Below are 40,571 nucleotides of genomic sequence, written 5' to 3'. Positions count from 1 at the left end.
CGCTTGAAATAGAAGGTGTAGGTGATTGATTGAAAAGGCTTCTGCAACAGGGATGTTGCAGAGAGCTACAAGGATGTATTCATGCGTCCTTTGAAATCAAGCACCTACACCCAATAAAATAGGAAGGGGTGAGCAGATACGTTTTGAGTTATCCATGGGGTCTGGATTTCGGCAATACCTGCCAAAATGACGCGGTCGACTTCGGGTAAAGAGTTAGAGCTGAATCCTCTTTATATTCAGGTCATTCTTCATTGCGCTGGTCTGCGTGCCTCGCGAAACCAGATCCGGTATTGCTCCATTTTTTCCCGCTGCTCTGTGGGTGAGTGGCGGCGGCAGGTCGAGTATTCTTCCGTGCCTGGCTTTGCCCCCCATCTTATTTCGGGGCAGTCGTTGGGATTATAAGCCATTTCAAAATCCGGTTTTCTTGCCAGTACTTCGGCCACGGTTAGCTCCCACAAGCTGCCATCCGTGCGCGTGTAGCGGATGCTGCGCTCCTTGGTGAGCTTGCTATGGTGTTGTTCGATTTCTTCCCTGACTCCTTCAGGGCTCTGATCCTTGAGTACAAACAATTCGGGGTAACGCACGATCTTCTGCGGTAAGCCGTTCAGCACATTGATGGCGATGATGAGGCGCATATCGCGGGCGGGCGTTGCGTAATCCTCCCAGGGCCCGATCGTCTGAAAAATCGCTGAACCATTAGGCATGGGGATGATCTGGCCGGGATTGTTGCGCAAATAAGTCTCGCCGTTGTCCACCGAGGTCACACGGGCCTCGATCTGTTCGACCAAGGCGTTTAGGGTGGCTTCATAAGTTTGCTTGGGATATATCAGCCCACTCGGATTCATAAGCTTAGTCATCCTTGCGTAAAAATCATCAGGGGACAGTTGAGCTTGCTCCAGGGAAAATGGAGCGAAGCCGGGATTGTCGATTAGTTCGCCATTAGAGAGAATCCGCCATTCACCCGTGGACTTGCGGACCAATGGCCGGAAAACTTTGAATCCGGGACCAGCGCCCTGGATATCGGCGAATTGAAAAGAACCTTCCCAGAACGGTTTGCGGGTAACCGTGCTATCCGGCTGGGCATCGACGCCCAGCAAAATACCGGGACGATCTGCCATTTGCGGAATCCATTCCACCAACATCAAAACATGACCATAAGGATCGGCAAAGACTGTACCCGGCCAGAGCGTCTCTCTGCTGAGCGGGATGGGATAGAGATCCGTGTCCTCATCCTCCAGCCCGGTCCGTGCCGAGCCGGAATGGACGATATTCACCAATTCCCTGCAGACATTTCGGAAAGTGGCCTGCGATTTGATGTTCTGAGTAAATTCGGTTTTGATCGTAGCGGCTTCACATCGTGGCGGCGCATCGGCTGAACCGCGTCCGCAAGACCGGAAGGCGATGGGCAGGCCGACCTTCCACGCAAAATATGCCCGCAGGATATAAGGCAGATCTGCGCAATCAGGGGTGAGTGATAGACCCTTATCTTCGTTGATGCCCAGGTAGCTGTGCAGAAAATTGCGCTCGGTGTTTTGCAACACCGGTTCCAGAGAATGAAAACGAATGACCTCTTTTAACGGCGCGCCAAACAATTCTTCGATCCAGGCAGAATAAAACGCTTCGGTGGCAAGCCCCCACACTTTGGGGGATTCCTCAGTACCCGATCTGCCGATAATCAGCGGACGGCAAGCGGTTTGCTCGCCATCCCGGCCCGCTACGACGCGATAATCTCCTGCATTTAGCGCTTCCAAAGAGCTGATCAACGCCCAGGGCGGGCCACCTCTGCGGCGGTATTGCAAGGGCAAGCGTCGGCCTTGACTGTCGATTAGCGCCAGTACCGCCAAGGGCCCATCGGTGGAAACGGCCATGATTTTGATCTGCGCATCGGCTTTGGGGGCTTGGGGCGAGATCCAGATAGCCGTTTCTCCGGATTCCTCGCATGAGAAATCTTCAGCCAGCGCGGCCGAAATACAGCTCCAGACCAGCAGACATGAGAGTAAAGGGTGCAAAAATTTGGCCTGGGTTGTCATGTTTTAGCGGCTCCTTTTCTATGACTACGTTGTAACTTGCTCGCCCTATAAAACCGGCTGATTGATGTCTTGCAAGCCCTCATGCAAACCGCTTTCTGTATTGAGCAGAATGACCTCAATCTCTTCAGTGATTTCTTCTTGCCGGTAAATTTGTGATTTACGATGTAACTTGAAAGTTTCTGTATCTACATGCTTGACGGCTCCTTCCAGATGCTGAAGGCGCAGGTGATTCTCTGCCATGAGAGAAATATAAAATATTTCGTGTAGTACGGCGAATAAGTAGTGTTCTATTAAACCCAAGAAAAATGCGTCAGGATCGCTATTCAGTAAAGGCCGAGTATTGGATAGCGGTTTGCGTTTAAGGTGAGGATAAAAAGGGGGGATGATTTGCCGCTGCCTGATGCTCCTGAATTCGTTTTCATGGTAAATGACTGTCAAGGCCATATTACTGTAATTTTTTTGCAGTGAATTAATCGCTGCAATCAAACGATTGAGAGCTGCCGGGACTTCTTCGACTACCGTTGCGCCTTCTATAGAGGCTAGCAGATTCAGATCATGCTCAGAGAATTTGCTAAGTAAGCGGGAGCCAATAGCGATGACCCCCCTATTTGCCTGCATCGGAATCGCCCGAATCAATTGTTCATTGAAATCGCCGCAAAAGCCCCGCTCTGTGCCTATCAAAACGTAAATTTGCGTCACATCCGTTTCATCTGCTTTAAGATCCGGATAATGATCCAGAAAATCAAGCGCTGCATTTTCAATATTTGCAACCGCACAGCCTTGAACGACCTGGAAGCGGGCTAATTTATGGATTTCGATCAATGCCAGATTTTTCATCGAATTTAAAATACTGCGTATTTCAGTCATTTGGATAATATGCAGTTGCAGTTCGCGGCTTTGACTCATGTTTTAGGTCTCCGCTGGCCGCTTAAACCATTCACTAAGAGCAACTCGCCATTGCTCCTCGCTGCTGTCAAGTGACAGGCCCGAGTTGTGAGAACTCTGCTCAATTTGGCTGAGCATTGGCGCAATTTCAGGCAGGTTAACCGCGTCGAAATAACCACCATTGAAACTTTTTAACCAGGCAAGCTGAAAGAGATTGCTCAGTGGTGACAGTCGATCTTGCTTGAGTATTTCTCGCAAAATTCTACCGCGTTTGATCCGCTCCTCCATGGATGCTTCCAGACGTTGCCCGAAGCGGGTGAAGGTTTCCAGTTCCAGAAACTGCAGGTAATCCAGTTTCATTTTACCGGCTTGATCACGAATAGCGAGATGCTGTGCTTTGCCGCCAATCCGCGAAACCGATTTGGTAATATCAATCGCCGGACGAAATCCTGAAACGAAGAGGTTGCTGTCCAGATAGATCTGACCGTCGGTAATTGAAATCAAATTGGTGGGAATATAAGCCGAAATTTCACCTTGTTGAGTCTCGACAATAGGTAATGCCGTCATGCTGCCGCCGCCGTTTTTAGCATTTAAACGGGTCGATCTTTCCAGTAATCTGGAATGGACAAAGAAAATATCTCCCGGATAAGCCTCTCTGCCAGGCGGACGACGCAATAATAACGAAAGTTCCCGGTAAGTTTTGGCATGGGTGGATAAATCATCGTAAACAATCAGTGTATCCCGGCCCTGAGACATCCAGTAATCGGCCAGCGCGCAGCCGGCAAACGGGGCGATATACTGCAGCCCCGGCAAGGCCGTAGCCTCTGCAACCACGCAGACCGTGTAATCAAGCGCGCCTTGTTTCTTTAAAATGTCGATGGTGTTGACTACCGCAGAACGTTTTTGACCGATCAATACATAAATGCAGATGACATTCTGATTTTTTTGATTGATCACCGTGTCAATGGCAATCGAGCTTCTGCCCAAGCCTTCATCCCCAATGATTAATTGGCGCTGGCCTTTTCCTATGGGTATCAAGGTGTCAATAATTTTGATGCCGGTGTACAAGGGCCTATCAACAAAGTCCCGTGCCGTAATCGCAGGAGAAGCCTTTTCAAGATTTTCTCGTATTAAGGAGACTGGGGCTGGTAAACCATCTAGCGGCATCCCCATAGGATCCACAATCCGGCCGATAAATTCGTTGCCGACAGGAATACTGAGCGAATGTTTAGCCAGACGCACAGAAGTCCCTGCCGTTAGCGATTCTGTTTCATAAAGTAATATTGCACCGATCCTGTCACGGTTAAGGTCAAAAACCACACCACGGCTGCCGTCGGCAAAAATCAAAACATCTTCAATCGCGGCAGAAGGTAAGCCTTTGATCCAGCTGATGCCGTCGCCAATTGAAACGACACTGCCTTTTTCTCCGACTCGCAAGCCCGGCTGGTAGCTGGCTAACCATTCAGATTGCTGGTCAAGAACACGGGTTACAGGCATGGGCGGCTACTGCAGGTTGACTTAGACGATTTCATCAGCAAGCTCGGCAAACGCGCTTAATTCGTGTTGAAGATTGGCATTGAGCTCCCATGAGTCGATATCGATACGCACGCCTGCAATTAATTCCTCCGCCTGAAAATAGTGGAAGGTGATGGTCCCATCGATCAATGCCTTAAGTTTCAGTTCGAGTTGTTTGCGAAGCTCAACTGGCATGAGGTAAGCGCTGCTTATTTTGATGGGTATAGTTTTTTGGGTTTTGAGCAGGTGAAGCGATGAGGTGCAATCATTCGGTAAGCTTGATAGCTTATCGATTAACAGGCTTGTTAATTTGGCTTCCAACTCATCAGAAGCGGTCTGTTGCAATAATAATACGGCAAATCGGGCACCGTTTTTTAAAGCCTGTTTTTCGGCCAGTTTTTTAAATTCTTCTTGCTGACGGGATACCGAGACCTGTAATTTCTGCTTTTCATCCTCAAGATCAGAACGCAGTTTATTCAACTGTAGGCTTCTTTCCGCTTCGATTTGTTGATTCAAACTGACTAGCGCAGCCTGCTTTTCCTGCTCCCACTGCTGCTGCCGGTTTTGATACTGGTCGCGAAGCGCTTCGGCCTGTTGCTTGGTCGTATTCGCGTCTGCAACGGTCTGGTCGATAAAGCTTTTCCGCTTGGCGATCACTTCCAATAAAGGTTTATAAAACAGCCTTTGTAGCACCCATAGCAATATCAGAAAATTGATTATTTCAAGAAAAAAGGTCGAGACGTTAAAATCCATAAGCATTTGATGACGGCTGAATCGTTAAAAAGCATTAACCTGTAGTTCCTTGACGTTGGAATTTTCGGCTTTTCACTTATTTAAAATGTACTCAAGCAGCGGATTTTTGAATAACACAATCAAAATGATCACTAAACAATAGATAGCCAGCGATTCAATCATCGCCAGGCCTATAAACAAGGTGCGCATAATCGAGCGTTCTGATTCCGGTTGTCGGGAAATAGCTTCCAATGCACTGCTGATCGCTTTGCCCATGGCTAACGCCGGCAACATGACACCCAAGGCAATGCCGATGATTGCCGCAACGCTTGATCCAAATACGATAAGGGAAATTTCTGACACGATGGCTTCCTATGAGTTTGGTTGTTGGGACTGCATGGCACCGGCCAGATAGATCAAAGCCAGCATGCCGAAAATATAGGCTTGCACCAATGCTTCGATGATGTGCAGCATCAAAATCGGAATAGGCGCCAGAAAACCGGCCACCAATAAAATTAACATGGCGGCCATTTCCAGGCTCATGATATTGCCGAACAGACGAATGGCCAGTGCCAGCGTCCGGGACAATTCGCTGATTAAATGAAACGGCAATAAAATCGGGCTGGGTGATAAATAATGACGCAGATAGTTTTTCAAGCCCAGATTTTTGATGCCAAACCAATGCGCTGAAAAAAACACCAGCACAGCCAACGCGCACGTCACCGATAGATCGCGGGTGGGGGAATGCAAGCCGGGGATCAAGCCAGCCAAATTGGCTATCAGTAAAAATAACCAGAGGGTTGCAATAAAAGGCAAGATCTGACGTCCGTGTTGGGGGGCTACGGCAAGAATAGCCTCATCAATAGCCGACACGACAATTTCAACGCTGGTTTGTACCGAATCCGGCAGTTTTTCCAGATGCCGCGTCGATAGCCAGGCTAAGCAGGCAATGGCCAGCATGACACCCCATGTGGTAATGACAGAACCACTTATCATCAGTGGACCGAAGGCAACATAAAACTCGTTTTCCATGGGTTTGCCTAAAGTTCTTTAATTAAAAAATAGACATTGGCAATTCCAATCAGGACACCCAGAAATAAAAGACTCAGTGTCCAACGCATTGAATAACCGGGTATGCCGCTATCCAGCCAATGACCTAAATAGATTCCGGCAACAATAGGCAGCACCATGACCAAACCCAAGGTGCCGATGTAAATGGTTTGCGACAATAAATTGGGGCGGTCTTTATCGGCTTGTTTTATTCGTTTTATTTGGCTCTCAATCTTTTTTTTCAAATGCAGTCGGCTGTTCATAGCAACTCCATCGATTTTCGGTTTAGCGCCATCATCCGCTTGATCATGGCTTGCTCGAGATTTTTTATTGATTCTCGTGTTGCCTGAAGATTTTCTTCTTCCTTGAGCAGTTGTTCTTCCAATAGAGCACTGATGTTTTCCAGATCGCTGTCAATTATAAAATGCCGGGTGCTCACCGTTAATTCATTATTGTGAAAATAAAGCACGCCTCCGGGTAAACCCAAGTATTGCCAATCACTTTGCGTCTGGCGGAAACGCGCCAAACCAAACACCAGGACAGTCATAAAGCGGACATGATTCGGCTGAATGCCGAAACTGCCGGAAGCATCTTCTCCTATAAAGGACGTAACTCCGGCTATCCTTTGCTCATGCGCAGCATCGTAAATATGAAGCACGAAATCAGCCATGAGGTAGCTCCATGCCGCCGCGCATATAGCATTGCTCTTCGGAAAGATCATCGTATTTTCCGGAGAGGAAGGCGTCGCAATCGTCCAGTGTTTTACTCAAGGGTACCGACATGCCCGCTTGTTTGGTGTGATCGGCCAGCACCGAGAAAGGCTGAGTCAAATAGCGCTGCAATTTACGGGCACGCAGGATGATTTTTCGATCATTTTCGGACAATTCCTCAATCCCCAACATCGCGATGATATCTTCCATCTCCCTGTATTTGGCCAAATGCTCTCTTACGCCTTCTGCTACCGCATAATGGCGCTCACCCAGAGTCGTTCTGTCCATTAATTTACTGCCCGACCGTAAGGGGTCGACGGCGGGGTATATACCTTTGCTCGCCTGGTCTCTGGATAGCACCACGGTGGTATCCAGATGGCTGAGTATCGCACTTACCGCAGGATCGGTCATATCATCGGCCGGCACATAAACCGCCTGTACCGAGGTGATGGCGCCTTGCCGACTCGAAAGGATGCGGTCCTGCAACTCAGCCACTTCGGTTGTCAATGTGGGCTGATACCCTACAGTCGCGGGCATTCGGCCCAATAAACTGGAGATTTCACTTCCCGCTTGTACGAAGCGAAAGACATTGTCGATTACAAAAAGTACTTCTTTATGTAAGGTATCGCGTAAATACTCGGCATACGTCAACGCAGAAAGCCCCACCCTAAATCGAACGCCGGGCGACTCATCCATTTGTCCGAATACCATTAGCGTATCGTCCATTACCCCGGCACGCTGCAACTCTTGCCATAATTCATGCGCTTCACGGATGCGCTCGCCTATTCCGGCAAAAACTGAAACACCTTTGTGAATTGACGATATTGCATGAATAAACTCCATCACCAAGACGGTCTTGCCCACCCCGGCTCCGCCGAACAAACCGGTTTTACCGCCTTTGACAAAGGGGCAGAGTAAATCAATCACTTTGATACCGGTTTCCAGAATACCTGATATGCCAATTGATTCGGAAAGCGGCAAGGGTTTGGCGTGAATGTTTCTGAAATTTTGCTGAGGCAGGTCAGGGCCGCCATCCAAAGGTTCACCAAACACGTTTAATAAGCGGCCTAAACACGACTCGGAAACAGGCACATGGAGTGGTGAGCCGGTATCGAAGACGATCATACCTCGGCGTAATCCGGCTGTGCCATGAAGCGTAATCGCGCGCACCATTTTTTCGTCCAGGTGTTGATGAACTTCGAAAAGATAAAGCGTATGGTCAAAGCGTGTGCACAACGCCTGTTTCAATGGCGGTAAACGGTTGCAATCGATAACTACCACAGGCCCATGGACTTCGATAATGATTCCTATGGGTTGGTTGTTATCTTTAAAGTGCATCGCGGATTCAACTAACCTATGGAAGCCGGTTAATAGGCCGATTATTTATGCCTGTTTTTTCGGCAAGTGTTGCGGATGATTTTTTGGAAGTGTAACGTGGCTTTTTTTTGATAAACAACAAATTGAATAAGCCTTTGATTCTATTGGTGGGGCGTCAGGGATTCGAACCCTGGACCCATGGATTAAGAGTCCACTGCTCTACCAGCTGAGCTAACACCCCAATTGAATGGTTTAATGCCCGGTAATCGATAGATATAAGCCGATATACTGAATTGGCCGGTAGATTAGCATAAGTTAGAGGGAGATTAAAGCCTTTAAAGTGTGGCCTAAATATGCTTATCTGATTTCATTTCTATCCGTTCTGCATCACCGATAATTACGGCTGACACCATTTACGTTTAAAGGACGAAACTCCTTGTAATGTCAGCAATTTTCAGTTTGAACTTTTAGTGTAGTTTTAAGGGGTGGCGTAAGCCTTGCGATGAACGCCGTAAACCCATCCATGGGGGCTTGACGGTAGCATCCTTGCTGCCAACATCCCCGCAAAGCTTACGACTCCCTTTTTTATCATCAAACTGGAAATTGCTGCTGTAATCTTCAAAATGAGAATTGCTGCTAAAAAACTGGCAAATTGGAAAAGGTGGTAAAGTAAGCCTCGTTGGTTGGCATGGATTGAGCTGATGAGTGATTTCTAAACATCACAAAAGCGTTAGAAAAAACATGAGACCCGCTCGTGTGGATTTTATTTTAATACTTTAGTGGCACTTCCAAATTGGGATATCTTTGCCGCTTTTAACCGTGACGGGGTGTTTTGTCTTTTAGGGCTTCACGATCATCTTCATCCCTTGTCAGCTGTGAGACAACTTATTTTTAAGTGTCGTAATTTTGCCGGTTTTTCAATGTGCGGGATTAAAGAAATACAGGAAATGCTGGATTTCTGCGCTGAACTTAAGATAGTCTTGGATATACAAATCATCCTGAAACAAATAATTAATGAGGCTTATGAGCGAATGCTGAAAAGCGGTGTTAACTATCGCTTTGTGACCGATATGAGCAGTCTTGAAATCGCTTAAACCTTAAAAAAGCAGTTGTTGTGCAGACTTCGATTAAGTTTTCTGCCAAGGTAAGAGCTGCTTTTTTAGGTTAATTCGATGAATATTTTTCTACTCTACGTTGTAAATTCGAGTATGGATTAATTTAGCGTTAACTTAAGGAGTTCCCATTGTGAAAAAAATAATAATTGAAGATCAGTCAGATATTGAGGGTTCTTTTCAGCCTGAGAACTGGCTGAATTTAGAAAGCGGCGTTACCGTTGAAGTGACCTCGGAAGATCCTGAACATCCCATCGAATCTGCGTTACTGGAGAGCGGCAACGGCGGATGGAAGTCTGCAAAGCCGGGTAAACAAACAATCCGCCTGGTGTTTGATCATCCTCAATCACTCAATGGAATTCAATTACGCTTTGTTGAATCATCGGTAGTAAGAACACAACAGTTTGTTCTGAAATGGGCTGACGAGACAGGTGATGTGCGGGGCGAGATCGTCAGGCAACAATGGAATTTCAATCCAACGAACGCCTCTTGCGAAATAGAGAATTACACAGTTCACCTGACCGGGGTCAAGTTGCTTGAATTGACGATCATACCCGATATTCATGGCAGTTCAGCCTATGCCTCAATGGTGCATTGGCGAATAAAGTAAGCATCAGAAAAGTTCATCTGAAGCTCTGTTATGAACAAACAGATAATTTAGCAGTCCTATTTACGTAAAAAACAATAACAGCTTACTTTTTTAGGACAAGCAAAAAACAAGTTCCGCAACTGATGGGGTTAATCGCATTAGTTGCAGAATTTATAAGAATTGGAGCCTTCAAGTTTAATCCTATTTAAGTGGGTCAACCCATTCAAAGGAGATATAAGATGAACGACATCATGAATACCCCATCAAATGATGAACAAATAAAATCACTGAAAAAACTGACCGCCATTGTCTACCTGTGTCAGGTGTTAACCTTCGGGTTTGCCGGCATACCGTTGATTGTGGGTGTCATCATCAACTTCGTTAAGCGTGAACAAGTGAGAGGGACCTGGCTGGAGTCACATTTCGAATGGCAAATAACAACAGCCTGGATGACGCTGGCCGGTTTGACTTTATCTGCGCTGACTTTCCAGGTGGGTATTGGATTCTTTATTCTGATACCGACTATTTTGCTTTATTTATACCGGATTGCTATTGGCTGGTATGCTTTACATGCCGATAAACCGGTCAAAGAGCCCAAGTAAAGTCTTACTCGAGTATCTTGCGAGGCGGAATTGACGTTTTTGCTCATTTAGCGAATAGCTGGCCATGAATTTTGTTACATTCGAGTCTCGCTGTATCTACCCCTCAAAAATTGTCTGCGTCGGGCGAAATTATGCAGAACATGTTGCCGAACTTAACAATGCAATTCCAGATGAACCGGTTTTGTTTGTCAAACCTAATTCCGCGATTGCTGACGAGTTATATGCCAATGATGTTTCACCGATTCATTACGAAGGTGAAATAGTCTGTCTGATCGAACGGGCTAAAATTGTTGCATTAGCCTTTGGTTTTGACCTGACCAAACGGGACTTGCAAACCGGCTTAAAATCAAAGGGCTTTCCCTGGGAAAGAGCAAAAGCATTCGATCGATCAGCGGTATTTTCCGGATTTGTTGAATTAACAGTTCCAATGGCCAGCGTTCGCATGGAATTATGGCTCAATGATGGTTTGGTTCAGTCAGACGGTTATGAGGCTATGCTTTTCAAGCCGGAATTTTTGTTGGAAGACATCAGCCGATTTATGACATTGGCTGATGGGGATTTGTTGATGACCGGCACGCCTAAAGGTGTCGGTCCGCTAATACGCGATGACCGCTTTGTGGGAAAGCTTTTTAGCGACGATAAACTATTGCTGGATCAGCAGTGGATTGTTAAATAACAGAGGCCCTTCACTGTTTTAACGTCACTCACACCAACTTTTCTCGATCCCCAGCTTTTAAATTGTGGTACTGATTTTTTGATCTTGTTTATAATCCGCACCTTCCGATTTAACTGGTAAATTTTCAAACTTTATGAAGAAATGGATCAACAAAAGTTTTGTCACTAATTTTGTGGCAATAGGCATCATTATGACCGGTTATCTTTGTCCGGTTCAGTCTGCGCTGATGAAATCCATCGGTTTTTTTGCCTTATCAGGGGCCGTTACCAACTGGTTGGCAGTGTATATGCTCTTTGAAAAAGTGCCCTTACTCTATGGCTCTGGCGTGATTCCCAGTCGCTTTGAAGAATTCAAGTATTCGATTAAGCAATTGATGATGGAGCAATTCTTTACGGTTGAGAATATCGAGCAATTTATTCAGAAAGAGGAAAGGGAAGGTAGCAAGATTCTTAATCTTGATCCGATTTTAAATGCGGTCGACTATGACAAGGTTTATGAGGGTCTGGTGTCGTCAATCATGAATTCATCGTTCGGTGGCATGCTGATGATGATGGGCGGGCAAGAAGCTTTGCTGCCTTTGAAAGAACCCTTCACTGAAAAAATGAAAAATGTACTCAGCGAAATGGTTGAATCCGACCGTTTTAAAGATGCGCTACAGCAAGGTTTGGATGCCCATAAAATCGGTACCGATATTATCGAACGGATCGAAACAGTGATTGACAATCGGCTAAAAGAATTGACCCCTCAGTTGGTCAAAGAGATGGTGCAGAAAATCATTCGCCAGCATTTAGGTTGGCTGGTTGTCTGGGGTGGGGTGTTTGGCGGCATTCTGGGTGCTTTTTTTAATTACGCATGACTCCAAATACCGTCCCGTTAGTTTTTGAAAGCTTTGGCGATCACGCGAATCCCCCTTTAATTATTCTGCATGGTTTTTTTGCGTCATCCCGAAACTGGCGGCAAATAGCCCAACAACTGGCTCAGCAACACTATGTTTATGTGGTCGACCAGCGCAACCATGGCCGTTCGCCCCATGATCCGGTGATGGACTACCCTTCTATGGCGCGGGATTTGGCTGGGTTTATGGATGATCAGGGTTTGGAGAAGTCCGCATTATTGGGTCACAGCATGGGTGGTAAGGTGGCTATGTGGTTTGCCTTGAAACAGCCTGAGCGGGTTAACAAAATGATCATCGTCGATATTGCGCCGGTATCCTATCAGCACAGTTTTAATGATTTGATCAATGCGCTAAAAAATCTGCCATTACCTGAACTCAACAACCGGAAAGAGGCAGATAGCTGGTTGCAAGCAGCTATCCCGGAGGCAAGCTTCCGACAATTTCTACTTCAAAATCTCGTATTGGAGCAAACTAGGTTCTCCTGGCGCATCAATCTGGATATTTTTTACCATTCAGCGCCTCACATCATCGATTTTCCCGATACCAACGGCATGAATTATCAGCAGGATAACGTGCTGTTTATAGTGGGGGGTAATTCAAACTATACCGATCCCAACGCGGTTTATGACCTGTTTCCGAATGCCGGAATTAAAGCGATTGAAAATGCCGGGCATTGGTTACATGCTGAAAAACCGGGCGAGTTTGTTGAAATCGCCAATTCTTTTTTATTAAAGGACTAAATTACGCGCGCCTGTTGCCGATAACCCCAATGAACCGGTTAATTCAACTTTGTCAGATTCTAAAAGGCGCTCGTCATTCCGGCAGGGATTGCCGGAATCCAGGATTCATGGATGAATCGAAGCTGACCTTCCATGCCCCTGGATGCCAGCTTCCAGTCGGGCTTGGCGTTGTTATCTGACAAAGTAGAGTTAAGGCAGTCAGTTAAATCAGGATTAATGGTTGATTAATCCTTTTTCAATCGCTTTGGCATACACGTTGGCGCACCATGAAGCGTAATATCAGTTTGATCAGTCTTTGTCTCATTCTAAGCAGCTTGAACAGCTATGCGGACTACTATGACGTGCCGATGTTGGAGGCAAGCTGGGTTCTTAGCAAAACCAAATCGGCTTGCCTGCTGACACAAGAGATTCCTCGTTATGGAAAAGCCGAATTTGTTCATCAATCAGGTTCATCCCTCAGGTTTTCAATTCAGGAATATCGAGTCAGGCCAACGATTATCAAGGCCAATCTGGCCATTGCCCCAGCGCAATGGATGCATCATGAGGCGTCTTTTGATCAACATCTGGTTTACCTGGACCCCCCCGAAAAAATCAAGGATTTTAGCCGGCTCAGCGCCTATGGCGATGCGGCAGAGCTTATGATGGATGCTTTATTACAAGGCCACTCGCCGACTTTCATTTATTTGAGCGCAATTTCTGATCTGGACATGCGGGAAATACGCGTCGCTGTTTCGCCGATAAAATTCGGGATCGCTTACGATGAGTTTTTAAATTGCCGGAAAAATATGGTTCATTCCCGTTCAACTCCCGAAAACTTTTAGCGTCTTTTTCGAGAGTGGATTAGAAATTCCTCTTTCACACAAGCGCTTCTTAAATAGCCCGCTTGATGGTCTGGGCCAGTTCATGGATAGCCATCGCATAATGGGTGCTTTGGTTATAACGGGTGATGACATAAAAATTGGGGTGACCTAAGCGGTATTCATCATGCGTTTCATGTCTGAGCAACAATAAATTCAGCGGATCATTACACGCGCATGGCTCGGCCGGAAAAACACCGGCCCGGTTCAATTCAGGCAACAGGTAACGAGTTTTCAAGCCAAACTCGATATTCAAAGGTTGGTTGGTTTTAAGCTTGGCCCTCGTAACGACGGGTTTACCCGGTTGCCATCCGTGTTGCGCAAAATAATTGGCAACACTGCCGATGGCGTCTTCGGGATTCCACAAATCTTTTTTACCATCACCATTGAAATCTACGGCCCAGTTCAAAAAACTGCTGGGCATAAATTGGCCCAGTCCCATGGCGCCCGCAAATGAACCCACCGGTTTTGCGGGGTCCATCCGTTCGCGGGCCGTCATGACCAGAAAATTCTCCAGTTCTCCACGAAAATAGTCTGCTCTGCGCGGGTAATCAAACGCCAGCGTTGTGAGTGCGTCAATAATACGGTGATTGCCGACAAAGCCACCGTAAGAGGTTTCTACACCCAGTATGCCGATGATGTATTCGGAAGGGACGCCATAGGTCTGTGTCGCTTTTTGCAGGGTATTGTGATATTTCCTGGCAAAAGCTACGCCGCCATTAATATGCCGTTCGCCCAGAAATTTGGACCGGTAACGTGTCCAGCTCCCTTTGGAGGGCTTAACCGGCAAAGGACTCACGGTACCTCCAGGACCGAACCCCGCTTCTGCATCCGATTTTCTCAGATAATCCAGCGTCCAGTTCTTCCGTTTTGCTTGTGAAAACAGACCTTTAAGGTATTCAGGACTTATCCCGTGCTTTTGATGCATAGAATCAATGAATTTTGCTAATTCCGCATAACGGGCATAGTCTCCGGTCACTTGCTGTGCAGAGTAACCGCCAACCGGCATAGGTAAAGCCTGAATCACCGGTTTTTGAATCAAAACAGCTTGCTTTGCCGGCGCTTTCGGAGTTTTAGGTGGATCGACCTGTTGGGTCTGTGAGGCGCATCCTGTCAGGAGTAGCATTAATAGGACGACATTTCTTCTCACGCTGATTTCCTCTTTACACTCTGATTAACTGAAAATTGTAACCTTATACAGTTAAAGTCTGGCTTACTTTACTTGTGGTTAATTTGCGGTAGAGCTTAAATCAATCTTAACGCATTGACCAGTCAAAAAACAGTTCACCTTTAATGGGCTTTTCGGGTTATCAGTTGACTTAAAAAAACGGCGCAGCCTGCCGCAGCCGCCAAGTGTTTCAAACTGTGTCCGCTGATAAATCCCAATAGTTGATAAATCGGCAAGTCCGCGATTTCAAAAACTTTGGCTAGCCCGTATAAGCCATAAAAAACCCAATACCGGTTTCCGTGAGAGAACTTGGCAGGGTATATCAGTAAAATGACCGGCATCAACAAAAGCGGCAGATACTGGACAAGACCATAGATGCGTAGATCACCGTGGCCCTGTTTTTCGCCTAACCACCAATAAAGAACAGACCCGGCTCCGACAAGCAGTAAAGGATAACTGAGTGATTTAGCCATTTTTATCGACACATATTCGCCGAGAATAATGCAAAAAAATGACATAAAAGCAATCGACATGGGCAGCCTGTCCCACAATAATGTGTCATTGGACGGATCGCTGTGATAGTAAATCGAACCCAATCCAACGCCTGCGATGCCGGTGAAAAACCAGTAATAACAGGCCTTCAGTTCGACAAGCACGTTCAGTGCGTGCTCTTTTGCAAGCAAGCGGATACCGGCTATGCCAACGAGTGTGAAAGGTATGTTGGTCAATATGTTCAACATATTCGGTATACCCAAGAGGCTGCGATCATCAGCTAATCCGTGATAGCCCGGAAGCTGCGGAATGGCCGGTAAAAACAACACCCCAATTATGCAAGTCAGACTGATGCAGACCAGGGCCCATGAGCGGTATTTAAGTAATAATGGATTTTTCATTTTCCACGCCTTACACAGTTAGCGTTAACAAAGCCTGATACGGTTGAATCATCAGCAATGCCAGAAGTGTTTGAAGGGCGGCGTAAGCCTTGCCAGGAACGCCGTAGACCTATTCATGGGGCTTGATGGCAGCATCCCCGCAAAGCTTAACCCAACCTTTTTTTAGCATCAAACTTAGAATTGTTGATTGATTCATTTGATAAACGACGCCAGCGATTCGTCATGATAGAATCGATACTATTATTTTTCGACCCAACAATAGGTTAAATTTGATGTCAATTTCATCTGCTCAGCTTGAAAAAATAGTGCGTGAAGCCGGAGCGATCGCATTAAGCCATTTTAAAGACCTTAAAAATCTGAGCATCAATAAAAAGAAACCTCGCGACTTTGTTACCGCGGCCGATGTGGCCGTTGAAGCTTATCTCCAGAAGGTTCTGACAAAAGAATATCCTGAATACGGCTTTTGGGGAGAAGAAAGCGGACAAACTGCCAATCAGAGCAGTCGCTGGATTGTCGATCCGATAGACGGTACACATTCTTTCGCCAAAGGACAATATTTCTGGTCCATCAGTGTGGCGCTGGAAATCGATAATCAGATCGTTTTTGGTGCTGTTTATGTTCCCACCGTCAATGACTATTACTGCGCGGAGCTGGGTAAAGGCGCATTTAAAAACGGCGAACCCACCACCGTATCATCCGAAACAGTGCTGGGTGATGCGATGGTAGCGACCGGCTTTGCGTGTCTCAGAAGCTATTTGAAAGAAAACAACCTACAACGTTTCTGTCGTATTGCCGAGCGAACGACCGGCCAGAGACGGTTTGGTTCGGCAGCAATGGATATTTGTATGGTGGCGGACGGGCAGGTCGATGCTTTCTGGGAACAGGAGCTTAATTTATATGATGTCGCTGCCGGCGCATTGATTGCCAAAGAAGCCGGGGCAACCGTTACCGATTTTAAGGGCAATGAAGGTATTTTTCCGAAACAGATACTGGTTACCAACGGTAAAATTCTGGATCAAATTCTGCCTTTAATGTAATACGTTACTATTTCTACTGGGGGGTGTCTGGTGATTGGGACAATATCGGCTTTGCTTATCTCGTATTGGTATTATAAAAACGCGCTCAAAAAGGGTAAAAATGCCATTTTACATGCTGCTTTGGGTTTTGGTTTTTATCTGGTTCCTGCGCTGCTATGGACTATTTTTGTGACGCCGCACCTGCGTGATGCAGTTTCACACTCCCCGGGGCAGATCATGTCTTTTTTTGCCAACTATGCCTTCGTGATTGTTGGTATCAGTTGTGCCGTCTGGGTTAAATATAAACATTTTTAACCTTTGAAATTATGGCGCTCTTTGTTCAATGATGATGCGCCAGGGTCTATTGGCATTGGGCACCACATGACCATCGGCATCCAGTTCTACTTCAGTCATGCTCACCGCATCCAGAACATTGCCGCCTATCACTGTGAGACTGCGCTCGTGCCGGTTCACGGCTAAATCGCAGTGATAGGGGCCTCGAACCAAGTGGACAAATGAATCCACTTTATCAATAAAACTTTTGCCGCGCGGCGCGCAAATCAAATCACCCGGTTTCGGGGCATGAAAACGCGCATCGTGAGCGATAAACCGTCCGAACGAACCCTGTTTAAGGATGTGTTCAATATAATCCCAATGAAGTACCGATGAAGGTAATTCACTTTCGGAAACCCCCGCACTCCTAGCCAGCCAGACAATAAAAGCAGCCGACCAAGGCCTAAGTTCGCCTTCATAACCGAACAGTGGCAGTGATGATACGCTTTGCCAGTACATAAATACCCGGGAAAACAAGGCAGGATGGGCCTCATCTACCGGCGTATTTTTATCCGGAAAAATCAATTTTGGCGGATCGCTTTGATAGTCGGCGACCGGATTGCCGAATAAGTTCCATTCTTGAATAGCCAGATAAATCATGCGTTCGCGGACACTCGGAACAGCCATTTCCGGTGCGATTTTGGCATCGCGAGGAGATAGGGAATATAACTGCTCAGATACCTGTGGAGTACAACTCATAAGCATGAATGCACTTGACAATAAGGCGTTGGAAAAAAACAGGCGAGTCAGAAAATTGTTGCTCCGTTTCATACTTTAGGCTAGATAAACTCCATGGGTATTTTTACTGAAAGGCAGAATTTACAACGTTTAATCGGTCTTGTACTCGCTTGAGGCAGCGTTGTGAATCATATTGAAATAGTCCTATGAAGTGGAGCATTTTTTTTCAGTGCATCTTCTCTGATCCTTGTCCACTAATCAATAGACTAATTGGATGTCTCTCAGTATTCAGGAAGAAAGCTGATTATCGTGGCAAAAACTTTAATATTTGTGTCTAACTTGGGCTAAGTTAGAACATCTGTGCATTTTCAGTTTGATTTCAGGCTGTCTTCATATGATTCGTTTTTGTTTTATTCAAGAGGGCTTCACTATGAAAGACAAAATAAAGGTTTGGGATTTACCGGTTCGGTTATTTCACTGGATTTTGGTATTAAGTTTTTTTATTGCCTACTTTACTGAAGAGGAATTTTTAACACCGCATGTTTATGCCGGTTATGTTGTGATTGGTTTGATGGTATTCCGTCTTATTTGGGGTTTTACCGGTAGCCGGTTTGCCAGGTTTTCAAATTTTATTTGTTCACCCGCTAAATCACTCGCTTATTTGAAGGACTTGGCCACCTCCAAGGCTAAACGTTATATCGGGCATAATCCTGCCGGTTCGGCCATGATTTTGCTGTTATTCATCAGTCTTTTGATGATATGTATTTCCGGTTTAGCCGTTTATGCCGCAGAGGAACATGCAGGGCCTCTGGCCCGATTTGGAATCAGTCACGGTGACTTTTGGGAGGAAGCTCATGAATTTTTTGCTAATTTCACCCTGTTTTTAGTGGTTCTGCATGTTGCCGGTGTTATAGTCGAAAGTCGTTTGCATGGCGAAAGTTTGGTGAAGTCCATGTTGACAGGCTATAAGTTAATCAAAACCAAGTCTGAACAATAACCCAACCTGCGCTTAATTTATCCGGGTAACTGAAACATCTTACTATGGCCGCTATTAAAAGTACTCACACACAACTCCTTTCGTTTGAAGCATTGATTGCTGCATTCAGTCTTGGCGGCATAAGCGGTTATTTGCTATTGAACTATGGCTTTAACCCCAGCGGTGTCCATGATCACTATACAGTAGGGGTGCAAATTTGGCTGGATCACTCGGCCTTCAGGTTGTTTGCAAACCAACTGCAGCTCCACGCGACCTTGATGGAGTTGCCATTGATTGCAGTCCTTCTGGTAGGCGGTCTGCCTTTGATAGTCAAATTGACAGCCAAGCTTTTTCAAGGTGACTGGGGTGCTGATTTATTAGCCGGAATCGCTATCATTACATCCGTGTTGCTGGATGAATATCTGGCAGGCGCTTTAGTCGTATTAATGCTTTCAGGTGGCTCGGTGCTTGAAGCGTATGCGGTAAAAAAGGCGTCATCAGTGCTGGATGCACTGGCCAACCGAATGCCTTCAGTGGCTCACAGGACATCGACGGAGGGTATCGTCGATATTGCGATTGAGGACGTCAAGATTGGCGATACCTTGGTTATTCTGCCTCATGAAATCTGTCCTGTTGATGGTACGGTGATTAGAGGTTCGGGAATCATGGACGAATCCTACTTAACGGGCGAGCCTTATAGGATGTCAAAAGTTGTTGGATCTTCAGTGCTTTCCGGGGCTATCAACGGTGATGCCGGATTGACCATTCAGGCCGACAAGCTGGCGGTCGATTCCCGCTATGCAAAAATCATGAATGTCATGCGTGAATCCGAACAACAACGGCCCACACTCAGAAGGTTAGGGGACCAGTTGGGTGCCATCTATACCCCCATCGCCGTGGCTATCGCATTGATTGCCTGGAGCTTCAGTGGAGACGCAGTCAGGTTTTTGGCGGTGTTGGTTATTGCAACGCCGTGTCCTCTGTTGATCGGCATCCCGGTCGCCATTATCAGTTCCATCTCGTTGGCGGCAAAACGCGACATTGTGATAAAAAATCCGGCGATTCTTGAAACAATAGGCAGTTGCCGGACAGCCATTTTTGATAAAACCGGCACGCTGACTTATGGGCGTCCGGTTTTGACTGAATTGCTGCCTATTCCCGAATTTGCCAAGGACGACATCCTCCGATATGCGGCAAGCCTTGAGCGTTACTCTAAACATCCCTTGTCCAGTGCCATCGTCATGGCGGCTGAAAAAGCGGATATACGGTTATCCGAAGTTGCCAATATTCAAGAACTGCCAGGCAAAGGTCTCAAAGGCTATGTGCTTGATAAGCAGATTCAAATCACCAGCCGAAAAAACTTGACGACCAGCATACCCATGCAAGCGGCCGGTTTGCCTCCTATCACTGACGGGATGGAGTGTATCGTATTGATTGACGAACGCTATGCCGCTACCTTGCGGTTTCGCGACGAGGTTCGAAGCGATAGTTCGTCTTTCATCAACCATTTAAAACCCAGTCATTTGTTTGATAAGGTCATGCTGGTTTCCGGTGACCGTGAATCAGAAGTCAGATACCTGGCTGAGCTGGTAGGGATTGAGCATGTGTTTTTCGGACAAACGCCTGAGCAAAAATTGCAGTTGGTCCGCAAAGAGACTGAATTGGCCAAAACCATATTTATGGGGGACGGTATCAATGATGCTCCGGCATTAACGGCCGCCACCATTGGCATCGCGTTTGGACAAAATAGTGATATTACCGCCGAGTCCGCAGATGCCGTCATTTTGGACAGTTCGCTGTTAAAAGTGGATGAGCTTTTTCATATCGGTAAACGGATGCGCACCATTGCACTGCAAAGTGCAGTCGGTGGCATGGCCTTAAGCATCATCGGCATGGGGTTCGCTGGAATGGGTTATTTATCGCCTGTAGCCGGGGCAATAACGCAGGAAATTATCGATGTGTTTGCCGTGTTGAATGCACTAAGAGCCGCTGTGCCGCCCGGAACGTTATCGGATTATCGCAGGTAAGACAGGGCACTATTTGCGTTAAAAGTCAGGGTCGCCCCGGCACGGATTCCCGTAGCCCGGATGCCAAGCCGGAATAACGGTGTTGATGTCCTTTCAACGTAACTATACCTTTCGCACTTCAAATTTCGGCAGTGCCTAAGGAGGCAACGGGTTGTTCGACAAAGGCTATGCCAGCATGGATGTATTTACGGCGTCCTTTGACGGGCACCCCGGTGCCGAATTTCGATCTATGATGGGTATATTCAGTCTCCCTCTTTGAAAAAGAGAGGTTAGGAGAGATCGTTAAAATAAATCCCCCCCTTTTCCATAGGGAGAGGTGAATAGTTGCTTTTCAACTACTCACGTAAACAGTGCTTAAAGTGGTGCAGCACGCGTTCTGAACCTTTAACGTCATCACTGATGAATAGCGATCGAAAGGCAGATGAAGCAGAGCCTGTATTTTTGTAGACTCAAGTGATCATTGTTGGTATTCACTATGAAAAATATTTACTTTTTCTCAGGCTGAAAAATGGCATGAGAACTTTCATGACGATCAGGATTAGCTATCATGCGATTACTACTGGTAGAAGACGATAAGAATTTGGTTAAATCGGTAAAAAAGGCTTTGGAAAAAGCCGGATTTGCTGTTGATGTTGCCTATGACGGCGTTGAAGGCGAGTTTTTGGGTAATGAGGGAATTTACAGCGTCGCCATTCTCGATTTGGGTCTGCCTTTGCGCAACGGTCTGGAGGTTTTGGCCAACTGGCGGGCCTGTTCCAATGCAATACCCGTGCTTGTGCTGACTGCACGCGATGCCTGGTATGAAAAAGTGGATGGGTTTAAAGCCGGTGCCGATGATTATCTGGGTAAACCTTTTCACATCGAAGAATTGATTGCTCGTGTCAATGCCCTGATTCACAGAGTGAATCGTCAGCCTTCAGGCCTGTTAAAGGCGGGAGGATTGACGCTGGATGAAACGCGCCAGCAAGTGACTACAGAAACGGGTTTAACGCATGAATTAACCGGTACAGAGTTTCGCTTGTTGCGTTGTTTTTTGCTTAATCCTGGACGGGTGTTAAGCAAATCGGCATTGACTGACCTGGTCTACGATCTGGATTCGGATAAAAACAGTAATGTGATTGAAGTGTATGTCAATCATTTGCGGCGTTTACTCGGCAAGGAGCGTTTTGAGACACGCAGAGGGCAAGGGTATATTTTTAAGGATACTGATACATGAAATCTTTGCAGTTACAGCTCACTATAGGCTTGTTGTTGAGCCTGATCGTTTCCTTTATAGTTTTGTGGTCGATGACCGGATCGACATTACAGCAGTTGGCCGAAGACTATTTGGCCGGGCATCTGGCCCATGACGGCGAGAGTATCATGCAAGCCGTTTCACTGACTGCCGATCAGCAGATTGCAGTTGATACCACTATTGTTGAGCCGGTCTATAAACGGCCATTATCTGGCAATTATTATCTGGTGACTACCTCAGCAGGCAGCATCAAATCAGACTCTCTTGCAGGTCAAGGATTTGAAGTTCCACTTTTGTCTTCCGGGCAGACCTTACGTTTTTTTAACCCAGGGCCCGATGGACAGCCCTTATTGATTCTGGCGCAGGCTTTTTCACTGAAAGGGGTACGCGTTACCGTTGCGGTTGCCGAGGATTTTTCAAAAGCGCTTGGCATGATTGACGCTGTTCAACAAGGTTATACAAAGCTGGCCTTGGCGTTATTGATGGCTTTGATCGCAATCCAAATCATCATTCTTAGGGCCGGATTCAAGCCGTTAAAAAAAATTCAGCATCAATTACAGGCATTGGAGGAAGGTGAGCTTTATCAACTCGAAACGGATGTGCCTAAAGAGGTTGTCGGCCTGGTCAACGAGGTTAATGATTTGCTCAGAATCATGGATCAACGCTTGCAAAGAAAGCGTAATTCATTGGGTGATTTGGCGCATGCGTTGAAAACCCCTTTAACGGTTTTGCAGCAACTGGCCCATGAAGATGAAATAACGCATCATACAGATGTTCAAGCTCAATTGATCACACAGACCTCCAATATGCATCGCATCATTGATCGTGTATTGAAACGCGTGCGTTTGGCAGGACCTGGCTCGGTATACACCAGCTTTGATGTGGAGCAGGAAATAACCGACTTGATCCATGCTATGAAACGGATTCACCACGATAAACAGCTGTTGATTCACGCCGAATTCAATGGTGTCAAAAGCTTAATGATAGACCGGGAAGATATGCTGGAATTGACCGGTAATCTGATGGATAACGCGTGTAAATGGTGTAAACGTCAAGTAGTCATTCGCTTTCATGCCGATAATCAACTTCTTATTGTTGTCGAGGATGATGGTAACGGTGCCCCGGATTCCGCCTTGCCGGCATTATCGCAACGCGGAATCCGCCTGGATGAGCGCATTGATGGACAGGGCTTGGGATTATCAATTGCGCAGGCAATCACTGATCAATATGACGGCGCATTAACGTTTAGCCGTTCTGCAGAGTTGGGCGGCTTTTGCGTTCAAGCCGTTTTGCATTTAAGGTCCGCTTCGATATAAATCCGGCCTGTAGCTCCCTGCAATATTCTTGTTGCAGAAGCCTTTTTAATCAATCACCTACAACCTCCATTCCAAGCGGGCGAGGAGTTATTTTAATAAGCCTTGTAACTCAGTATTCTTGAGTAAAAAGTCGGCTGAAATAATTGATTTCGTTTTATTTTTAAAAGCATGCTGATAAACGATGCCTTTACTGTCAACGTGCTTTTTTCGTTTGTGAGCGATAATGATATAACCATCCGGATGCTGCATAGACCATTTCAGCGCGTCTGATACTACCGGCAAACCGTGAGTTAAGCGCCCATAAAAATTGTATTCCCCATGATATTTTTTATAGTGAACCACGGGCTTACCTTCTGCAAGCAAACTGGCAATGGCTTTGGACGGTTGCTCAAGATCATACCGCTGATGCTCAAGCGAAAAGTAAGCGGATGACGAAACGGCTAACAAGACTATGGATGTCAGGCAAATCAAAAGCGCTGAATGCTTGATTGAGTGGACAACAATGAACCTTAAGATCAACGCGCTTATCAGTAAAAAACCACCCCAACTGATCAACAGCGATTTAGCTGCTTCCGGCCATGACAGCACATCACTGATGTTGGACAAACCTACAGCAATCAAACCCGCCAAGACGGCCATGCCGGTTAATAAATGATGGAATTGCCGGCCTTTTATTAGCAACACGCCATCCGCTGAACGGGCAATGAGTAAGGCCAATGCCGGTATTTCCGGTAACAAATAATGAAACTGTTTGCCGCTGACAAATGAAAAAGTAATGAATACCGGCAAAAACCAGGCGATACAAAATCGCACGCCTTTTTCGTCTAGTTTCAGTGAGATCAATCCCGCCCAGAATGGCCGCCATAACAGCCAAGGCAATAAAAAAAGCGGCAAAAATGCCAGATACCACCACCAAGGTGCGGCATGTGCAAATGAATTGACTAATCGTCCGGTTGTTTGCCCTAGAAAAATAGCTTTTTGATAAGCCTCGCCACCCGCAAACCCGGCCGGTATTGCCCAAGATAAGGCGATTAAAGCCCCGGTCAATAAACCCGCTAAAACCCCAAAATACCAGTACCGCCAGTTAAAGTTGACTTCGGTTTTTTGGGCCCACCAGGGTGCCAGAAGCGAGACCGGTAATAAGTGGATCAGAATCACCGGTCCTTTCGTTAGAATTCCTCCTCCTACAGCCAATCCCAACAGCAGCCAATATTGGAAACTATGAGTCAGGCTAGCTTTAACCAAGCTATAAAGGCCCAGCAAAACAAAGAAGGCTAACAGCATATCGAACATCGTTAATGTGCTGAAAACAATCCACAGCCAAAAACCCAGCAATATAAACGGGACGGAATCGGCAATGGCAGGACGTTGCGGCCAAAGCAGTCGTGCGAAAGGCACTGTCAGAAAAACCGAAGCCAGCGCAAACGCGGGAGAGATCAAGCGCGGTGTCCATTCATTGACGCCAAAAACTGCCCAGCTCAACTGCATTAACCAAAACAGAAAAGGCGGCTTATGGCTGTAGGGTTGTCCGTTCAAATAGGGCACCAAAAAATCATTTCGACTCCACATTTCCCACGCTACCGCCAGGTAACGAGTTTCATCGATAGGAAATAAAGGCCGGTTGATCAATGACACCGATACCAAGGCGGCCCACAGGACCACCAGCCAAATCGGGTTAGGGAGTTTTAAGTGCACGAGACAACCTCAAAGAAGAAGGCTAGGGGGGGATAGTGGAAAATCAGAAATTGGAAAGTTAAATCACCCGCGGCAAAGCAGGGGGTGTTTATGTTATTCCCCCAAAGAGGCCTCTTTATGAACAGCAAAAAGGCGGTTTGTCGTTTAATAAATTCATCTGTTACTCAGTGAAGCAATTCGCGTAGCCCGTATGGAGTGTAAGCGAAATACGGGAAATAGCTCCGGATTCCGTTTCACTTCATCCAGGCTACATGGCTGAGCCTGTCGAAGGCGTCAGTGGTCCATGATCCGATAACATTCATGTCTGCAGTGCGGCATTCTTTTCGTAAACGACAAAATATAAATTACGCAAATAAATAAACAAGCCGCTGGCTTGGCCGATAATAAAAACCGGATCTTGTTTATGAATGGCGTAAGCGAGCAGCGTGAGTCCGCCACCAATACTGAAATACCAGAAGGCGACAGGAAATACACTTTTTTTCTCCCGTTCACTTTTAATCCACTGCACCACAAACCGCGCGGAAAACAGACCTTGTCCCAAAAAACCAATGACTAACCAATAAGATTCATTATTCACTTCTAACCTCCATTGCCAATACCTGGCGACTGCGTTTTTTTAACCATAACACGCCCATCAGATCAATGATTCCAGCGGCTAATCTGTCCAATGTGCCGTACTTGGAATGACCGTTAATTCTGGGCCTGTGATTGACCGGCTCGGAGTGAACCCGTCCCCCGGCTCTTAAAATCAGTGCCGGCAAAAAACGATGCATATGATCAAAATAAGGCAACATTAAAAATTGATCGCGTAGAACCAGTTTCAAACCGCATCCGGTATCCGGGGTATTATCACCCAACAAATTTCCTCGGACAAAATTGGCCACTTTTGATGAAATCTTCCGCCATGCAGAGTCATGACGGTGCTTGCGCCATCCGGCAATCATCCATACCTGCGGGTCTATTTGAGACAGCTGAGTAAAAACCGCACACAAATGCATAATGTCGGCAGGATCATTCTGGCCGTCACCGTCCAAGGTTGCAATCCAGGGGTATTTGGCAGCGCTAATGCCGTTATGCAACGCCCGGCTCTGACCACAGCTATGCGCATGCCTGATCACTCTTAAAGCCGGAATTTTTGACAGGGCATCTTGAAGAATGGCCGGTGTCGCATCATCGCTGCCATCGTCAACAAAGATTATTTCATAAGCCGTTGCTGACGCTAAAGCGCTTTGAATTTCCTGTAGCAAGGGCAATACATTTTCGGCTTCATTAAAGACAGGTATCACAACTGATAGCTTCATACTGACCTATATCTTAAAGAAAACTGGTTTTATCATTGTTTGAGTTCATCTTTTATTATTCATACGTTCTGTTTTGATGCCTATGTGAATTCAAATTAACCGGCATTCAGCTTTAGGCTATAGATGTTCCATCTTAGGGGGCCGATCTTAAACCAAACTGAATATTTTTCACGATAGTAGCTGGTACCCATCTCAATCCCCCGGGGCCACGCGAAGTATAATAGAGTGTACTGATCATTAACGACCTGCTTTGATCATCTGGTTGTTCAAGGCTTTTTCGGTAATCTCATGGTAAAGGAAAGTTATTTTTCCTATTAACTCCTTGAATTCAGGGTGCCGTTGAAAAACTGGCATATTATTTTGGGCATCAATTATCAAACCCTTCAAAAATTTAATATCTATTTCTTCAAGACATTGAAGATCGTCAACTTTAGCTTTGATTCCAAGGACCCTAGGTAGTCGTTGTTTTTCAAAACGTTCCAGAAGGACTGTAATAACGCCTAAATCATTTGATATATTCATAATTCTTCTTGAGTAGCGATGTAAGATCGGTTATGCATAATCTTTAAAAGGAAGATTAAACTTTTCTATAAGCATAGTTTTCATTAAAAATTCAGAAATGTAATCTTGAGCGTTGAAGTTTTTTGGTTAATGCCTGTAAATTCTACTTCTAGTCATAGCGACTCATGCGATGGGTCCAGCGATAATTAGCTGACTGGTAATAAGCCATGGTTTCTTCAATCATTCCAAGGCTTGCTTCAATACTGAGCGGGCTTGGCTTTCTTTGCGAATGATCCACGCTGACGACATGTTGTTGTGGCGCCAAATAAACTAATTTGTCTTCTTTAAAGAGCCCCAATTTTTGATAGTTGGAAATCAACGCTCTGCCTTCTGATTTTGCCATGTGCAAAATATCTTTGCCGTAAAACTGACTGTCATAATTAAAATTTAATAAACCCAATAATGTAGGTGCAACATCAATTTGGCTTGATAACGTATCTATTTCTGCTGCTTGAATCAGGTTTGGTGCGTAAATTAATAAGGGAACGTGATAGTTTTCAACCGGCAATGCTGCTTTTCTGGCACTGCCTGCGCAATGGTCGGCCACGATGACAAACACAGTATTTTGAAACCAGGGTTTTGTTTTGGCTTGTTCAATAAATTGACCGATAGCGTAATCGGTATATTTCACTGCACCTGATCGCCCGCTGCCTGAAGCCTTATCAATTTTCCCTTCCGGGAACGTGTAAGGCCGGTGATTGCTTGTCGTCATTATTTGAAACAAAAACGGCTTATGTTGAGAATAGTCAGCGTCAGCTTCCTTCAGCGTTCGATCAAGCAAATCTCCGTCCGAGACTCCCCAGGCATTTTTAAAGTGAATGTCTTCTTTGCTAAAGTCGGTTTCATCGATGATGCGATAGCCATTACCGGAAAAAAATGCGTTCATGTTGTCGAAATAACCTAAACCGCCATACAAAAATACAGTGTCATAACCTTTTAGTTGAAACACACGGCCCAAATTAAAAAGCTTTTCGTTATCCGGTCTTTTGACAATTGATTGGCCCGGTGTTGGGGGTACTGACAAAGTCAAGGCTTCCAGGCCTCTGGTCGTGCGGGTGCCGGTCGCATAAAATCGGGTAAACAGCAGGCTTTGCTTGGCCAGTTCATCCAGGTACGGCGTTATGTTTTCGCGATTGCCAAACCGGTTAAAGAAATTGGCGCTTAAGCTTTCAACCGTCAGTAAAATCACATTTAGAGGGCGCTCAGGTTGTTGGGCCTTAACGGAACGGTTAATTTGATAAAGATCGGTACCCAGAACAGGGGAGGCAGAATTGGAGACCAGTCGTTTGATATCCGAAGATAAATCAGGGTCTTTACCCTGAGCATAAAATTGCAGGTAATCAATTTCATTATTCCTGAATGCGGCAGCAAACTGATAAAGCCCATTGGCGGCGATTTCAGTAACAAAGCGGTTATCTGAAATTTCCTGTAAAGATTGGTCAATTGAGGCATAACTCAAAGCCGGAAAAAGTAAAAAAATCAAAGCATATTGGCTGCGGATGAAGAAATTATCTTCATCCTCTAACGATTCGCTGAGTTGTGATTTAAAAAGCCAGTAGGTCAGCAAAGAGACTGCCGCTATACCGCTTAAAAGCAACGCCAACGGATAGGATTCGATGATGTTTCTGAATACCTCATGGGTGTAAACGAGGTAATCCAGAGCAATGAAATTAAAACGCGTATGAAACTCGTCCCAAAACAACCATTCGCTGACCATTGAGAGATATAACAGATTCAGACAGACTAAAAATACTACGTGCACCAGTGTTTTATTGAAAATACTGCGGTAGATAAACTCGGGTATTAACCATAAATATATAACGAAAGGAATGAGGAAGTAGCTTAAAAATGACAGATCGTAAAAGAGACCGACCACAAAAGCTTTGGCCAAAGTAATAAAAGAGTCATCTAACTCCGGATAGTGTCGGACAACTAAAATGACCCTGAATATAAAAAAAAGAGGGAGAGAAATGGTTATTGCCAAGCGCAATAGCCGGAATCTCGATTGTCGGGTTCGCGCTTTGAAATGTCCTAAAGTCATTTACAACCTCCAGTTGCTGTTGATTCGGAGGCAGTCTAAACAATGCAAGGTTAACGAATGGTTCGCGAATGGTTAATTTTTGGTTAATTTTCAAGATAAAACGTCACTACATGTAAGAGGGATGGCAGGGAGTTTTCAGTAAATAGGAAGGCTGCGCGCCAACGGATTTTGCCGGTAATAAAGTTGAAGTTGTTGATAAACATCTGCAAAGCGATTATGCAAAGTGTGGGGGGCGCAGAAAAAATATTCGCTGATCACCGCAAAAAACTCGGCGGGACTGGTTGCAGCATAGGGGTTAATACTGGTGAGATGTTGAGCTTCGACTTGTCGAACCAGGCTTGCATAAGTCTCGCTGAGCGCTGTTGTCCATTCGGGAACAGCCATGCCATGAGGCAACGGCGGGAAGCCGTCGGCGGGTCCATTCAGCATATCCAGCTTGTGGGCGATTTCATGGATCACGACATTGCGGCCGGATTGTTTCTCCTGCATGTCACGTTCAACATCATTCCATGACACGATAAGCGGTCCCCTCGACCATGATTCTCCAATTAGCGCTTGTTCCTGATGATGGACAACACCTGCCGCATCCTTTACGTCCCGGCTAATCCGGAACGCAGCCGGGTAGACGATGATCTCGGTCCAACCTGACAAACAGCGAATCCCAAGCTCAAGCGCCGGAAGACAGGCTTGCACGGCGATGATTAAACACATGGCGTCGGTGAGTTGGAAATCCTGAGCGCCGAAGAATTTTTTTTCATGCATAAACAACGTCGTCAGTTTGCGCAAGTGCGCTTTCTCAACCGCAGTCATCCCCTGTAAAACGGATAGCTTTTCAGTAACTCCCGCCCACTGATTATAAGCGATGGCATGATGGTGCAGTATATAGCGTGTTCGTGCATGATTAAAAATATTCATGGTCGATCAAATTCTGATGTCATCGATACAGGTGAAAGTGAGTAGATAAAATCCAGGTTAAACGATTTCAAACGAGAAGATCACTGTAATCAATGTCATTGAGACCAACCCCAATAAGAAAATTTTTTCCGCCCAACGCTCCAGACGTTTAGTGGACTGCTCTAGCCGAATTGATGAGAATGAGAGTAATGCACTGATCATGAATAATAAGCTGTCGATAGCCAAAGCTTTATCGATCAGATAGTTCGTAAACCCCGGCTCCATGCTTTTAACGATACTGATAACCGTGATGCAAAAACCCACCATCGTTGCGGAATTCGGCAAAATGTGATGAGAGAGATCAAAAGGAGTAGGGTTAATTTTTTTCATTAATTCTCCTTTGTTACGTCTTACGATGATTAGCGCTGTTGATAGACTCCAGAGCAATCACCAGAAAAATAATGAGAAAAACCGGCCAGAAATAAGGTGCCAAGATAACCATGCCGAAAACTGCAAAACATAGCGCACCAAAAAATATAAATAGCCCTACACCGAAAAACAACAATACACCAAGAAAAAGGCTTATGGCTAAAGCCAGCAACATAGTTGGAACCGCAGCAAATCGTGATACAGGATCTGCAACCAGTTTCCCGTTGATGATCACACTTAGTTGTCCTATGTCGGGGTGGAGTAAATAAAGCAGTGCGGCTATGAAAATGCCGACAACTAAAACTTTACTTATCAAATTGTGATTGCGCGAATAGTTCATTGCAGAGCCCCGAACAAAATTAGAAAAGTGGATTTCCGTCTTTTCGGATTGACTAAAAATACTGGATAAATAGGAATCAGCAATCGATTCAACATGCTTTGGTTTTAATGGCTTATCTCCCATCATTCAAAATTAATAAACGCATCGGCTTAAAAATTCAAGTTGATACTGGTCATCCAGATATTATTGTTCAGATCTTCGGAAGGTGGATTTTTCCATACGTGCTGATACAAGTATCCCGTTTCGAACTGGACTTCAGGTGCAAAACGATAACCGACTCCCAAATAGGCCCGATTTTGCTGAACTCCGGCTTGTAGTTGAGGGTTATTGGAATTGTCGTTCAGATTCACAAATAATTCTTCAGAGGCAATGATGGACAAAGGCGTCCAGCCAGAAATCAGCTGCTCAACTCGAATTCGCGTCCGCCAGCGAATACTGGGGTCTGCATTTTGGGCTAGAAAGCGCTCCTCCAAGCGATTTCGAACTTCCCAGATAAATTGCTTGTTATTGGCGGTATCTTTCCATGAAAAGCCTTGCCATGCCCGATTTTCGAAAATATAGGTATCGGAATCAGGCTTAATGCTGTCAGCCTCCATTAAATAACCGCCCCAGACAGTTGCCTGTTCGTTGATCGCCCAGCCTAAAGCGGGTCGCACCATAGCTGTGGTGAGATTTGATGCATCGTTGCCAATGCGTGGCTGCAATTCCAAAAATCCGCGCAATTGATCGGTCAGTTTTGCATTCATGTTGACAGGCACCCATATTTGAAAATCTGAGGCAGATTCAACATTTGCGCTGAATAAGGTGCCGGTCAAGCTAAGATACAAACTCACCCTAAGTATTTGTTGCTTTACTGTCATTATTTTTTCAGTTCTTTCGGGATCATGAATTCAGTTTTACCGACATGGGATAAACCGATGTAAGCAGGAAGCCGAATCTTTCAGGTAACTAATTCTACCGGCCTGCCCATGCATAATCTTTGATAGACCCGTGCGGCGGCAATACCGTTAATCACAAACGCGATGGCAATAGGTAAAGCAAACCAAAGATCATGACTGCTTGCGTGGGCTAACAATAAGTCTTCGCCCAAAAATGCCGGTGTTATGGGAAATCCTACCAATCCCAAAAAGCTCACGAATAACCACAGTGACAGGGTAGGCCGGGTTTCAGCGTAAGCCCTGTATGCAAAAGGAGCGGCATCAAAGCGATCGCTACCCAGCAGCTTGTTGATCAGCCAAAGCCCTAGTACCCAGGCCGGCACTATGCCGCTGGCAAAGATCACAACATCCGCCCAGGCATTCGGGTTTAGAAAAAATATCGCCGTGCCTGCAAAAACCGCGCTTAAACCAATCGAATTCCAGACTTTGAAGGGGCTGTGTTTCTGACTGAATGCACTGACCGAGGCCAGTACCATAAATATCGCCAATGGCGCCGCGAGAAAGCCGTTTCCGGCGATGCCAAAAGTCACGGCGAGCACAAACGGCAAGCATAGGCCCGCGCTATAAATTACTTTTCTGGACAGGTCCAACCTATTAATGACGGCGCCCAGTTTTTTCAACGGAGTCCACAATATGCCGCGTACCAGCATTTCCAGATTGCCTTCCTGCAGAGAAAACACGTACAAGGTGTTTTGCAGCACATCGGGAACGGTATTCCGTATCGAAGCAGGCAAAAAGTGAAAGCGCTCGTAACTATTAATATAAAACTGCGTATCGACTGATCCTTCCACCCTGAGCAGATGAGCGACAATCGAGGGTGAAACCAGCAGTTGATAGCAACGCAGAAAGGCATTGCCCATAAAATGCACTAACACCAGCATTTCCAGGCCCAAAGACAATTCCATAAACATAAATCCCACTTGAGTGATCGATGCATAAGCAATTTGACCTTTGATATTCGACTGGGTCTTTTCACTCAGACTGGCGACAATGACGGTTAACAAGCCGATGCCGAAAACGATAAAGCGGGTCAGCAAGTGATATGTCCAGATGGGTGTTGTTCTCAGCAATAGAAACACGCCCAAATGCACGGACAAGGCGCCGTAAAAGATGGCACTGGACGGCGTCGGTCCTTCCATGGCCCTGGGCAACCAAAAACAAAATGGAAACTGGGCCGACTTGCCCGAGGCTGCGATTAAAATCAAACACGATAATAACAACAACGCCGCATAACCGGCCGGTGGAAAGGCAGGGTTATCAAAGAGTGCTTTGAGCTGACTGAAATGTTGGCTTTCATGAAACAACAAGTGGCTCATCCAGGTGCCTAAAAGCAGTCCGATATCACAAAACCGGTAAATCGTATAAGCACGTAGCGCATTACGTATCGGTTGAACGCGGTGCCTGTAGAATGCAATCAATAAAAATGAGGCGATACCGGCAATTTCCCAGCCGGCAAACAATAGGTCGATGGAGCCGGCCAATATGATCAGATTCAAACCGAATATAAAACTGAAAATGGTCATGAAAAAGCGCTGATATCCGGGCTCTCTGTGTAAATAGACACGGCAGTATTTAACAATGATGGCAAATACTGCCCAAGCACAAAAAAGATAAACGGCGCCGACCGTGTCCAGATAAAACAGAATAGTAAATCGATAATCATCGGCGGCGTAGAGGGTAAACCATTCATACTCCCAATGAGGAAATCCCTTGATGGCCCATAAGCCCAGCAGGGCGGCTACGCTGACACCCAGTGCATGGCTGCCCCAAAAGCTGATGGCGGCTATTCTTTTTTCATTATGCTCGGAAAGAAAAATCAATAAAAACACCAGCAACGGAATAAACAAGCTGACTAAAATCAAGGCATTCATGCGTGTCTCCTGATCAAGCGATGGACAGGAATGGTTGCGGTTTTGCCGGCAATGATAGGCTCGGAATGGACAGCTTCCGGAACGTCTTTTTGCGACTCCAGGTCAATGGCTTCCCAGCCTTCAGCGGAATAGCGGAAAAGTGTCCGATTGACCGGATGACATGCAACCAGACGCACCCACTCGTTATCCAGCCATTCCTTGAGTTCCCCCAAATTAGCCAGGGTCTGATCGATGACCTCACAGGATTGCTCAACAACGATCAGTAAACGCGCAGGCTCATGCACTTCTATCATTTGCGACGGTAAGCCGGTGCGCAAATCACCCTCGACACCATTTGCCACACCCAACAGGCCGATGACATTATGAGGAAGCTTGGTGCCGGCGCCATAAACAGAGTTATCGATGCGTGAAAACAAATATTCCAGATTGATGCCGCCGCACACCGGAATAATTGCCGACATTATCTTGACCAGGATGTCGCCGTGCGCATCGGTGTCAGGATCGTAGGAATGCAGAAATGCGCGTCTATCCAGGAATAAATCGCGAGTGAGCGATCTACGGCCAACGATGCAGTAAAGATTGTTGGAATGATTGAGTTCCGGGCGGGGTTCAAAAATGGATGAAGCTCTGGCTATCACATGCTCATGTGCAATTTGATTGTCAGGCGTCTTGGGGCCTAATTCAAACCAGCGGCAACGCTCCCGGGCATTACGCTGTAAAGCCTTGCTCATGATTTGTTGAAACGCATGCAAGCCCGGCACAGACGGTTTTCCTTTGTCGGGCAGATCGAAGTAGGTTATTTCATCGCGACTGGTATTGTGCATCGCAGCAATAAATCGCGTACTGTCAGGAATTGATAGGCCGCGCTCAGAGAGAATGCTTCTGACAGAGGGGTGATTAGCCATCCAGGCAAAGGCGCGGGCATTCGGTGCACCGGGTTTTCCTGCACAGGCCCCGCAATCATAGGCGGCAAAGTGTGGGTTATTGACACTGCTGGAACCATGCGCTACCACCATGACCAGTGGTGAATAATGCTGAGTCAAGCCTATATTACGCAGTAAACCGCCAACCCGATCCGCCATTTCCGAAAAGGTGAATCCCAACAAATGGCCTTGTTCATCGGTTTGGTCGGATTCGCGCAGAAGATGTAAGTGAGAATGGCTGTCCAATTCACTCAAACTTCTGATATTGGGTAATCGCGAGCCGGGATTGAATACACTCCATGCCATACGTACGGCATAACCTAAACCTAACGTTTGGGTGTATAGCCAGCCGCGCAGCAGAGAATGCGGTGTAAAATGCAGGTCCGGCATGGGTGCTGATTTGGACTTGTTTTTCGGCTGTTGATGGAGGCTTGATTCCTTAATCAAATGTTTGGGTGTGATCGCAACCGGGCATTGTGCAACAGGATAGGCATCGTCTATGCCCTGATAGAGAAAATCGATGCCAAAGAATCCCGCCGCGCCAAATGTTTCCACTGCCGGACTGATTTCCTCGAGGTAGCGTCTTAGCGAGCACTCCCTATCATCGATACAAAATAAGGCTTGGACAGCAGGCTGGGTTTTTTCTTGTGTTACGGATGCTTCCGGCTTGGTTTGAAGCGCTTTTAGCAGTTCGGCATGAAGCGCCCACTCCATGGCTTCATGCCAGATTTTTAAGCGTAACGGCACATCCGGATCGGCAACGATGTCAGCCAACAAAGGTATTTTATCAAACGACAACACAGACGAGAGATTCTGCCAATGCCGTGCTTTTTTCTGGTTTAAACAGGCCAGTTCACACACCAGCTCAGCCGCAAGCAACTGTTGCAAAGAAATATCACGCTTGGCCAATAAGGTCTCAGGATTGAGTTCGATCATGCGCACCATGCCTGACCAGCCGGGATGTGCCAGTAAAATTTCCAGCAAATATTGTTCGTAGTAGCGTTCCTGTCCGACAATTTTATCAAGGCAGCTTAAGATAACCTGATCCGGTGTGTTATTGAGCGACTGGCGCGCAGCCGGTTCATTGAAGGGATAAAGCGGCACCAAACTGTTTTGAGCCAGGCGGGCGACGCAATTCCAAAACGATTCACCGTCCTTGGGTAAACTCCAACGGCTAATCCCCTGATCCAGAAAGTTTGCCAACAACCGAAACAGGATGGGATGAACCATAGCATTGAGGTCGATCTCAAGCTCTGTCAGCCAAGTACTGCGCAAGCCATGATTCGCTAATGAAAGCGGTGGATAATGACATCTGTCGTCGGCTTCGCGTAAATCCAACCGAAGCTGTGCAGGGTTTTGATCCGAACCGAACTTTGCAATAGCCCAATCCAGCGCGTTATTGCCTATTCGTCCTTGCCTGTATAATTCTTGGTAATCCTCCAACGCCAGATAACTGCGTGCGCCAAATATTTTAGCAGCCACAGCGATACCTTCGTGAAAAGGATAATGCTGCACCGCATGCAAGGTATTATGGTGAATAAAGTCCTTCAAAGGCCCCTGAGTTGGTAACCAGTGTGCAATGCGATTAATTACTTCATCAAGACAAAATCCCTTATCTTTTGCGTAATTGCCAGCCTTGTTTAAAGACGTCTGCCTATGTTCTAGATAAGCCATAAGATTATCTTTTTACCTCTTGAAATGTTGCTAGATAAAGTGCTGGCAGAATGCGCACCCTTCAGGGTCTTGATAAGCTGCTCTTCAAGCCTTGATTAAACGCCCAGATGGTCGCTTTTCCGGCGAGACATATTGTTGCGTTTCATCTTGCGAACGGCCAATGGATGGGCGGAATAAGCATCGTGATACTCCATGCCAATAAACCTGCAGTGTCCACCGTGAGTTTCATAGCTGTTTTTAAAATCATGCAAATACTCCATCACCGTGTGATCAAGCATGTAGGCATTGTTGAGTTGAAGGATGATGGTTTTACCTTTTTCAACGGATTCCAATTCACTTTTAAGCGGCATGTAGTTGGAAAAAATTGCTGCGCCGGTAAGACCTATCAAATGCTCACCGGTATCACGCAGTTCCATGACCAAATGGATCTTGAACAAATTGTTAAATCTGACCCCTCGGACCAGGTGAATGGCAAATTCGGCCAGAATGCCGATGAAAACTCCAATCAGCAGATCGGTTGCCAGGACGCCGATAATGGTGGCGACAAAGATTAACAATTGCTCTTTGCCTATGCCCATGACTTTGGCAAATGCGGTTGGTGAAGCCAGACGAAATCCGGTATACACCAACAACGAAGCGAGTGCCGCTAGAGGTATGCTGTGGATCAGGCGCGGAAACAGCACCACGAACAGCAGCATGAAACAGCCATGGAAAAAATTCGCCCAGGCCGTCTTCGCGCCGTCATTGATATTGGCGGAACTCCGCACAATCTCGGCAATCATCGGCAAGCCGCCGATACTGCCGGCAATCAGATTGCCCATACCCATCGCGGTCAAATCCCGGTCAGGATTAGATGTGCGCTTAAAAGGATCCAGTTTGTCGACCGCGGCCGCACTCAGCAGGCTCTCCAAACTGCCAACTAAAGCTATGGTAATGGCCGCTCTCCAAAAATCTATGGAGCCAATTTTTGAAAAATCCGGAAAATAAAAACTGCTCAGAAAATTTTCTGAAATAGTCACTAAAAATTTGGGACCTACCGTATCTTCGTGATGGGGTAAAAAATCGGCATCCGGTAAAAAAAGATAAATATGTTCATGGTTTAAATCGAAATACCGGCCCAGCGCCATTCCCGCGAGAACCACCAGAATAGGTGCCGGAATTCGCTTTGCAACAGGATGCTTGACAACAGACCAAAGCACTAATATTGCTAGACCTGTCAGACCGATAATCGCAATTTCATAGTTGGGATTTATGAGGCTGGACGGCAATTGCGCCATTGAAGAAAATAAACTGCCGGATTTCGGTGTAACGCCCATCATGACATGTATTTGTTTGGTCATGATAATGATGCCGATCGCTGCCAGCATGCCATGGACAACCGATGCCGGAAAAAACGATCGTAACCGGCCCGCTTTCATTAATCCCAGCACAATCTGGAACAGACTGGCTACGACAATAGCGGCTAAAGTGAACCGGTAACCTGCCATATAATCGCCTTGGCCCAATGTCTGCACAGCATCAAGTACAACCACGATAAGACCGGCGGCTGGCCCATTGATCGTTAAGTGAGAACCGCCGATACGCGAAACCAGAATGCCGCCGACAATCGCGGAAATAATACCCGCTGAAGGCGGAAATCCTGAAGCCATGGATATCCCCAAACACAGGGGTAAGGCAATCAGGAAGACCAGGAACCCGGCCGGCAAATCAGCGCGCCAGTGGGTTTTTAATCCAAGTAACCCGGTTTTAGGAAGCGTAGGTAATGGATTTGAAGACATGCGTTAAACCTTTTTTAAAGTAATCATTAACAATTCCTGATTATAAAGATACCTCAGCAACAACGTCTTTCCGGCAGGGATTGCCGGAATCCAGAGCACAAGGAGGTGTTCGGCGCTCGCCGTCCATGGCATCTGGATCTCGGCAATCCCTGCCGAGATGACGTTTTTTGACTGAGCTGATTGATCTTTATAATCAGGTAACAATTTGTAATTATTTAGCGTAGGTTGGGATGCATGCATTTCGCAACCCAACAATTAGCGCCATGGTCCTGAAAGATATTTGTAATGAATTAAGAAATAGTTGGGGCAAACATTCAAAATGCCGCACGACTAAAATGACTGGAAATACTAGAAAAGGGGAGGGTTCAGCAATGTCGAATTTCAATGGCAATGGTGACAATCTCTATCGCAGGATTTGTGCTTTATAGTGATCAAACGACATTTTTAACCTCCAGTTATTGATGATTAGGAGGCAGTTTAATGAAAGGAAGGTTAATAAATGGTTCGCGAATGGTTAACTTTTGGTTAATTTTTAAAATAAATTATTATGGTTGTACCCTTATCTACGGAACTTTTAATGTCAAGCCGCCAGTTATAGTGTTCGGTAATGCGTTGCACAATCGACAGCCCCAGTCCTAGTCCCTGACTTGAATCACTTTTAACGCCTCTTTCGAAAATATGGACAAGTTGGCTGTCGGGTATTCCTCGGCCTGTATCAGTGATACTGAAAGAGGTGTTATCCGCCTGAATTAGAATGCTGCCCTGATCAGTGTAGCTAAACGCATTTTTTATCAGATTAGACAGTAGCATGGAAATGATGGTGTAGGGCGCTGAAACAATCGGCTGTCCATGGATAAGTTTTTCCAATTGCACTGATTTTTTCAATAAATTTGCATGATCTTCAAGCAAATGATCAATCAGCGGCACTAATTCTGTTCGGCTTTTCAATTCTGTTTCATTTTCGGGATTTCTAGCCAGAGTTAAAAGCAGCTCCAAACGGTTTTTCATTTCATTGGCTGAACGTTCAATACGCTGTAACTTGGGCCTTATTTTTTCCGGCAAGTCTTGCTGCATCAATAAACTCTCGGTGACGGCCATAATGACGGCCAGTGGCGTCCTGAGTTCATGACTGGCATTGGCAGTAAATTCCCGTTCGCGAGCGATCAATAAGTGAATATGGTTGAGATAGACATCAAATTCCTGGGCTAAAAATCCAACCTCATCATTGGCATAATGAGAGCCCAGAGAGGTATTTACGTTTTCTCGATCCAGGTTTTTAACCTGATTTGCCAAAGTGATGATAGGGAGCATCACCTTTTTTGACAGCCAAATGCCATACCAGGTGGCCGCGCAAATAATCATCAGGGTGCCTGACAGCACATAGATCATTAGCTTCTTTTCCAATACCCGAAAACCAGACTCATCATGCAAAATGTAAAAGCGATAGCCTTGCTTTTCCATCACCACGACATCGTAGTGTTTGTTGTTTAAGGTTATTTCAAAGATGCCGGGTACATAACCTTTCAAAGAGGGTAGTGTGTCTGAGGGTTGGTTTGGATCGATTTTGTATGCAGCCCAGTTTCTGGCTATTTGTTGGGTCACCGCAGGATTTTTTTGAGTCAGTTCGATAAAGTGTTCAAGCTCTTCAGTGAGAAAGTCCTGACTCAGTTGCTGCTCCAACTGCTCAAACGAAAACCAAAAAAACACGATGACAATCAGACTGATCAAAAGACCCAGTATCGGGTAGGATAAAAAAATTCTAAACCGCAGTTTATGCTGATAGCGCATGGTTTTCCGCCAACTGATAGCCTATGCCCCTGATAGTATGCAGCAAAGGTTGCTCAAAGGGTTTATCAATGGCATTGCGGAGATGATGAATATGCACTTTCAAGGTATCTGCATCGGTGGGAGAGTCATTCCATATAGCCCGCGACAGTTCATCCCGACTGACAACGTGGGGCGATTTTCTCATCAATAATTCTAATATCTGGAATTCAATTACCGTGAGTTCGATCTTTATCCCATTGCGCATCACCTGACGAGTATTAATTTGCAATTCAAGCCCGGCAACATTTAACGTTGTTGAACGCTTGATGCCTGAACTTCGTCTGACCAATGCATCCAGTCTTAAGTTGAGTTCTTTAAGAGAAAAAGGCTTGACCAGATAATCATCCGCGCCGTATTCAAAGCCTTTAATGCGGTCTGTCAGCGTATCTCGGGCGGTTAACATCAATATAGGTGTCCACTTTTCTTCTTGGCGCAACCGTTGACAGACCGTCAATCCATCGAGTCCAGGTAAATTCAAGTCCAACACGATGACATCATAATGATTGACGATAGCTAAATGGAGCGCCGTGATGCCGTCGGTTGCAGCATCGATAGAATGGCCTTGGGCTTCAAAAAAATCCGCCAACTCAATGGCTAAATCATTGTTGTCTTCTACCAGTAATATTTCCATTGGGAATTGTTTCTAATTTAAATAAACGAAAAGACCAGCGTCTTATTAGTCGCCAATTCTAAACCAAGCGCACGGATCAAATCGAAATGTATCTATTCCGAGCTGTTTATCCCGTGACTAAAGGAGTATTTAAGCAGCAATTCCCAGTTTGATATTTATAGCGTCATTTTGGGCTTCTACTCCCTTTATACTCAAAAAATGGTTAACTTTATGAAGGTATGGGGTGTGGCTAGCGAGGATGTCGGCAGCAGGGATTGCTGCCGTCAAGCCCCCATGGAGGGGTTCACGGCGGTCCTCGATAGACACATCCCATACCT

Annotated in this window: 41 protein-coding genes and 1 tRNA gene; 13 read left to right on the top strand and 29 right to left on the bottom strand. The window is 46.0% G+C overall.

Annotation, left to right across the window (positions count from 1 at the left end):
- Nucleotides 1-248: 248 nt before the first annotated feature.
- From Q7V32_RS01070 to Q7V32_RS01025, 10 genes are all read right to left on the bottom strand, one after another.
- The gene (locus Q7V32_RS01070) at nt 249-2,030 is read right to left on the bottom strand and encodes a hypothetical protein (RefSeq protein ID WP_304895143.1); all 1,782 of its coding nucleotides are present in this window, start codon (nt 2,028-2,030) and stop codon (nt 249-251) included.
- A gap of 45 nt (nt 2,031-2,075) precedes the next feature.
- A complete protein-coding gene (locus Q7V32_RS01065) occupies nt 2,076-2,936 on the bottom strand; it encodes a F0F1 ATP synthase subunit gamma (protein WP_304895142.1) in 861 nt (286 codons plus the stop codon).
- A gap of 3 nt (nt 2,937-2,939) precedes the next feature.
- On the bottom strand, nt 2,940-4,412 hold the full coding sequence (locus tag Q7V32_RS01060) for a F0F1 ATP synthase subunit alpha (RefSeq protein ID WP_304895141.1): 1,473 nt from the start codon (nt 4,410-4,412) through the stop codon (nt 2,940-2,942).
- Between the two features lie 21 nt (nt 4,413-4,433).
- Nucleotides 4,434-5,189: a F0F1 ATP synthase subunit B gene (locus Q7V32_RS01055; protein WP_304895140.1), complete on the bottom strand. Its 756-nt coding sequence runs from the start codon at nt 5,187-5,189 to the stop codon at nt 4,434-4,436.
- 66 nt (nt 5,190-5,255) lie between these two features.
- Nucleotides 5,256-5,525: an ATP F0F1 synthase subunit C gene (locus tag Q7V32_RS01050; RefSeq protein WP_304895139.1), complete on the bottom strand. Its 270-nt coding sequence runs from the start codon at nt 5,523-5,525 to the stop codon at nt 5,256-5,258.
- A 9-nt stretch (nt 5,526-5,534) separates the two neighbouring features.
- On the bottom strand, nt 5,535-6,194 hold the full coding sequence (locus tag Q7V32_RS01045; protein ID WP_304895138.1) for a F0F1 ATP synthase subunit A: 660 nt from the start codon (nt 6,192-6,194) through the stop codon (nt 5,535-5,537).
- A gap of 8 nt (nt 6,195-6,202) precedes the next feature.
- The gene (locus tag Q7V32_RS01040; RefSeq protein ID WP_304895137.1) at nt 6,203-6,475 is read right to left on the bottom strand and encodes an AtpZ/AtpI family protein; all 273 of its coding nucleotides are present in this window, start codon (nt 6,473-6,475) and stop codon (nt 6,203-6,205) included.
- Complete coding sequence (locus tag Q7V32_RS01035; protein WP_304895136.1) at nt 6,472-6,882, bottom strand: F0F1 ATP synthase subunit epsilon; 411 nt, start codon at nt 6,880-6,882, stop codon at nt 6,472-6,474. The genes Q7V32_RS01040 and Q7V32_RS01035 overlap by 4 nt, the downstream gene beginning before the upstream one ends.
- The gene (atpD, locus tag Q7V32_RS01030) at nt 6,875-8,260 is read right to left on the bottom strand and encodes a F0F1 ATP synthase subunit beta (protein WP_304895135.1); all 1,386 of its coding nucleotides are present in this window, start codon (nt 8,258-8,260) and stop codon (nt 6,875-6,877) included. Before atpD ends, Q7V32_RS01035 begins: the two co-directional genes overlap by 8 nt.
- Before the next feature lie 144 nt (nt 8,261-8,404).
- Nucleotides 8,405-8,480, bottom strand: a tRNA-Lys gene (locus Q7V32_RS01025).
- A gap of 538 nt (nt 8,481-9,018) precedes the next feature.
- Here Q7V32_RS01025 and Q7V32_RS01020 point away from each other — a divergent pair.
- The 7 genes from Q7V32_RS01020 to Q7V32_RS00990 all read left to right on the top strand — a co-directional run bounded on the left by Q7V32_RS01020 (nt 9,019) and on the right by Q7V32_RS00990 (nt 13,674).
- Nucleotides 9,019-9,333, top strand: coding sequence for a hypothetical protein (locus Q7V32_RS01020; protein WP_304895134.1), 315 nt, complete (start codon nt 9,019-9,021; stop codon nt 9,331-9,333).
- 151 nt (nt 9,334-9,484) lie between these two features.
- The gene (locus tag Q7V32_RS01015) at nt 9,485-9,961 is read left to right on the top strand and encodes a carbohydrate-binding protein (protein ID WP_304895133.1); all 477 of its coding nucleotides are present in this window, start codon (nt 9,485-9,487) and stop codon (nt 9,959-9,961) included.
- A 218-nt stretch (nt 9,962-10,179) separates the two neighbouring features.
- Nucleotides 10,180-10,542, top strand: a complete 363-nt coding sequence (locus Q7V32_RS01010; protein ID WP_304895132.1) for a hypothetical protein — start codon at nt 10,180-10,182, stop codon at nt 10,540-10,542.
- Between the two features lie 64 nt (nt 10,543-10,606).
- Entirely contained in the window at nt 10,607-11,218 is a 612-nt protein-coding gene (locus Q7V32_RS01005) for a fumarylacetoacetate hydrolase family protein (RefSeq protein ID WP_304895131.1), read from the top strand.
- Nucleotides 11,219-11,351: 133 nt separating this feature from the next.
- Nucleotides 11,352-12,074, top strand: coding sequence for a DUF445 family protein (locus Q7V32_RS01000; protein WP_304895130.1), 723 nt, complete (start codon nt 11,352-11,354; stop codon nt 12,072-12,074).
- Complete coding sequence (locus Q7V32_RS00995; protein WP_304895129.1) at nt 12,071-12,853, top strand: alpha/beta fold hydrolase; 783 nt, start codon at nt 12,071-12,073, stop codon at nt 12,851-12,853. The genes Q7V32_RS01000 and Q7V32_RS00995 overlap by 4 nt, the downstream gene beginning before the upstream one ends.
- A 266-nt stretch (nt 12,854-13,119) precedes the next feature.
- The gene (locus Q7V32_RS00990; RefSeq protein WP_304895128.1) at nt 13,120-13,674 is read left to right on the top strand and encodes a hypothetical protein; all 555 of its coding nucleotides are present in this window, start codon (nt 13,120-13,122) and stop codon (nt 13,672-13,674) included.
- A 49-nt stretch (nt 13,675-13,723) separates the two neighbouring features.
- Here Q7V32_RS00990 and mltB read toward each other — a convergent pair whose 3' ends face one another.
- Together mltB and Q7V32_RS00980 are read right to left on the bottom strand one after the other, a co-directional pair.
- A complete protein-coding gene (mltB, locus tag Q7V32_RS00985; RefSeq protein WP_304895127.1) occupies nt 13,724-14,860 on the bottom strand; it encodes a lytic murein transglycosylase B in 1,137 nt (378 codons plus the stop codon).
- Nucleotides 14,861-15,000: 140 nt separating this feature from the next.
- On the bottom strand, nt 15,001-15,771 hold the full coding sequence (locus Q7V32_RS00980) for a ceramidase domain-containing protein (RefSeq protein WP_304895126.1): 771 nt from the start codon (nt 15,769-15,771) through the stop codon (nt 15,001-15,003).
- 272 nt (nt 15,772-16,043) lie between these two features.
- On the opposite strand from Q7V32_RS00980, the gene Q7V32_RS00975 reads away from it, so the two are divergent.
- Nucleotides 16,044-16,808: an inositol monophosphatase family protein gene (locus Q7V32_RS00975; RefSeq protein WP_304895125.1), complete on the top strand. Its 765-nt coding sequence runs from the start codon at nt 16,044-16,046 to the stop codon at nt 16,806-16,808.
- Nucleotides 16,809-16,838: 30 nt separating this feature from the next.
- Nucleotides 16,839-17,102: a hypothetical protein gene (locus Q7V32_RS00970; RefSeq protein ID WP_304895124.1), complete on the top strand. Its 264-nt coding sequence runs from the start codon at nt 16,839-16,841 to the stop codon at nt 17,100-17,102.
- A 9-nt stretch (nt 17,103-17,111) separates the two neighbouring features.
- Here Q7V32_RS00970 and Q7V32_RS00965 read toward each other — a convergent pair whose 3' ends face one another.
- Nucleotides 17,112-17,819 carry a DUF2272 domain-containing protein gene (locus tag Q7V32_RS00965; RefSeq protein WP_304895123.1) on the bottom strand — a complete coding sequence of 236 codons (708 nt, stop codon included), beginning with the start codon at nt 17,817-17,819 and terminating at the stop codon, nt 17,112-17,114.
- Between the two features lie 409 nt (nt 17,820-18,228).
- On the opposite strand from Q7V32_RS00965, the gene Q7V32_RS00960 reads away from it, so the two are divergent.
- The 4 genes from Q7V32_RS00960 (at nt 18,229) to Q7V32_RS00945 (ending at nt 23,351) form a co-directional block, all read left to right on the top strand.
- The gene (locus Q7V32_RS00960; RefSeq protein ID WP_304895122.1) at nt 18,229-18,795 is read left to right on the top strand and encodes a cytochrome b/b6 domain-containing protein; all 567 of its coding nucleotides are present in this window, start codon (nt 18,229-18,231) and stop codon (nt 18,793-18,795) included.
- A 44-nt stretch (nt 18,796-18,839) separates the two neighbouring features.
- On the top strand, nt 18,840-20,801 hold the full coding sequence (locus tag Q7V32_RS00955) for a heavy metal translocating P-type ATPase (RefSeq protein WP_304895121.1): 1,962 nt from the start codon (nt 18,840-18,842) through the stop codon (nt 20,799-20,801).
- A gap of 547 nt (nt 20,802-21,348) precedes the next feature.
- Nucleotides 21,349-22,017: a response regulator transcription factor gene (locus Q7V32_RS00950; RefSeq protein ID WP_304895120.1), complete on the top strand. Its 669-nt coding sequence runs from the start codon at nt 21,349-21,351 to the stop codon at nt 22,015-22,017.
- The gene (locus Q7V32_RS00945; RefSeq protein ID WP_304895119.1) at nt 22,014-23,351 is read left to right on the top strand and encodes an ATP-binding protein; all 1,338 of its coding nucleotides are present in this window, start codon (nt 22,014-22,016) and stop codon (nt 23,349-23,351) included. The genes Q7V32_RS00950 and Q7V32_RS00945 overlap by 4 nt, the downstream gene beginning before the upstream one ends.
- An 87-nt stretch (nt 23,352-23,438) precedes the next feature.
- Here the strand turns inward: Q7V32_RS00945 and Q7V32_RS00940 are convergent, their stop codons facing one another.
- From Q7V32_RS00940 to Q7V32_RS00865, 16 genes are all read right to left on the bottom strand, one after another.
- Nucleotides 23,439-25,046: a glycosyltransferase family 39 protein gene (locus Q7V32_RS00940; protein WP_304895118.1), complete on the bottom strand. Its 1,608-nt coding sequence runs from the start codon at nt 25,044-25,046 to the stop codon at nt 23,439-23,441.
- 298 nt (nt 25,047-25,344) lie between these two features.
- Nucleotides 25,345-25,623 (bottom strand): lipid-A-disaccharide synthase N-terminal domain-containing protein, encoded by a 279-nt coding sequence (locus Q7V32_RS00935; RefSeq protein WP_304895117.1) that lies wholly within the window; start codon nt 25,621-25,623, stop codon nt 25,345-25,347.
- Nucleotides 25,616-26,347 (bottom strand): glycosyltransferase family 2 protein, encoded by a 732-nt coding sequence (locus Q7V32_RS00930; RefSeq protein WP_304895116.1) that lies wholly within the window; start codon nt 26,345-26,347, stop codon nt 25,616-25,618. The genes Q7V32_RS00935 and Q7V32_RS00930 overlap by 8 nt, the downstream gene beginning before the upstream one ends.
- Nucleotides 26,348-26,584: 237 nt before the next feature.
- Nucleotides 26,585-26,869: a hypothetical protein gene (locus tag Q7V32_RS00925; RefSeq protein WP_304895115.1), complete on the bottom strand. Its 285-nt coding sequence runs from the start codon at nt 26,867-26,869 to the stop codon at nt 26,585-26,587.
- Nucleotides 26,870-27,017: 148 nt separating this feature from the next.
- Nucleotides 27,018-28,949 (bottom strand): LTA synthase family protein, encoded by a 1,932-nt coding sequence (locus Q7V32_RS00920; RefSeq protein WP_304895114.1) that lies wholly within the window; start codon nt 28,947-28,949, stop codon nt 27,018-27,020.
- A 135-nt stretch (nt 28,950-29,084) separates the two neighbouring features.
- Nucleotides 29,085-29,864, bottom strand: a complete 780-nt coding sequence (locus Q7V32_RS00915) for a zinc-dependent peptidase (protein WP_304895113.1) — start codon at nt 29,862-29,864, stop codon at nt 29,085-29,087.
- Nucleotides 29,865-29,921: 57 nt separating this feature from the next.
- On the bottom strand, nt 29,922-30,233 hold the full coding sequence (locus tag Q7V32_RS00910) for a hypothetical protein (RefSeq protein WP_304895112.1): 312 nt from the start codon (nt 30,231-30,233) through the stop codon (nt 29,922-29,924).
- Nucleotides 30,234-30,246: 13 nt separating this feature from the next.
- On the bottom strand, nt 30,247-30,612 hold the full coding sequence (locus Q7V32_RS00905; protein WP_304895111.1) for a hypothetical protein: 366 nt from the start codon (nt 30,610-30,612) through the stop codon (nt 30,247-30,249).
- 149 nt (nt 30,613-30,761) lie between these two features.
- Nucleotides 30,762-31,472: a DUF2490 domain-containing protein gene (locus Q7V32_RS00900; protein ID WP_304895110.1), complete on the bottom strand. Its 711-nt coding sequence runs from the start codon at nt 31,470-31,472 to the stop codon at nt 30,762-30,764.
- Between the two features lie 80 nt (nt 31,473-31,552).
- Nucleotides 31,553-33,421 carry a proton-conducting transporter membrane subunit gene (locus Q7V32_RS00895; RefSeq protein WP_304895109.1) on the bottom strand — a complete coding sequence of 623 codons (1,869 nt, stop codon included), beginning with the start codon at nt 33,419-33,421 and terminating at the stop codon, nt 31,553-31,555.
- Nucleotides 33,418-36,018 carry a YbcC family protein gene (locus Q7V32_RS00890; RefSeq protein ID WP_304895108.1) on the bottom strand — a complete coding sequence of 867 codons (2,601 nt, stop codon included), beginning with the start codon at nt 36,016-36,018 and terminating at the stop codon, nt 33,418-33,420. The genes Q7V32_RS00895 and Q7V32_RS00890 overlap by 4 nt, the downstream gene beginning before the upstream one ends.
- 95 nt (nt 36,019-36,113) lie before the next feature.
- Complete coding sequence (locus Q7V32_RS00885) at nt 36,114-37,796, bottom strand: SulP family inorganic anion transporter (RefSeq protein WP_304895107.1); 1,683 nt, start codon at nt 37,794-37,796, stop codon at nt 36,114-36,116.
- 3 nt (nt 37,797-37,799) lie between these two features.
- Entirely contained in the window at nt 37,800-38,036 is a 237-nt protein-coding gene (locus Q7V32_RS00880; protein WP_304895106.1) for a hypothetical protein, read from the bottom strand.
- A 285-nt stretch (nt 38,037-38,321) separates the two neighbouring features.
- A complete protein-coding gene (locus Q7V32_RS00875; protein WP_304895105.1) occupies nt 38,322-39,584 on the bottom strand; it encodes a HAMP domain-containing sensor histidine kinase in 1,263 nt (420 codons plus the stop codon).
- Nucleotides 39,568-40,254, bottom strand: a complete 687-nt coding sequence (locus Q7V32_RS00870) for a response regulator transcription factor (RefSeq protein WP_304895104.1) — start codon at nt 40,252-40,254, stop codon at nt 39,568-39,570. The genes Q7V32_RS00875 and Q7V32_RS00870 overlap by 17 nt, the downstream gene beginning before the upstream one ends.
- 129 nt (nt 40,255-40,383) lie before the next feature.
- A partial coding sequence (locus Q7V32_RS00865) for a hypothetical protein (RefSeq protein WP_304895103.1) occupies nt 40,384-40,571 on the bottom strand: 188 nt, incomplete at its 5' end.

Origin of the sequence: Methylicorpusculum sp., assembly GCF_030651835.1 — a bacterium.
Classification (GTDB): Bacteria; Pseudomonadota; Gammaproteobacteria; order Methylococcales; family Methylomonadaceae; genus Methylicorpusculum.
The sequence above is the reverse complement of the archived record's forward strand: the minus strand, read 5'-3'. Positions and strand labels throughout refer to the sequence as shown.

Coding starts and splice junctions, on each gene's coding strand:
- Q7V32_RS01070 (WP_304895143.1), bottom strand. CDS start 2,030: ATGACAACCCAGGCCAAATTTTTGCACCCTTTACTCTCATGTCTGCTG.
- Q7V32_RS01065 (WP_304895142.1), bottom strand. CDS start 2,936: ATGAGTCAAAGCCGCGAACTGCAACTGCATATTATCCAAATGACTGAA.
- Q7V32_RS01060 (WP_304895141.1), bottom strand. CDS start 4,412: ATGCCTGTAACCCGTGTTCTTGACCAGCAATCTGAATGGTTAGCCAGC.
- Q7V32_RS01055 (WP_304895140.1), bottom strand. CDS start 5,189: ATGCTTATGGATTTTAACGTCTCGACCTTTTTTCTTGAAATAATCAAT.
- Q7V32_RS01045 (WP_304895138.1), bottom strand. CDS start 6,194: ATGGAAAACGAGTTTTATGTTGCCTTCGGTCCACTGATGATAAGTGGT.
- Q7V32_RS01040 (WP_304895137.1), bottom strand. CDS start 6,475: ATGAACAGCCGACTGCATTTGAAAAAAAAGATTGAGAGCCAAATAAAA.
- Q7V32_RS01035 (WP_304895136.1), bottom strand. CDS start 6,882: ATGGCTGATTTCGTGCTTCATATTTACGATGCTGCGCATGAGCAAAGG.
- atpD (WP_304895135.1), bottom strand. CDS start 8,260: ATGCACTTTAAAGATAACAACCAACCCATAGGAATCATTATCGAAGTC.
- Q7V32_RS01010 (WP_304895132.1), top strand. CDS start 10,180: ATGAACGACATCATGAATACCCCATCAAATGATGAACAAATAAAATCA.
- Q7V32_RS01005 (WP_304895131.1), top strand. CDS start 10,607: ATGAATTTTGTTACATTCGAGTCTCGCTGTATCTACCCCTCAAAAATT.
- Q7V32_RS01000 (WP_304895130.1), top strand. CDS start 11,352: ATGAAGAAATGGATCAACAAAAGTTTTGTCACTAATTTTGTGGCAATA.
- Q7V32_RS00995 (WP_304895129.1), top strand. CDS start 12,071: ATGACTCCAAATACCGTCCCGTTAGTTTTTGAAAGCTTTGGCGATCAC.
- Q7V32_RS00990 (WP_304895128.1), top strand. CDS start 13,120: ATGAAGCGTAATATCAGTTTGATCAGTCTTTGTCTCATTCTAAGCAGC.
- Q7V32_RS00980 (WP_304895126.1), bottom strand. CDS start 15,771: ATGAAAAATCCATTATTACTTAAATACCGCTCATGGGCCCTGGTCTGC.
- Q7V32_RS00975 (WP_304895125.1), top strand. CDS start 16,044: ATGTCAATTTCATCTGCTCAGCTTGAAAAAATAGTGCGTGAAGCCGGA.
- Q7V32_RS00965 (WP_304895123.1), bottom strand. CDS start 17,819: ATGAGTTGTACTCCACAGGTATCTGAGCAGTTATATTCCCTATCTCCT.
- Q7V32_RS00960 (WP_304895122.1), top strand. CDS start 18,229: ATGAAAGACAAAATAAAGGTTTGGGATTTACCGGTTCGGTTATTTCAC.
- Q7V32_RS00955 (WP_304895121.1), top strand. CDS start 18,840: ATGGCCGCTATTAAAAGTACTCACACACAACTCCTTTCGTTTGAAGCA.
- Q7V32_RS00950 (WP_304895120.1), top strand. CDS start 21,349: ATGCGATTACTACTGGTAGAAGACGATAAGAATTTGGTTAAATCGGTA.
- Q7V32_RS00945 (WP_304895119.1), top strand. CDS start 22,014: ATGAAATCTTTGCAGTTACAGCTCACTATAGGCTTGTTGTTGAGCCTG.
- Q7V32_RS00930 (WP_304895116.1), bottom strand. CDS start 26,347: ATGAAGCTATCAGTTGTGATACCTGTCTTTAATGAAGCCGAAAATGTA.
- Q7V32_RS00925 (WP_304895115.1), bottom strand. CDS start 26,869: ATGAATATATCAAATGATTTAGGCGTTATTACAGTCCTTCTGGAACGT.
- Q7V32_RS00920 (WP_304895114.1), bottom strand. CDS start 28,949: ATGACTTTAGGACATTTCAAAGCGCGAACCCGACAATCGAGATTCCGG.
- Q7V32_RS00915 (WP_304895113.1), bottom strand. CDS start 29,864: ATGAATATTTTTAATCATGCACGAACACGCTATATACTGCACCATCAT.
- Q7V32_RS00910 (WP_304895112.1), bottom strand. CDS start 30,233: ATGAAAAAAATTAACCCTACTCCTTTTGATCTCTCTCATCACATTTTG.
- Q7V32_RS00905 (WP_304895111.1), bottom strand. CDS start 30,612: ATGAACTATTCGCGCAATCACAATTTGATAAGTAAAGTTTTAGTTGTC.
- Q7V32_RS00900 (WP_304895110.1), bottom strand. CDS start 31,472: ATGACAGTAAAGCAACAAATACTTAGGGTGAGTTTGTATCTTAGCTTG.
- Q7V32_RS00895 (WP_304895109.1), bottom strand. CDS start 33,421: ATGAATGCCTTGATTTTAGTCAGCTTGTTTATTCCGTTGCTGGTGTTT.
- Q7V32_RS00890 (WP_304895108.1), bottom strand. CDS start 36,018: ATGGCTTATCTAGAACATAGGCAGACGTCTTTAAACAAGGCTGGCAAT.
- Q7V32_RS00885 (WP_304895107.1), bottom strand. CDS start 37,796: ATGTCTTCAAATCCATTACCTACGCTTCCTAAAACCGGGTTACTTGGA.
- Q7V32_RS00880 (WP_304895106.1), bottom strand. CDS start 38,036: ATGCATGCATCCCAACCTACGCTAAATAATTACAAATTGTTACCTGAT.
- Q7V32_RS00875 (WP_304895105.1), bottom strand. CDS start 39,584: ATGCGCTATCAGCATAAACTGCGGTTTAGAATTTTTTTATCCTACCCG.
- Q7V32_RS00870 (WP_304895104.1), bottom strand. CDS start 40,254: ATGGAAATATTACTGGTAGAAGACAACAATGATTTAGCCATTGAGTTG.